Here is a 54,044-nt window from a genome sequence, read left to right as displayed (position 1 = left end):
CCAGCAGTTTCTCGGCACGCTGCCACTGGCCGTGCTCATAGGCCTGCAGGCCGTCGATCAGGCGCACCCGGCCCTGTTTGCGGCGGTAGCGGCCCCAGGCGCGGAACGGTGCGGCGATCAGGCTCCACAGCAGCCATAGCACCAGCACCGCGATCACTGCCAGCAGCGCCACCTTCGGCAGGTTGCTGTGGTAGTCGTAGCCGCCGTAGCGCAGGGTCACTTCGCCGAAGCGGTTCAGGTCATCGGCGCCGAGCCATTGCGCAGCGACCACGCCGATGGCCACGGCCAGCAACAGCACGACCAGGGATTGCAGGGGTTTCATGCGGGCTTACCTCCGGTCGGTCTGGGTGCGCAGTTGTTGCAGGGTGCTGCCAAGGACAGCGTCGTTGGCCTGCAGCGGCAGTTCGCGCAAGGCCTTCAGTTCAGCACGTTGCGCGCGCAGGGCTGGTGAATCCGGCCAGCGCCGCTGTGCCCAGTGCTCCACGCGGTCCAATGCGGTATTGCGCCCCGCGCGGTCGCCGCGCTCGATTGCCGCACGTGCCAATGTCAGTTCCAGCTGCAGCGCGTCGTCGGCATTGCGCTGTTCGGCGGCGGTCAGCGGGCCGTTCTGGCGGCTCGGGGTGATGTCCACGAACGGCGCCAGAGCTGCCTGCCACCAGGGTTTGGCGGTGCTGCTGCCGGTTGTGCCGGTGATCTGCGAAGGCAGGCCCTGCAGTGCCCTGCCCACAGCATCCAGACGCTGCAGCGACTGCACGCGTGGGCCGCTGCCGAGCGCATCCAGTGCCTCGCGCTCCTGCACCAGCGCCTGACGCAGGTTCAGGCCATCACTGTCGGGCAGTTCGGCCAGTGCCGTCGCGGCCTGGGCGTACAACCGGCGTGCGCCTTCCACATCGTCGGCGTAGTTCAGGCGCTGCGCGGCCTGGGTCAGCAGCAGTTCGGCCTCATCGCGCTGTACCGCCTGGCGGCCCTGGTTGGCGCTGTCGGCCAGCTTGGCCAGGTTCTCTTCCAGCAATGCGCTGCGCTGGGAAAGGCCCAGCATCTCGTCGCGCAGCACGCGGTTGGTGGCGGCCGCGTCCTGCAGGCGCTGGCTGGTCGCGCGCTGGTCACGACGCAGCGCATCCAGCGTGGCCTCCAGGCCCTTCAGCTGGACAGCCGTGGTCTGTGCCTGCGCTGCCTGTTCGTTCTGTTGCTGTTGCCAGACATACCAGCCGGCATAGCCGCCCACGCCGAGCACGACCACACCGGCCAGCGGCAGCAGCCAGCGCACGGGTCGACGGGGCGGGGAAACGGGCGGAGTGTCGTTCATCGGGCTTCCTTGTCGGCAACGTCGCCGGTCGGGGGCCGGCAGGCCGCGTTGTGCACAGCATCACTGTTGCCGACGACAGCGGCAAGCGTGACCCACGTCCCTGTTCAGGTCGCTGCCGGGACGGTGAGCGTGGCGTGTGCGGCCGCCACCAGCTGCGCGCTGGTGGGGCCTGCCGCGCGCACGACATGCTGCAGGCCCAGTGCCCGGGCCTGTTCGCCGAGGCGATCACTGGCCACCACGGCAGTCGCGTGCGCCTGCAGACGCTGCTGCAAGGGCGGCGGAAGCTGCTGCCAGAAATGCTGCAGCGCTTCGCCACTGCTCACCGCCAGCATCCACGGCTGCGCTGAATGCGCCAATCGAGCCAGCGCACGGGGCGGCAGGTGCAGCAGGCGACGCTGGTAGATGTCGGCACGTTCGATTGTGGCGCCGGCCGCCTGCAGCCGCGCGGCAATCAGGCCACGCCCGCCGGGCGCGGTCACCAGGCCGATGCGCAGGCCCTGTACGTCAGCCAGCACCGGCAGCGCCAGCAGGCCTTCACTGTCCATCCGCTGCGGCGCATGCACCTCGGTGATGCCGTGTGCCCGCAATGCGCGCGCGGTGCCTTCGCCGACGGTCAGCCACGGGCTGCGCTGCGCCTCGGCCAGCGGCAGCAGGGTGGCGGCCGCGGTCACGGCGGCCGGGCTGGTGAACACCACCCGATCGCAGTTCAGCGCGCGTTGCAGCTGGCGCAGCACGGGCGTGCCGTTCAGGCGCTGCAGGCGCCAGGGCGCCAGGGCCAGGACATCCCCGCCCAGCCCAGCAACGGCGCGGCGCAGCGCCACATTCTGGCCCCGCGGGCGCAGCGAGATCAGGGTCCAGCGCGCGCCGGAACGGGTGGCGCCAGTGGGTATCGTATGGTCGGCCATTGCCTGCATTATGCGGGCCCTTCGTTGTCGTGGTCGCTGCTCAGATGTCCGTTGATGCCCTGACTTCCTCGTTGGCCGCCCTGCAGGACGTGCTGGACTGCATGCCGGCGGTGCGCGCCATGCAGATCCAGCTCGACGGCTATGCCGATGGCGTGCTGCGCATCACCGCGCCGCTGGCCGCCAACGTCAACGACAAGGGCAACGCCTTCGGCGGCAGCCTGGCCTCGGTGCTGACCCTGTCCGGCTGGGCGCTGGTCAGCCTGCGCCTGCGCCTGGCCGGCCACGATGCCGAGGTCTACGTGGCCGACAGCAACCTGCGCTACCTGGCCCCGGTCTACGAAGACCTGCACGCCCACGCTGAGGCGGCCGAGGCCACCGGCTGGGATGCCTTCCTGAACACCTTCCGGCAGCGCCGCAAGGCCCGCATCAGCATCATCGCCACCCAGCCCGGCGCCGATGGCAAGCCCGCCGCCGAATTCAGCGGTCGCTTCGTTGCCTTCGCCAAAGGGTAGGATGGCAGGCTGACGTTCTGGGGAAACCACTGATGCGCCGCCTGATCCAGTTCCTGATCTGTTCCCTGCTGCTGGCCAGTGCCGTGGCCTCGGCCGACGACCTCAGCCGCAAGCAGCGCAAGCTGCTGGAAGAGACCCAGATCGCCTACGGGGCGACCATCCGCTGGGGCAGCATGGACGATGCCATCGGCTACCTCGACCCCAAGCTGCGCAAGGAAAAGCCGCCCACCGAGTTCGAGCTCAACCGTTACGCGCAGCTGCGCGTGTCGTCCTACCGCGAGCGCAGCAGTGCCTCACTGGACGGGGGACTGGTCGAGCGCCGGGTCGAAATCGGGGTGATCAACCAGAACACCCAGGCCGAGCGCACGGTGGTCGTGGTCGAGCGCTGGCGCTGGGACCCGGAAGCCAAGCGCTGGTGGCAGACCGCCGGCCTGCCGGACCTGTGGAAGGGGCAGTGACGGGCCGCGTCCGGCTTGTGCGACAATCGGCGCCCGCTTAATCGACCCGTGACCTGAGTGAATTACGAAGAGTTGCTGGCCTTTGCAGGCCGAAACCCGATGCTGTCCGCGGCCCTGGTCGGCCTGACCGTGGCCATCATCGTCACCGAGATCCGCCGCCTGTTCCGGGGCTTCAAGGGCATCAAGCCCGCCGAACTGACCCAGCTGATCAACGCGGGCGGCACGGTGGTGGTCGACCTGTCGGCCAGCGGTGACTTCGAGAAGGGCCACATTGCCGGCAGCCGCAACGCCCAGGCCAGTGCCTTCGGCCCGGACCACAAGCTGGTGGCCAACGCCAAGCAGTCGCCGGTGGTGCTGGTGTGCCGCAGCGGCAACGCCTCGGAAACCGCCGCCAAGGCGCTGAAGAAGGCCGGCTTCGAGAAGGTCTACGTGCTCGACGGCGGCATTCCCGCCTGGCAGCAGGCCGAGCTGCCGCTGGTCAAGGGCCGCAACTGATTGCCGCAGGTGGCGGATCCGGCCTTGTATGGGCCTGATCCCGCCCCCATCGCAGTAATTCGACCATCGTTTTCATTGCATTCATTGGAGTTACTGGAAATGTCCGAAGAGATCACCAACGGCGCTGCTGCGCCGGTCGATGCCGCCACCGGCCCCGCTTTCACCGTCGAGAAGATCTACGTCAAGGACGTCTCCTTCGAGTCGCCGAACGCCCCGACCATCTTCAATGACCAGGTGCAGCCGGAGCTGCAGCTGAACCTGAACCAGCAGGTGCAGCGCCTGGGTGAGAACGCCTTCGAAGTCGTGCTGGCCGTGACCCTGACCTGCCAGGCCGGTGAGCGCACCGCCTACGTGGCCGAAGTGAAGCAGGCCGGCGTGTTCGGCCTGGTCGGCCTGGACCCGCAGTCGATCGACGTGCTGCTTGGCACCCAGTGCCCGAACATCCTGTTCCCGTACGTGCGCCAGCTGATCAGCGACCTGATCCAGGCCGGCGGCTTCCCGCCGTTCTTCCTGCAGCCGATCAACTTCGAAGGCCTGTACGCAGAAACCCTGCGCCAGCGCCAGGAGCAGGGCGACGCACCGTCGCTGGCTGACTCCGAGCCGGCTGGCAACGCCTGATTCCTGCCGCGACGTCACGGATGAGCACTCCCGCTGACAAGATCGCCGTGCTGGGCGCCGGTTCCTGGGGAACCGCGCTGGCCAGCCTGCTCGCACGGCACGGTCATCCGACCGTGCTGTGGGGGCGCGACGCTGCCGTGGTCGAGGCCATCGACCAGCGCCACGAGAACCCGCGCTACCTGCCGGGCATCCCGCTGCCGGACAGCCTGCGTGCCACCACCGACCTGGCGTCGGCGGTGGAAGGCGCGGCCTGGATCCTGGTGGTGACCCCGTCGCATGCCTTCGGTGAAACCGTGCGTGCGCTGGCGCCGCTGCGTCCGGCCGGTGCCGGCGTGGCCTGGGCCACCAAGGGCTTCGAACCCGGTTCGGGCCGTTTCCTGCATGAAGTGGCGCGCGAAGTGCTGGGCGAGGACGTGCCGCTGGCCGTCGTCACCGGGCCATCGTTCGCCAAGGAAGTAACCCAGGGCCTGCCCACCGCGATCACCGTGCACGGCGACGTGCCCGAGTTCGCGCAGACGGTGGCCGAGGCGATGCATGGCCCGGCGTTCCGCGCCTACACCGGCGACGACATGGTCGGTGCCGAGCTGGGCGGTGCGATGAAGAACGTGCTGGCGGTGGCCACCGGCGTGGCCGATGGCATGCAGCTGGGCCTCAACGCCCGTGCCGGCCTGATCACCCGCGGTCTCAATGAAATGCTGCGCCTGGCTGCGGCGATCGGCGCCAAGCCGGAAACGCTGATGGGCCTGGCCGGCCTGGGCGATCTGGTGCTGACCTGCACCGGCGATCTGTCGCGCAACCGTCGCCTGGGCCTAGCCCTGGGCCGTGGCCAGACGCTGCAGGATGCCGTGCGCGAAATCGGCCAGGTGGTCGAGTCGGTGCAGACCGCCGACGAAGTGATGCGACAGGCACGCCGTCATGGCATCGACCTGCCGATCTCCGACGGCGTGCGTGCCGTGCTGCACGGCGAGCAGACCCCGGAAGAAGGCCTGCGCGCACTGCTGGCGCGGGAACAGAAACCGGAATACCCGGACACGCTGTTCAAGTGAATCGAGAAACCCCGGCCACGTGCCGGGGTTTTTTATGTGCGCGAGCCATCCACGCATGGCGTGGATCTACTGCCGAACCCGCTTCCGGTAGCTGCCAACCTTGGTTGGCGCCCGACGGCGGCAATCACCGCGCCCGTGGCGGCGCGCTGGTGTTGTCCATGTCCGAGAAGATCAACCACGGCCCGTCGCCCACGCGCTTCAGCGTCAGCATGAACTTGCCGGTGTCCCCTCGTTGCTGCCGTAGCGATACGCACCAATGATGTAGCCCCTGTTGCCCTCCACCGAGTGAGCCAACGCCCGCAGCCGCAACGGACTGCCGCCCTGGCCGGCATACGCGGCCTCGATCGCAGTACGCCCGCGCACCGGCGGCTGGTTGCTCTGCAGTACAAAACCATCCTCGGCAAACAGCGCAGCCAATGCCCTGGCATCCGCCGAGCGCCACGCCCGCTCGTAATCGCGTAGTGCGCGCTCCAGCGGTGCGGGCAGGGCTGCGCCCGGGAGAGGCCGTGCAGGCTTCGCGTTTTCTGCATCGTGGGCAATTGCCGGCGATGCCAGCCGCAGGGCACTGCAGAAGATCTTGGCGAGTCGTGTACGGCGCATGCGTCCGGCTCCAGGCGATGACGGGACGCTACGAACGCATCCTGGCACGGTGCTGGTTAGAATCACGCGGCTGCCGATTTGCTGGATGCAGCGCAGATCAGACAAGGACAGGGAATGAAGATTCGAATCACAGGGATGGCACTGACGGTCGCATTGCTGGCCGCCTGCGGGCAGGCACCGGCACCCGATGCAGCACCAGCCGCACCAGCACCGGCCACAGAAGCACCTGCGGCCACGGCAACGGTGGTCGAGAAGGCGCCATCCATCGAAGATGGCGTGGATCCCTCGGTGTGGGACAACGAAGGCGAACCGGAAGACCCGAGTGCCGGCGGCGAACTCACCTGCGCGGACAACCCGCTGGCGACGCATTTCTTCACCCTGGTGGGCGGCAATACCGTGGACGACTGCGGCCGCAAGGACCCGAAGGTGCTGGCCGCGTTCAACGCCCTGATGAAGAACACAGCCGCAGCCGAATCCGCTGACAGGGAGATTCCATCGCTGCGCGAACGCCTGTTGAGCGGGCCCAGCGGTCCTGGTGAGCTGCTGGTGCTGCAGGGCGAGCCGTGGTGGTTCTATACCGCCTGCCAGGCCCACGACTGCCCCGGCACCGCGTTGGCGATGCTGTATTCGCCGACGGAGGCGAAGATGGTCGGCCGTCTTACCGCGCGCTGTCGTGTGTGGTGGCTGGGCGAGCCGACGGCGGAACAACGTGCGCAGATCGAACAGCGCCAGCCACTGCAGGATGCCGCGTTGAAGGAAGACAGCGCGCTCTGCGAGTGATGTGACGCGCTCCGCAGCGCCGACTCCTACCCGGCGGAATCGCGGGCGTTGTCGCCCGCGTCACCCTTCCGGCCGCATACGCGCGCTGGCCTGTGCGTTCATGGCCAGGCACGCCATGATCAGCCCTTCCATCACCCGGTCGCCCACGTACTCGGCCTCCGCGCCGTTCTGGCGTACGCGTTCGGCCGCCAGCAGCAGTTCCAGCGTCACGCGCTGGCTTGCCAACGCACAGTCCGCATCGGCCAGCGCCATGCAACGGCCCGGCATCTGGTGACGCTCCGGCCAGGGTTGGCCGTCGGCGGCCGCGCCTTTGCCGATGCGGCGAAGCGTGGCGATGAAGGCATTCGGATCGGTCGCAGCCGCGTGCTCTGGCGGCCCACCGCCAGTGGCGGATGAGCGATGCGGATGCAGGCGAGGGAAGTCCGGTGTGGTCATGGCAGTGCTCCGTGCAGGACAGACGGTAGCCGCCACACAAAGGTGGCGGGCGGAGACGTGGCTCGAAAACCGGGAGATCACGAACAAGACCGGCAGGCGCAAGGCCTCCACGCTCCGCCCGCCATAGCCGGCAGACGGAATGCCAGCCGGCGCCACGCGGGGTGACGCCGGCTGGCAAGCGCAAACAACGTTCGTGATCTAACGGGTTTTCGAGGCCCGGCCACCGATTTTCCGGTGGCCCGCCATCTGTACCGCTGTCGCTGCGCAACGCCAATCAGACGAGTTGCAAACAGCGTTTGATCGAAGACGCTTTCAGCATTCTTGCATGCTGTTAAGCCGTCGCGGACGCAGGTGCCGCAACGTCCGTGGCAGCGTGGGGAATATGCGACATGGTTCGAACTTGATGACAGGGATATGGGTACCCCACCAAGCCGATGACGACAGTGCGGAGCGAAGAACGTAAATCGAACTCGCCCCACTCTGGTTGTCAGCGCTCTTGGGGTCTTTCGTACCAGGCCTGAGTACGGTTGACGATGCGCACCACGGACAGCATGACCGGCACCTCGATCAGCACGCCCACCACCGTCGCCAGCGCCGCCCCGGAATGCACGCCGAACAGTCCCACCGCAGTCGCCACCGCCAGTTCGAAGAAGTTGCTGGCACCAATAAGCGCTGACGGGCCGGCCACGCAATGTGCCACGCCCAGCCGACGGTTGAGCAGGTAGGCCAGGCCCGAGGTGAAATAGACCTGGATCAGGATCGGCACGGCAATCAGCGCGATTACCAGCGGTTGCTTCACGATCTGCTGGCCCTGGAACCCGAACAGCACCACCAGCGTCAGCAGCAGCGCGGACAGGGACAGCGGCCCCAACCTTCGAAGCGTGAGTTGCAGGCCCGCCTCGCCGCTGCGCAAAAGGATCCAGTGCCGCAGCAGTGCAGCAGCCAGCACCGGCACCACGATGTAGAGACCAACGGACAGCAACAGCGTATCCCACGGTACGGTGATCGCTGACAGGCCGAGCAGCAGTGCAACCACCGGCGCGTAGGCAACCACCATGATCGCGTCGTTCAACGCCACCTGGCTCAGGGTGAAGTTGGCATCACCGCGGCACAGGTTGCTCCACACGAACACCATGGCGGTGCAGGGTGCGGCTGCCAGCAGGATCAGCCCGGCGATGTAGCTGTCGATCTGTGCTGCGGGCAACCAGTCGGCGAAGGCATGGCGCAGGAACAGCCAGCCCAGCAGCGCCATCGAGAACGGCTTCACGGCCCAGTTGATGAACAGTGTTACCCCGATGCCCTTCCAGTGTTGCTGCAACTGGCGCATCGCGCGGAAGTCGACCTTCAGCAGCATCGGGATGATCATCAGCCAGATCAGCACCGCAACCGGCAGATTGACCTTGGCCACTTCGGCGGACGCCAGCACCGCGAAGGCACCGGGCAGGACGTGGCCCAGCAGCGTGCCCATCGCAATGCACAGCACAACCCACAGCGTCAGGTGTCGCTCGAACAGACCCATGGCAGTGGCACCGTCACTGCGCGCCGTCGGTCGGCAACAGCTGGCCGATCCGGTCCAGCGCGTGCTGCAGCGCTTCGCGTTCGGACCACACCGATTCGGGCAGTGCGAGCAGCGCACGCAGGCGGGTTTTCACGATGGCATGGGCCAGCGCGAAGGCTGCGGCCTTGTCGGCATCGCTGCCTGCCACGGCGGCCGGATCGGGCAGGCCCCAATGGCTGCGGATGAAGTCACCGAACACCACTGGGCAAGCTTCGGCAGCGGCCGCATCACACACGGTGATGACCAGGTCCATGGGCGCTGCATCCACGAACTCGTCCCATGATTTGCTGCGCAGCCCTTCAACGGGCATTCCTTCGGCATGCAGTTGTGCCAGCGCGAACGGATTGACCTGGCCGGTGGGCTGGCTGCCCGCACTGAATGCCCTGAAGCGATCGCTGTCCCAGGCGCGCAGGGTGGCTTCAGCCAGCACGCTGCGCGCGCTGTTGCCGGTGCAGAGGAACAGGACATTGCGGGTCATGTGGCAATCGCTTCGATGGGGTGGGTCGTGTGCGGTATCAGCACTTGCAGGCGGGTTCGGCGGGGACGCACTGGTTGCTGGGTGAGCCCGCGCAACAGTTGTGCGTGAGGTACTCGATCAAGCCGTTCATGGCATCGAAGTTGGCGCGGTAGCAGACGTGGCGGCCCTGGTTCTCGCTCTCCACCAGCCCGGCCTGCACCAGCTCCTTCAGGTGGAAGCTGAGCGTGGCCGGCGGCACCTGCAGGGCCGTAGCGATGTCGCCCGCCATGCGCCCTGCCGGGCCGGCCTCCACCAGCAGGCGGAAGGCAGCCAGGCGGGTGGCATGACCGAGGGCGGTCAGGGCGGAGATTGCATTCGATGTTTCCATGTTTCTAGAATAATCGAATGAATGAGCCAATCACAAGCCTGGACCTGCCCAACCTGGTGGAATCGTCATTGCCCCAGCCCAATCATCACCAGCTCGCCGCGGCAGATCTGGGGCCGCCACGCATCCTCCTGCTCTACGGCTCGCTGCGGCCCCAGTCGTTCAGCCGCAAGCTGGCGCTGGAAGCCGAGCGACTGCTGCGCCATCTGGGGTGCGAAACCCGGGTGTTCGATCCGCATGCGCTGCCGATGCTGGACAGCGTGGACCCGCACCACCCTGAAGTGCAGCGACTGCGCGAATGGTCGCAGTGGTCGGAAGGCCAGGTATGGGTCAGCCCCGAGCGGCATGGCACGGTCACCGGCGTGTTCAAGAACCAGATCGACTGGTTGCCGCTGGAAGATGGCAGCGTGCGGCCCACGCAGGGCAGGACGTTGGCGGTGATGCAGGTGAGCGGCGGCTCGCAGTCGTTCAACACGGTCAACGCGTTGCGCGTGCTTGGTCGTTGGATGCGCATGCTGACCATCCCCAACCAGTCGTCGGTGGCCAACGCCTGGCAGGAATTCGATGACGACGGCCGGATGAAGCCCTCGCCGTACTACGATCGGGTGGTGGATGTGATGGAAGAGCTGGTGAAGTTCACGCTGCTGACGCGGGGCCGGTCGGACTACCTGGTAGACCGTTACAGCGAGCGGAAGGGCGACGCCCACGCCGCGGCATTGGCGCGGGCTGCAGAGGCTACGGCTTCCTGATCCTCATTGGTGCCGATGTGAGGCACGCTCACCCAAGCAGCCTCTTCACCCTTGAAGCTGCAAGGCGGATGATCACCACATAGGCCAGCAACATGCCGGTGCCGATGCCCATTACTTCGATTTCCCAGTTGCGGCGGTAGGGAGAAGGGCCCATGAAGGCCCACGCCAGAAGCACCGCCGCAATCAGCAAGGCGCTGCGATTGGCCTTCGAAATGAGCGCATCTTCGGTCGCGTGCCCCATGTTCGGATCCCAGGAACCGAGCAGCCACCCCAATCCACGCAGGTAGTCGCGCGCCACGAAGAACAGGAAGACGAATACGCCTCCCATCGTGCTCAGCAGAAACTGGAAGAGTGGGTCCACCGGCGGCCTCATGGACGAGGCAGACATTGCCTCGCAGGATCGTCTACGGGCGCAGTATGCCAGCGTGCCGGGCCTCGGGGGCACCACGCCTCACACGCAGGCGACTCTCCATGAGCAGACTGTGCATCGCAGCCGCCCGGCGGGCGGCATGTGCCCACAACGCCCAGGGCGGACGCACAAACGCACTACTCGCCAGCGTGCTGTGCGGTCTTCTTTTGGTTGCCATCGGTGACGGCACGGCTCTGCGCGAACTCCGGGAACGTCTTCGCGATCGAATCCTTGTCCGGCAGGATGTAGAACACACCGCCCTTCTCGAACGTGGACTGCACGATCTGCTCGTAGAACGCGGGCGAGACATTGATGCAGCCGTGGGTGACGCGGTTGTCGTCCGGCGAGGGCGATGCCAACCGCTCGGCGCGCTTTTCCTTCGGGCTGCCCGGCGGCAGCGGGTGCATCGACACGGCGGAATCGTAGTCCACCCACAGCACGCGTCCGGCATCGTCGGACGGGCCGTAACCGCCAATGAAGCGGCCGGCAGGCGTGGTGCGGTCGTGGCCGGGAATCGCGCTCAGTGCGAGCTTGGCGACGCCCGGTGCGGAATGGTCGCCGATCGCCGACCCAAACAGCGCCGGTGCGGCGCCGCGCAGCTTGCCGTCACCGCCGAAGACCAGAACCTGCGCCGCCGCCTTGTCCATGACTGCAAACGGATAGCCCTGGTTGTCCTTGCTGGCGACCACCCAGCCGGCCAGCTCGATCACTGTCTCGGACACGCTCTGGTCGGGCGGAAGTTCATCAACGGCGGCGACCGATGGTGCAGGTGCGTCCTTGTCCCTGGCGTTGGCTACGCCGCTGCACGCAACGGCCAGTGCCATGGCCAGGGAGGCATGGAGGGCGCGGCGTGCAGGGGAGGGGGAAGTACGAATGGGACGGCTCCTTGCAATGCAATCGTGGGTGGAAGGATGCCAGTGGCCGGCGAAGGCCACTGGGTCCCCGATACACCCGATACAGAGGTGGATCAATTCAAAAGGTGAGGGAGCGATTACCCGCGCGGCTTGCGGCCGGCAGGTGCCCTTTCAAGCTGCTGCACGCGACCTTCGATCTGGTCCAGGCGCTGATTGGCCTGCTGTGCGGACTGGTTGGCGGACTCCGCGCTCTGCGCAGCGCCCTGCACCTTGACGTCGAGCTGATCGAGACGCGAGTTGATGGTGGCAAACTCGTTCTTGTATGACGCGCAGGCGCCAAGGCTGACGGTGGCGATGAGCGCTACAGCAAGTGCGCGGGCCGTCTTCATGTGTTGCGGGTTCAGGTTCATTGCACTCCCTCCTTCGTCTGGGGAAGCTGGAATATAGCGGCGTTTGTTCCCGCCGCTACCAAGCGCTTTCAGCTGGAATTTGAATACGTGGAAGCACTGTGAAGCCGGCCCCTGACCCAACATTAACAAGCGGGATCAGGCGAGCTGATCTACGTCGGCGGCGTGCCTTGTGCCTGTTCAAGGTCGCCAATTCATCAGTATGAAGCGGCTCTCACAGCACTTGCGTTTCCACGCCTTTGGCAGCAGTGCAGGCAGGCGTCCATCCACTCGCCTCGAACACGGTCGCGGCGGTGTCGGGCCGCACATCCAGCAGCGTGGCGATGGCCCTGGTCCTGTCTGGCGCGCGGGAAACATAGCTGCGCGCGATGCGGTAGCCGACCCAGTATCCGAGATCTCCACGTCGTGCTTCATCGCCGGGGCCGTTGTACAGCCACTTCGAAAGATCGGTGCCCCCACTGTCCTGTACGAACGCGCGCTCCAGCGCACATTCGCGGCCCTGGGCCCAGCGACGCAGATGCGCGTTGGCCGGTTGCCCCGAGATCAGTTCACCCACGTACTCGGCGCCGCCTTCAAGCAACGTCTGATAGAGCAGGGTGGGCTGCGCGACATCGACGCTCGCACCGGGCTGTTGCACGTGCACGTACTCATGGGCGATCAGGTGCACGAAACGATCGCCGACGTCAGGCTGCATCCAGTCGGCGTTGCACAGTGCTTCCAGTCCGATCACCACACCATCTTCGGTGGTGACGCCGCCGCTGTTACCCCGCCCGACCAGCACGGTGACCGGAGGAAAACGTGCAGTGGGGAGCAGCGTGCCCAACCGATCGAGTGCGTCGGCAACCCGCGCGCGGATCGCCGGCAATGCCGCTGCACAGGTCCGCGCCCTGGCGAACAACGCCGGCTTGTCCTGGATGGCCCTGGCCAAACGCTCCATTGATCCGATGCGGCTGTCGGTGAAGCTGCGCAATGCCTCCGTGCCGGTGTCCAGATAGCCGCGCTGCAGGTCTTCGGCACTTGGTTTTCCTCCAGTGGCATCCAGCACGCTGAAGAAACGCGTGACATCGTCTGTCTGTACCACGATGCGTGCAGAAGGTTGGGCGCGCTCGGCCGCGTTGGCTGGCAGCTGCATCATCGGAAGGGCGACGAGCAGCAGCACCCGCACCGCGCGGCGCGCATGGGGCGGAAACAGCAGTGATGCGACGGACGCGTGCGGCATGTGGAGTTCCCTGAACGCCAGCCTTATTTATACACCAGTCAGTTCAATATTCAGGGTCGATTAGACCCCCTAACGGATAATTCACACCTGTCGACCGCCTCCTCTCTCTCCCCCTCCCGGGAGGCGGCCGACGAAACCAAAATAATTAAAGGTGTGTCCCGATGAACAAGAATTCGCTGCTCGCCCTGGGTCTCCTGGCTGCCCTGCCGTTCGCTGCATCGGCAACCGACGGCCTGTCGTACAACTACGTTGAAGGCGGCTACGTGAACACCGATGCCAAGGGCGGCGACGCCGATGGCTGGAAGGTGAAGGGTTCCGTGGCGGTGCACCCGAACTTCCACATCTTCGGCGACTACAGCGCGCAGGAAACCGACAAGTTCAAGAATGACGTCGACCAGTGGCGCATCGGTGCCGGCTACAACTACGGCATCGCACCGAACACCGACCTGGTGGCCCGCGTTGCGTACCAGAAGTTCGACATGAAGCATGGCCTGGACTTCAACGGCTACTCGACCGAAGTCGGCGTGCGCACCGCGTTCAACCCGTACGTGGAAGGCTACGTGATGGCCGGCTACGAGGACTACACCAAGAAGCACGGCATCAACCCGGACGGCGAGTTCTACGGCCGTGTCGGCGCCACCGCCAAGTTCAACCAGAACTGGGGCCTGAGTGGCGAAGTGAAGCTGGCCAAGGCCGGCGACCGCGAGTGGTTCGTGGGCCCGCGCTTCACCTGGTAACAAACGCCTGTCGTTAGTGCGTGTTGTGCTGGCGTGTGACTCTCTCTCTCTCTCTCCCACACGCCAACCGAAGCCCGGCCTCGCGCCGGGCTTCACTTTTATGGGCCCCGTGGCGCCACAATGCGGCATGGGCGACCCTTCCTCTCTTGCAGGCACCGGCACGACCTACCAGGAACATCTGACGCCTGCGCCGCTGCGCGGCCACTTTGGCCAGCTGTGGCAGAGCCAGCTTCCTGCCGATGCCGATGGGCACATCACCGTATTGCCCGATGGCTGCGTGGATATCCTCTGGCGCGACGGTGCGCTGTTCGTCGTCGGCCCGGACCGTGTGGCCGCGCACCCGGCGCTGGCACCCGGTGCGCAGGTGCTGGGCGCACGCTTCCGCCCCGGCCAGGCATTGGCCGCGCTGGGCCTGCCTTTGGCCGGGATCACCGGCCAGGCCGTGCCACTGGCTGATCTGAAGGGCGCGTGGGCGAACGAGGCGGCGGCCTCCATCGGCGACACCGCGCCTGCACAGCGCCTGCAGCGAATGGCGCACTGCCTGCAACAGCACATGGGTGCGGCCGCGCTCGATACGCCGGCGCAGCGCGCCCATGTCCTGTTCCAAGCGCTCGCCGCGGGTAATGCCACGCTGGATACGCTGGCGGCGCAGTTGGGCCTGAGCCCGCGCAGCCTGCGGCGTTTCAGCCAGTCGCAGTTCGGCTACGGCGCCAAGACGCTGGAGCGGATCCTGCGGCTGCAACGTTTCCTGCGCCAGAGTCGCGCGCTGCCACAGCATTCGTTGGCGATGCTGGCCGCTGATGCCGGCTATGCCGACCAGGCCCATCTCAGCCGCGAGGCGCGCGAGCTGACTGGCATGACCGCCAGCGAGCTGCGCCTGGAGTGGGGACAATGATGGCCGTTTTGTTCAAGACCGCCGTGCCGCGCTGACCGAAGCTGGGGTTCCAATCACGGAGCAACCTCATGAGCTACGAAGCTACCCACGAAGCCGAACGCCGCATCGACAACATCGAATTCGCCGTCGCCAGCATCGCACGCAGCAAGCGCTTCTACGGTGAGGTGTTTGGCTGGCGCTTCACCGACTATGGTCCGGCCTATACCGAGTTCGACGACGGCCGCCTGAAAGGTGGCTTCGTGGCCGACGCAGCGGTGCATGCGCACGGCGGTCCGCTGGTGATCCTGTACTGCGCGGACCTGGCCGACGCACAGCAGCGCGTGGTCGCCGCCGGTGGCGAGGTGGTGCAGGCGGTGTTCGCCTTCCCCGGCGGCCGCCGCTTCCACTTCCGCGATCTGGACGGCTACGAGCTGGCGGTCTGGAGTGATGTGGACTGAAGTCTTCGTACCTTCGCCGGTGGACGGAACGAGAACCGCTCCGTCCCCGGTCAGGCGGTTCCGCTATGATCGCCCGCACATCGCCACACGCGATGCGTCCGCCTCAAGCCAGCAGGAACCGCCGTGAACTCCCAGCCCGCACCGATCACCGCCGTCAACCACACGCTCGACAACGAGCCGCAGCAGATCACTGCGCCGCTCACCCATTCGGCGGCGTTCCTGGTGCTGAAGGTGAAGGATGACGAGGCGTCGATCGCCAAGGCGCGCGAGGTGCTGGCCAGTACCGACGATCTGATCAAGAACACCGCCATCCGCGAGATCGAGCGCACCTTCACCTGCAACGTGGCCATCGGCCATCGCGTGTGGCAGCCGCTGGTAGGCTCCACGCCGCCACGCGAGCTGAAGCCGTTCCGCGAGATCAAGGGCGCGACCCACACCGCCGTGTCCACGCCCGGTGACCTGCTGTACCACATCCGCGCACGCACCATGGACCTGATCGTGGCCTTCGAGCGCAACCTGCTGATGGCCTTCGGCGATGCGGTCGAAGCGGTCGATGACGTGGCCGGCTTCCGCTATTTCGATGGCCGCGACCTGCTCGACTTCGTCGATGGCACCGCCAACCCGGAGGGGCTGTCGCTGCCGGAAGCCACGATCGTGGGTGGGGAAGACCCGGAACATGCCGGCGGCAGTTACGTGGTGGTGCAGAAGTACCTGCACAATCTCGATGCGTGGCGCGCGCAGAAGACCGAGGCGCAGGAGGCGATCATCGGCCGCACCAAGCACGACAACATCGAGCTGGATGACGCGCCGGCGGATGCGCAGAAGTCGCACAAGACCCTGTGCACCATCGAAGACGCCGACGGCGAGCACGAGATCCTGCGCGACAACATGCCGTTCGCCAACCCGGGCCGTGGCGAGTACGGTACCTACTTCATCGGTTACACCCGCCGCCTGTGGGTGATCGAGAAGATGCTCGAGCGCATGTTCATCGGCAATCCCGCACCGCTGCATGACCGCATCCTTGATTTCTCCACCGCCACCACCGGCGTGACCTTCTTCGCACCCTCGCGCAAGGTGCTGGCCGACCTGGGCGAGTGATCAACGCACGCGTATGCATCTGGAGGACGTATGTCTGTCTTGAGAGCCCCATTCCTGGCGGCATTGTTCATGGGCATCGCCGGCTGCTCGACAGCACCTGGTCTGCTTGAACAAACGCCCGAGTCATTTGGTTCTTCGAAATCGGTACAGCAGGTCACCGTTTGCCTGTCCCAGACATGGACACAACGCAACAAGGTCGTGCGCGTGCTGCCCACCGAATCCGGGCAGCGCATTGTCATCGACAACCCTGTGAACCATGGGGTGATTGCCATTGTCGAGCTTGCCTCTGTCCCGGCTGGTACGTCTGCACGCTACTGGAAGGGTGCAGGCCTCACCGGCTGGACACGTGATGATCTGAAGGCTTGTCTGGACTGATCGAAGGCAATCCCTCGCAATCGGGCAAGCTCGAAGCGCCGGGCCATCACCGGCCGCCATCCGCCTGTCATCTATGGCGCCGACCATGGCGCGCTGGATGGGAGTGCAGGAGGCAGGCGATGGTGTCAGCAAACAGGACCGGCCTACGCCGCTGGTGGCGGCGTCTGGCTGCGGTGTTCGGCGCGTTGGCACTGGGGAGTGCCAGCGTTTCCGCGCAGGAAGCCCCTGCGCACTGGATGGCCTACGCCGCCGCCGTGGGTGGCCAGCTGCAGCAGCGCCTGCAGCAGGAACAGGACCCGCAGGCGCAGCGTGTGCTGGCGTGGTTGCAGGCGCACCCTGACACACCGGCACCGCTGCCGGTGAGCGTGTGGATCGCGGCGGATGGCCGTATTTCGAAACTGGAATTCGACAGCCTGGGCGATGCCCAGGTCGACGCCGACCTGCGCGCGACGCTGCAGGCCGCGCCGTTGCAGGCGGCACCGCCGGCCGACATGCGCCAACCGATGCGATTGGGCCTGTTGCTGGAGCCGAAGTAGATCCATGCCATGCGTGGATGTGGTGGGTAGATGCCGACCTTGGTCGGCAGGCGCGCCAACCCAGGTTGGCGACTACCGGTAGCCCGGCCACGCATGGCGTGGCTCTATCGCGTTGCCACCTGCGGTTCACGCGCGGCGGCGCTCCACGCGCGCAGCCCGAACACGGCCAGGCCGAGGAAGAACACGTACAGTGCCGCGGTCACGTGCAGCGACTTGAACAGGTACGCACCCACATAGACCACGTCCACCGCGATCCACACCCACCAGCAGGCCACGTGGCGGCGTGCCTGCCACCACTGGCCGACCAGGCTCAGCGCGGTCAGCATCGCGTCCAGCCAGGGCAGCGCGGCATCGGTGAAGGTGTGCATGGCCGCACCCAGCGCCACGCCACCGCACAGGCCGAAGGCCAGGTCGCGCAGCAGCGTGCCGCGTGCCAGTGGCACGATGCGGATGCTGCCCTCATCGGCGGCGTGCTGCCGCCAGTTGAGCCAGCCATAGACCAGGAAGCCACCGAAGGCGACCTGCAGCAGGGTGTCCGAGTACAGCTTGGCCTCGGCGAACACCAGGCCATACAGCGCCACCGACAGCAGGCCCACCGGCCATGCCGACAGCCGGCGCCTGGCCATCAGCCAGACGCCGAGGATGCTGCACAGCGCGGCGGTCCACTCGAGCATCACGCCGCTCACAGCGCGAACGTCACCGACAGGCGGGCCTGTCGCGGTGCACCGGGGAACAGGTAGTAGTCACCGCCGCTGCTGCCGGTATCGCGCCAGTAGAAGCGGTTGAATACGTTGTCCACCGACAGGTTCCAGGTCACCGCGCGTTCGTGCAGGCGATGCTGGAAGCGCAGGCCGGCATCGAACACCGAGTAGTCCGGCGCGCGCACGCCACCGTCGGCGCGTGCCACGTTGGCACCGGCATAGCGCCAGCCACCGGTCACGTCCAGGCCCTGCACGAACGGCAGCGCGTAGGCCATGTGCACGCTGGCGCGTACCTTCGGCACGTTCACCAGCTGATGGCCTTCATAGGCCGGCGTGCCGGTGTCGCGCGCGCGCGCCTGCAGCACGCTGGCGCTGGCCACGATCTGCAGTGTGTCGGTCAGCTGGCCGTTGGCGGTCAGCTCCAGGCCGGTGTGGGTCTGCGTGCCTTCCTCGACGAAGGTGTAGCCGACGTCGCTGCTGTCGGGCCTGGCGTACTGGTACGGCTGCGAGATGCGGAACACCGCCGCGCCCAAGGTCAGTGCTTCGACCGGCACGTACTTCACGCCCACTTCCAGCTGCCGCGACTGCACCGACGGCAGGAAAGTGTCGGCATTGCTGGTCCAGAACGGCGCTTCCTGTCCCAGCGAAATGCCGCGCACGTAGCTGGCATAGGCGTTGAGCTGATCGGTGGCCTTCCACACCACCGCGGTCTGCGGCAGGAACCGCGACAGGCGGCTGTGCCGCTGCGGAACGCCACGCTTGTCGTAGGCACGCTCGTCCAGGCGCACGAAGCGGCCACCGGCCAACCACTGCCAGTCATCGCCAAAGCTCATCCGGTCCAGCGCGAAGAACGCGGTCTGGCGGCTGTCCAGGCGTCGTGCGGAGGGGCCGGGCATCTTCGGCGACGGCGCGAACACGGGCACCTGCGGGTCGTGGATGTTGCTGGTGCCGACGTACTCGTTGACGCTCGGGCGCTTGTCCACGGTGCGGCGGAAGTAGTCGGCACCGAGGGTCAGCTGATGGCCGACGCTGCCGGTCTCGAAGTGGCCACGCAGCTCGGCACGGGCCTGCTGGTTGCGGCGGGTGTCGTCCGGGCTGCGGTAGTCGTAGACATCGTAGTCGCCGTTGGGCGCGAAGTAGTTGCCTGGCACGCTGCCATCGGCGCACTGCACGGCGTAGTAGCAGCCGTAGGCGAAGGCGACGTTGTCATCGATCACCGAGCGGCTGTGGCCGACCGAGACGCGCGACTGCCAGGCATCGTTGAAGTCGTAGGTATGCAGCGCGGTGATGTTGGTGCTGGCGATATCCACCGGGCGCTGCCACGGCTGGTAGCCGAGCAGGTGCTCGCGGTCGACACCGCGCGGCAGGTCACGCGCGCCCAGCAGCTGGTAGCCGGACACCGAGCGCTGCGAGCTGGTCTGGTAGTTGGCATCCACTTCCAGCTTGCCGCGCTCGCCGATCAGCCAGTCGGCGGCCAGCGAGTAGAAGTTGCGGCGGCCATCGGCGTGCGCGACGTAGGAATTGCTGGAGTCCCATGCGGCATTCAGGCGCAGGCCGAAACGCGGGGTGATCCAGTGGCCGACATCGACGGCGACGTAGCGTGAGCCTTCCGAATCGGTGCCGAGCGTGGCGGTGCGTACTTCAGCCGGGCGCTTGCCGATGTAGTTGATGATCCCGCCCGGCGCCATCACCCCTGCCGCCAGGCCGGCTTCACCCTTGAGGATCTCGACCGACTGCACGTTCTCCAGCGCCAAGCGTTGCTCGCCGGCGATGGACAGCCCGTTGAAGCGGTAGCCGGTGGCGGCGTCCAGCGCGAAGCCGCGGATGGCGATGTTCTGGTAGTAGCCCACAGGTGCATACGCATCACCCAGCGAGGCATCGTTGCTGGCCAGCTCGGACAGCGAACGTACCTGGCGACGTTCGAGATAGTCGCGCTCGAGCACGTTCACCGAAGCCGGCGTGTCCTTCCACGAACCGCCGCCGAAGGCATTCACGCGCGAGGTATCGGCCTTCGGCTTGCCGGCCTCCACGCGCACCGCCGCCAGTTCGGTCGGCGAGCGTTCGGCACCAGTGGCAGCCGCATCGGTGGTGGCCTCGGCCTCGCTGGCATGCAGCGGCAGCGCGGCGCAGAGGGCGAGTGAGAGCAGGGTGGGGCGCAGGCAGCGGTTCATTCGGTTCGTCTTCGGACAACAAGGGAGACGAAGCGACGGCGCGCAGGTGCACCGGCCCATGATGGGGGTGTGGCTGCGGCTCAAAGCTCCCTACGCCGGTGCAAACCGGATCAGGTTCCAAGGGACTCTCTCAGCCTGGCAGATCCAGGCACCCCCGCTTCAGGTGACCATTTCACTACAAATGGTACGGATTTGCGAGCGCCAGCCGGGGTCAGATCCCTTTCCTGCGGAAAGGGATCTGACCGCAACGCTGCGTCAACCGGATCACGCGACGGCGTGCAGGGCCTGCAGCAGTGCCCGCCCCGGCGCGCTGTGGAACCACGCCGGATGGCCCAGCATGAAGGGCTGCCAGGCCACGTCGGCATTCGCGGTTGAGCGGGTGACACCTTCGAAGTACTCCACTTCGGACAGTGCGAAGTCGAAATGGACCATTGGCAGCAGGTCGGCCAGCAGGTGCACGCGTGCCGCCGACAACGGCAGCACCTCGCGGTAGCCGTCGAGCAGGGCCAGCGCGATATCGATGCGCACCGCCTCCATGCCGCGCTCCAGTTCCAGCCACGCCACTGCGTTGCGCTCGATCGCGGTGGCGAGGTCGAACAGCGCGCTGGTGGGCGACGCCAGGCCGAAATCCAGCACGGTGCTGACCTCGCCGTTGCGCCACAGCAGGTTGGAGACATGCCAGTCGTTGTGCGCCCACAGCCGGGGCTCGGCGCGCAGGCGCTCGGCCAGGCCGGCGTGCCACGGCAGCACGTCGCGCTGCAGCTGTGCTTCCCATGGAATGCGCGCGAGATAGCGTGCCAGCCCGGGACGTTCATCCAGTCCTGCCTTGATGGCGGCGATCGGATCGTCGGCACGGATCAGGTCGTCGCGCGCCACCAGCAGATGGGTGCTGCGCTGGGGCGCGTGGTAGCTGGCGGCGGCACGGTGCAGCTGTGCGAGCGTGCGCCCTGCTTCGCGGGCCTGCGCGACATCGGTCAACAGCGACCACGACACCGCGTCGCGATACAGGTCGTCGCCCACGCCGACATCGTGCAGTTCAAACGTCCATTCGCCGTGTTCGACCGCAGTGTGGCCATCGGTGGCCGGCAGCACCTGCACCACTGGCACGCCGGCGGCGGCGAGATGGGCGATGAAGTGGTGTTCTTCTTCCAGACAGGCCGCGCTGCGCACGCTGTGGTGGTGGCGCTTGATGAATACCGGTGCGCGCGTGCCATTGACGATGGCGGCGGCAGACAGCGGCCGCGGGCTGTGCCAGCGCGGTTGGCTGTGCCCGCCCAGCTGCGGGTAACGCGTACTCAGCCACGCGATGTCCGCCGCGCTGATCGGTGGCCAGTCGGCAGCGACCTCGTCGTTGTTGAGGCCCTGCACGCGGTGGGAGGAAGACGTCATGCCACAGTCCGATCGGGAAAGTCACATCCAAGGCTGCGCATTCAACGCCATGCGCGTGGCCAACGCAAACGGGCGGGTCATCGACCCGCCCGTCTCCGCGTCATCGGTATGTCGGCGCTGCTTACCAGCCGCGATGGCTGCCGCGGTCGTGGTAGTAGCGGTTGTCGTAGTAGCGCTCACGCTGCCAGCGGCGGTCATCGCCACGGTCGTAGTAGCCACTGCGGTAGTAGCCACGGTCGTAACGGCGATCGTAGCGGTCGTCGTAACGGCGATTGTCGTAGTAACGGCGGTCGCGGCGGTCGGAGGTGGTCAGGTTGCCGATCGCGCCGCCGGCCACGGCACCGCCGACGGTGGCCGCAGGGTCGCCGTTGGACAGCAGGTTGCCGGCCACGCCACCGACCACGGCGCCGACCAGGGTGCGCTTGTCCTTCCTCGACATCGCGCTGGCATCGCTGACCACGGCGACACCGGCAACCAGTGCCAGGGCCATCGCCAGACCACGGAAGTTGAGTGTGGAAGTACTGAGCATGTTCGGTTCTCCTGTGAGGTGCATGCCACGCTGGGCAGGGAGGGCGCGGGGCGCCCCGGCTGCCGTGGAGACCACGCTGGCGTTCCGACATTGCCGGAACATTGCCTGGCCTACCGGGCGGCTTGCGCATTCATCTAGCGGCAGGCGGCATGAAGCAAGGCTGAAAGTGGCTTTTACCGCTCAGCTGGCAGAAAGGGAAAGGGCCGCGCATGGCGCGGCCCCTCCCGGTCTGCAAGGCGCTGCGGGCTCAGACGCCCATGGCCTTCTGCGCCTGGCGGGTCTGTTCCTGCTGCGCGTCCTGCTGCTGGTGCAGCACGTTCGGCGCGCCCTGCACCGCGCCGCTGCTGAGCGCCATGCTCTGCTCGCTGGCGGTGCGGGTTTCCACCGCAACGCGGCTGGCCGCCGGGTCACCGACCGTGCCCTGCACGGCGAACAGGCGCTCACCGTTCGGGCTGGGCACCACCGCGTCGATGCGCTGCAGGCCGGCGGCATGCGCCTCCCTGGTCAGGGCCGCTGCGGCGCTTTCCAGCGCGTGGCGGTCCTTGAAGGTGCCCGCCGGCATCCGCTCCAGGCCTTCGGTGGCCTGCAGGTACATCGGGTTGCGCGGGTGCCGCTCGTCGTTCAGCAGCGGGCGCTCGCGGGCCTCCTTGATCGCATCCAGCGTCTTTGCACCGACGATGCCGTCGGCAACCAGCCCGTTGTCCTTCTGCAGCTGGCGTACCGCCGCTTCGGTATTGCGGCCGAAGCGGCCGTCCTCGGCCAGCGGCTTGCCGTCGGCCCCGGCATAGCCGAGGTGGCCCAGCTGCTCCTGCACCTTGCGCACGCCCTCGCTGTGCGCGCCCGGCTTGTACAGCTCGGCGTGCGGGGCGGCAGCGGCCTTGTGTTCGGCCGCAGGCTTGCCCTGGGTCTGCTCATGCGATTGGGTGCGGCTTTCCAGCAGGTCGCGCGCCTTGGACAACGGGTCCGACGCGAACAGCTTCCAGTGCGGGTGGTCCTTCACCTGCTTGAGGTAATCCTCCACCGGCATGGTGTGCACGCCCTTGCTGCCGGTGGACTGGCTGATCAGCAGCTTGTCGGTGTTCGGGTCGCGCACCACCATCACGATGTGGTCGATGCCATTCCAGTGCTCGTGGCGGGTCCTGGCCGTATCCAGGCCGATGACCATGCCTTCCTTCAGCGCACCGGGCTTGAGGATGGCGTCGCGCTCGAGCAGCACGCCGGACTGTTCGACGGCCTTGTGCACGATGCCGCCGGAACCGAGGTTGCCCAGGTCGATGCGGTCGGCCTTGCTGAAGACAGCGTGCCCGGCCTTCTGGTTGATCTCGTCCATGGTCCGGTTCTGCAGGGTGCCGACCCAGCCGGAGCAATCGATGTAGCCCTGGTCCACGTTCTTGCCGGTCTTGCCCGGCACGTACAGCGCGTGGCCCGGGATGTTGATGGCGTACTTCACATCGTCGTACTTCACGCCAGCGTCGTACGCGGCGTGCAGTTCGATGCCCGGCTTCGGCGCAGCAGGAGCCGTTGCGGTCGCCGCCAGCGTGGCCGCAGCGGCACCCACTGCGGCGGTCTGCGCAGGTGTGCCTGGAGCCTGGGCCTGGCCCGGTGCCACGGTCTGCGGCGTGATGTGCTTTTCCGGGATGCTGATCGCTGCGTACTTGTGGATGTAGTAGCTGGAGAAGGTCCGCGCCAGGTCGCCGTCGTTCATGCCACGCATTTCGGCCAGGGTGTGGCCGGTCAGCGCCTTGGCATCGGACCCGATCTGGTTGAGCACGTTGCGGCGCATGTTGATCTCTTCGCCATGGCCGTTGCGGACCACGCCGAAGGTGCCGGTGGCGATCGCGGTCTGCACCGAGCCATAGCCGGCGCTGCCCTGCTGGTGGGCCAGGTACAGGTCCAGGCCGGTCGGCGTGTCGCCGCCGGACAGGTACGGGTGGCCGGTGCGCTCATTGCGGCGCGCCATCGAGCCCAGGTTGTCCTGGTACATCTGCGCGGCGGCTTCGGTGTTGCGGGTCGGGTCGAATTCGTGGCCGGTCAGGTGGTATTGGCGGGCCGAGCCGGGCACGAACTGGAACAGGCCTTTGGCGCCGGTCGAGGTGTTGTGGGCGCGCTCGTTGAAGGTGCCGCCGGTCTCGATGTGCGCGAAGCGCATGAAGTCATCGACCGGGATGCCCTTCTGCCGGGCGACCTGCTCGACGATGTCCAGGACTTCCTTTTTGCTGTAGTCATGCTGTGCCATGACGTTTTCCTCGGGGTTGATGGAGCGGCCGATGCCGCGAATCGCCAACCGGACTCATCCGTGAGTCAAGAACATGTCGGTCAACAGGTAACCCGCCTGCGGCGGATGGAAATCAGGGCGCGATGTACTGCTGGGCCTTGCTGTCGAAGCGGTAGTGCACGGTGTCGCCGGCACCCAGCGCGCGGGTCTTGCCCGGGGCTTCGATGGTGGTGCCCTTGAAGGTCACGGTCAGCTGCGGCAGGCCGTTGCCATCGGCCACGAAGGCCAGTTCGCCATCGCTGTCGGTGCACGGCATCACGTTGCCGTCGTCGCAGGCCGCGCTGTTGTCTTCGCCGGTGCGCACCGAGCCGACGTAGCGCCAGACCTTGCTGTCCAGGTCGTCCTCGCTGCGCTTGGGGTTGAACAGCAGCAGGGCGTAGCCGCTGCTGCTGATGCCGCGGTCGAAGCTGCTGGTCGGCACCGCCAGCAGCAGGCGGCCGTCGGCGGTGCGGTGTTCGATCGGCTTGCGCCGGGTATCGACGTCGTCGGCCTTGTCGTAGGCGCCGAGCGCACCGATGGTCCATTCCTGGCCGCGGAACTTCCACGGCTTCTTCGCGTCGCCGCCGGCCAGCACGAAGGTGGCCTCGGCCAGATTGGCGCGGTCGTCGGGGCCGGCCGGCTGCTGTTCGCCCGGCTTGCCGTAATGCTCGCGGGTGTCCCAGGAAAAACCGGTGTAGTAGGTGGTGCCGTCCAGGGTGAAGCGGTGGCCGAACCAGAAGGTCGCCACGCTGCCGTTCTGGACCTCATAGGACGTCGCACCATCGCCATCCACCTGGTAGATGAAATACATCACGGACGGCGCGTCGGGCGGGGTGACGGCGGCATCGGGAGAGGGGTTCTGCATCGGGGCAACATCCTGTCGGGGCGCTTTGGCAGCCTGCGCAGGCGCAGGCCGGGAGGACGAGGGGGCCGGATCGGCGGCGCTGCAGGCGGCAGCGGAAAGGGAGACGAGCAGGCATGCCGCGAATGCGCGCAGGGGCCGCAACGGCAGGGTCCAACGTAGCTCGGGGGGGGACTGCATGCGCCTCTCCATGGTCAGCGTTGCCGGGCCAGACGGCCGGCAGGAAGCCGCACCCCATCCACCACGGACGGGAGCGAGGACATGAGCCGGTCGATTCCTTCGACCTCGCATTGAGAACTCATGCCTGTCCATCTTGGCACAGATCCGCAGGCCGTCAAAGAGGGGGGCGGCAGCCGGGTCTGTGATGTGAAGTGCGTCTCAGATCTTGCCATCACGCAGGTAGTCGAACAATTCGGCGTCGCCCTTCAACCCCAGCTTGAGCATGGCGTCGCCCTTCTGCCGGCTGATGGTGCTGACGCTCTTGTGCAGCTGCAGCGAAATCTCCTTCACCGTCATGCCGGTGCCGAGCAGTCGCAGCACCTCCACTTCGCGTGGTGACAACGGCTTGCCGTCGCCCTCGCGCATGCGCCAGCTGCCGGCCGCGTCCACCCGCTCGCGCAGGCTGCGGCTGATGTAGGGCTGGCCGCGGTACACCGACTGGATGGCCTGCGGCAGCTCGTCCATTGACGAACTCTTGTCGACCAGACCGAGCACGCCACTGTCGAGCACCATGCGCAGGATCGCCAGGTTGCTGGAGACGCTGAGCATCAGCACCGGCAGGTCCGGATGCCGGCGGCGGATCATGCCGATCATGGCGAAGCCATCGGCCTGCGGGCTGCCCGGCATGGAGTAGTCGGTGACCAGCAGGTCACAGGGCTGGTTGGCGAGCAGGGTCATCAGCGCCTGCGCGCTGTCGGCCTCGCCGACCACGCGGCCCACGCCGCTCGACTCGATGACGGCGCGGGTACCGATGCGGACCACCGGGTGATCGTCTGCGATGATGATGCGCAAGCTCATGCTCTAGTATGGCCATCGGGCACGCCGGGCCGCGACCATCGCGGTCCCTGGCAGGATTCTAGGAGATCGACGCAGATGCGTAGGTGGGCTGTTCGCGGGCTGCTCCTGCTGCTGGCGGTGCTGGCCCTGCCCGTGGCCCAGGCACAGCCGGCCCCTGGGCTGCTGCCGCTCAGCCCGTTGCAGCGCGAATACCTGGTGGCGCATCCGACCATCGTTGTCGGGCAGTATGACAGCGGTTGGCCGCCCTTCGAGTCCCTCCGTGACGGCCAGCAGGTCGGTCTGGGACCGGACTACCTGTCGCATCTTGCACGCCAGCTCGGCATGAAGGTCGAGGCGCGCCGCTATCCGGACTGGACATCCGTGCTGGATGCGGCATGTCGTGGCGAGATCGACGTGGTGATGAATGTCGGCCTCAGTGCCGACCGCACCCGCTGCATGGTCTATACCGCGGCCTACAGCGAAGCGCCGCTGGCCCTGGTGGGCCGGCCGGACGACCTGCGTGCCTCCGACATGCCCGACCTGGAGGGTCTGCGGGTGGTGGTCGAGCAGGATTTCCTGACCGGTCCGCAGGTGCGCGCCCGATTCCCGCGTGCCCGCCAGCTTGTCGTAAACGACACGTTGAGCGCATTGCAGATGGTCAGAGACGACAAGGCCGACGTCTACATCGGCAATGCCTTTGTCGCCACCGAGCTGATTGCCAGCCGGCGCCTGCAGGGCGTGGCGCTGTTGCGGCCCAGCGACCTGCCCCCTGAACGGCTGCACTTCGGCATTCCCAACAGCAAGCAACCCCTGGCTGAAGCCCTGGACCTGGCGCTGGCGGCCACCAGCCAGGCCCAGCGTGATGCCCTCGCACAACGATGGCTGCCACCGCCGCACTGGTCGGCATCGGCGCAGCTGGCGCTGAGCCAGGCCGAGAAGCGCGTGCTGGAGCAGCCGTTGAAGATCGGTTTCGCCCCGAATGCCGCGCCACTGTCGTTCACCGGCGAGGATGGCCGGCCCAGCGGGCTGGCCAGCGAATACCTGCAGCGCCTGATGCAGGCCGGTGCCAACCTGCAGGTCGAGGACAGCCACGACTGGTACGAGGTGCGCGAGAAGGCCCGCCGCGGTGAGCTGCAGGCGGTGATGGGCATTCCTGTCGATTCACGGTACCTGGGCCCGGACTGGGTGTTCAGCCAGCCCTTCATCAGCGTGCCGAACGTGATTGTGGTCAGGAGCGATGGCGAGTCGCTGCTGGGCCTGGCTGACCTGCAGGGCAAGCGCGTGCTGCTGTCCGACCCGGAGCGTGTGCGCGGCTACGTGCTGCAGCAGGCACCGCAGGCGCGGATCATCGCTGCACGCAGCGCCGAGCAGTCGCTGCAGCGCCTGCTCGCTGGCGACGCCGATGCGTACATCGGCAACCTTGCCGTGGTCGATCACCTGCTGCGCAGCCGTTTCCCGGGGCGGCTGCAGGTGGCGGCACCGGCCGGCTTCAACGACCAGCTGGTGCTGGCTGTGGACCGCCGCCACGCGGCACTGGCTACCACCTTCGATCGCCTGCTGCTGCAGATGACCCCACGCAAGCGCGAGGCCCTGCGCAATGCCTGGCTGGGGGTGGAGTACCGCAACGGTGTCGACTGGAACAAGGTGCTGCGGTGGGGCGTGCCGGTGCTGCTGGTGCTGCTGACCGCGCTGCTGGTACATGGCGTCGGCCATTGGCGGCTGCGCCGCGAGGTGGCAGGACGTCGCCAGCTGGAGCAGCGTCTGGCCGAGGTGACCGACAACCTGCCTGCAGTGGTCTATCAGGCGCGTCGCGACGCCGATGGCGCGCTCAGCTTCCCGTTCATCGCCGGTGACCTGCCTGCGTTGTTCGGCATTACACGGCAGCAGGCCGAACAGGATGCGAGGGTGTTGCTGGAACGCATCGAGGAAGAGGACCGCGCGCACATCCTGCACTCCATCGAGCAGGCCGCGCGCCAGTTCGCCCCATTGATCCTGGAGTTCCGCCTGCGCAGCGATGGGGAGGGCGTGCGCTGGGTGCGCAGCCAGGCCCACCCCTATGCCGCCGAAGAGGGCGCGGTGATCTGGAGCGGTTACTGGGTGGACGTGAGCGAAGCGCGGATGCAGGCCGATGCCCTGGCGGCGGCGAAGGCGGACGCCGAGCAGGCCGCCGAGGCCAAATCGCGCTTCCTGGCCACGATGAGCCATGAGATCCGCACGCCGATGAGTGGCGTGCTGGGGATGCTGGAGGTGCTGGCGCACTCACCGCTGGACAGCGAACAGCAGCGCATCCTCGGCGTTATCGAGGATTCGGCCCAGATGCTGCGGCAGATCCTCGATGACATCCTCGATTACTCGCGGCTGGAAGCAGGGGCGTTGCGCCTGGAACCGGTGCCGCAACCGCTGCGGCCCCTGCTGGAGAGCGTGTGCCGCCTGCTGTCGGCCCAGGCCAGCGCGCGTGGCCTGGCGCTGCACGTGCAGATCGATCCCGAGCTGGCGCCGGCCCACGAAGTGGACGGCGTGCGGCTGCGCCAGATCGTGTTCAACCTGCTCAGCAATGCCATCAAGTTCACCGCACAGGGCGAGGTGCGCCTGCAGCTGGAGGTGCTGGGGCCGACCAGCGAAGACGGCGTGCAACCGCTGTGCCTGAGCGTTACCGACACCGGCATCGGCATCGCACCGGAACAACTGCAGCACCTGTTCGCGCCCTTTACGCAGGCCGGTGCCTACATCCAGCGTGACCACGGCGGCACTGGCCTGGGCTTGAGCATCTGCCAGCGACTGGTGCAGATGATGCAGGGCGAATTGACCCTGCACAGCACGCTGGGCGAAGGAACCCGCGCCGAAGTGCGGGTATCGCTGGTGGAGGCCGGCAGCGAGGACGCGGCGGCACTGCTGGCCGAGCAGGACCAGTCCGCGCTGCTGCCCGCCGCGCTGCGCCAGGCGCGGGTGCTGGTGATCGAGGACCACCCGACCAACCAGGCGATGATGGCGTGGCGGCTGCAGCAGCTGGGCGTGCCCCATGTGCTGCTGGGCGATGGCCAGCAGGCGCTGGATCGCCTGTCGTCGGAGAGCTTCGACCTGGTGATCACCGACTGCCGCATGCCGGTACTCGATGGATTTGGCTTCACCCGCCTGCTGCGCGAACGCGAGGGCCGTACCGGCCAGCCGCGGCTGACGGTGCTGGCGCTGACCGCCAGCGTGCTGGACGACGATGCGCGCCGCTGCCGCGAGGCCGGCATGGACGAGGTACTGGCCAAGCCGCTGTCGCTGGCCACGCTGCGTGCGGCGCTGCTGCGCTGGCTGCCGCAGGCCCAGGGCCAGTCGTTCGAGGTGCCGGTGCCGGAGGTTGCCGCCGACGACGGTGAAGCATTGCCTGATCTGGCCACCCTGCAGCAGCGCTTCGGCTCGCGCGTGGTGGCCGAGCAGCTGCGCGACAGCCTGTTGCAGGCCAGCGAGGGTGACCTGGCCGCCGCGCAGCGCGCCGTGCAGGCTGGCGACCGCCAGGCTGCGGCGCTGCACCTGCATCGCCAGGCCGGCGGGCTCGGGGCGATCGGGGCCACGGCACTGGCCCAGCAGGCCAATGCCCTGGTCGAGCGCCTGCAGGATGCGGCAGAGGCCGATACGGCGCCGTTGTTCGCCACCGTAACGACGTTCGTGGCGCGGCTGCAGCAACAGCTGCAGCGCCTGGCTCACTGAGCCGACTGCTGCTGCAGGTAGGCGATCACCAGGGCGCGGCGTTCTGCGCTGGGGAAGGCGTTGTACATGCGGGTGCCCGGCACCAGGTGCGTGGGTGACTGCAGGAAGGTATCCAGCGTCTGTGCGGTCCAGGTGATGTCGGCGCGGCGCATGCCGTCGGAATACCCATAGTCGGGCAGGCTGCCGGCGCGGCGGCCGATCACGCCGTGCAGGTTGGGTCCGAAGCGGTGGATGCCACCGGGCTGCACGGTGTGGCAGCCGGCACACAGTTCGAACGCGCGCTGCATGGCCTGCTGCCGGGCCTGTTCGGGCGTGGCCGGCACCGCGGGCGGGCGCTGGCAGGCCGTGGCAAGCAGGGCCACGGCAACGGCGGTGAGCAGGCGGCAGGCACGTATGGGTGGGCAGGATAGCGGTGCGGTGGAGCGGTCGGGCTGCGACACACGGTCGCAGCCCGGGGCGATCACATGCCCGAGTAGTTCGGGCCGCCGCCGCCCTGCGGGGTCACCCAGACGATGTTCTGGGTCGGATCCTTGATGTCGCAGGTCTTGCAGTGCACGCAGTTCTGCGCGTTGATCTGCAGGCGCGCGTTGTCGGCTTCGCCAACGAACTCGTACACACCGGCCGGGCAATAGCGGGCTTCCGGGCCTGCGTACTCGGCCAGGTTCACCTTCACCGGAATGCTGGGGTCCTTCAGCGTCAGGTGGCTGGGCTGGTTCTCGTCGTGGTTGGTGCTGCTCAGGAACACCGAGCTGAGGCGGTCGAAGGTCAGCACCCCATCCGGCTTCGGGTAGGCGATGCGGGTGTGCTTGGCGGCCGGTTCCAGGCAGGCATGATCCGGCTGCGTGCGGTGCAGGGTCCACGGCGGGTTGCGCACGCCCAGCTTCGGCAGCAGCCACTGCTCGACGCCGGTCATCAGCGTGGCCACGGTCTGGCCCTTCTTGAACCACTGCTTGAAGTTCTTGGCCTGCTGCAGTTCGGTGAACAGCCAGCTGGCTTCGAACGCCTTCGGGTAGGCGCTCAGTTCATCGTGCTGGCGGTCGGCGGCCAGCGCGTCGAACGCGGCGTCGGCGCACAGCATGCCGGTCTTGATCGCGGCATGGCTGCCCTTGATGCGGCTGGCGTTGAGGTAGCCGGCCTCGCAGCCGACCAGTGCACCGCCCGGGAACACCGTCTTCGGCAGCGACAGCAGGCCACCGGCGGTGATCGCACGCGCGCCGTAACCGATGCGGGTACCGCCTTCCAGATGCTTGCGGATGGACGGATGGGTCTTGAAGCGCTGGAACTCTTCGAATGGGCTCAGCCACGGGTTCCTGTAGTCCAGGCCTACCACGTAGCCGATGGCGACCTTGCCGCCGTCGGCGTGGTACAGGAACGCGCCGCCGTAGGTGTCGCTGTCCAGCGGCCAGCCGGCGGCGTGAACCACCAGACCCGGCTCATGCCGGGACGGGTCGATCTGCCACAGCTCCTTGATGCCGATGCCGTAGGCCTGCGGGTCCTTGCCTTCGTCCAGCGTGTAACGCGCGATCAACTGGCGGCCGAGATGGCCGCGCGCGCCTTCGGCGAAGATCGTGTATTTCGCCTGCAGCGCCATGCCGCGCTCGAACGCCGGGCCGATGCTGCCATCCTTCTCGATACCCATGTCGCCGGTGGCCACGCCGATCACTTCACCGTTGTCGCCGTACAGCACCTCGGCTGCGGCGAAGCCGGGGAAGATCGCCACTTCCAGCGCCTCGGCCTGCTGCGCCAGCCAGCGGGTCACTTCGCCCAGGCTGATGATGTAGTTGCCTTCGTTGTGGAAGCACTCCGGCAGCAGCGCGTTGGGCGTGCTGCGCGCGCCGGTTTCGCTGAGGAACAGGAATTCGTCACGGGTGACCTTCTGCTTCAGCGGTGCGCCGCGCTCGGCCCAGTCCGGGAACAGCTCGGTCAGCGCGCGCGGATCCATCACCGCACCAGACAGCACGTGCGCGCCTGGTTCGGACCCCTTCTCCAGCACGCACACCGACAACTCGCGGCCGGCTTCGATCGCGCGCTGGCGCAGGCGGATCGCGGTGGCCAGGCCGGCGGGGCCGGCGCCGACGATCACCACGTCGAATTCCATTACTTCACGCGGGGGCAGGGCGTTGGCTTCAGCGCTCATCGATTGCATGACTCGTGGGTAGGGCCGGCATCGGGGCCACCGGCGGTGCCTGGGAATCGCGCGTGCAGCCACGAGCGAAACGGTTGTTTGAATGTGTCAGGGTACCGGGCCGCGCGTGATCGAGCTAGATCGCCGATGTTCACGTCACGATTGCTGCGGTGCAGCGTAAGGCTGCGGCCCGGGTGGGTGCCGACCCTGGTCGGCACGCTCTGCCCGGATGACCGACAATGGCCGGGTCCTGACTGCGCGTGAGTGCCATGGCTTTGCATCCGTACGATCTGTTCGATGTCCGTTCCCTGCTCAATGAGGAAGAGCGCGCGGTGCAGGAGAGCGTCGCCCGCTTCACCAACGAGCGCGTGCTGCCGATCATCGGCGATGCCTTCGACCAGGCCCGTTTCCCCTCTGAACTGGTGCCGGAGATCGCCTCGCTGGGCCTGCTGGGCGCCACCCTGCCGGCCGAATACGGCGGCGGTGATCTGGGTGCGGTCAGCTATGGCCTGATCTGCCAGGAGCTGGAGCGCGGCGATTCGGGCCTGCGCAGCTTCGTCTCGGTGCAGAGCTCGCTGTGCATGTACCCGATCTACGCTTACGGCAGCGAGGAACAGCGCCAGCAGTGGCTGCCGGCGATGGCGCGCGGCGAACTGATCGGCTGCTTTGGCCTGACCGAGGCGCATGGCGGTTCCGATCCGGCCAGCATGAAGACCCGCGCGGTGCGCGACGGCAGCGACTGGCGCATCAGCGGCAGCAAGATGTGGATCACCAGCGGCCCGGTGGCCGACCTGGCCATCGTCTGGGCGCAGACCGAGGACGGCATCCAGGGCTTCGTGCTGGAGAAGGGCATGGCCGGCTTCACCACGCAGGAGATCAAGCACAAGATGAGCCTGCGCGCGTCGCTGACCGGCGCGCTGTTCTTCGATGACGTGCGCGTGCCCGACAGCCACCGCCTGCCGAACGTGAAGGGCCTGAAGGGGCCGCTGGGCTGCCTGACCCAGGCCCGCTACGGCATCAGCTGGGGCCCGATCGGCGCGGCCATTGCCTGCCTGGATGAAGCGCTGGGCTATGCCAAGGAGCGCGTGCTGTTCGGCCGCCCGCTGGCGGCCACCCAGAGCGCGCAGATCAAGCTGGCCGAAATGGCCCGCCGCATCACCACCGCGCAGCTGCTGGCGCTGCAGCTGGGCCGCCTGAAGGAAGCCGGGCAGCTGCAGCCGCAGCAGGTCAGCCTGGCCAAATGGAACAACTGCCGCATGGCGATCGACATCGCCCGCGAATGTCGCGATCTGCTGGGTGGGGCCGGCATCACCACCGAACACGTGGCGATCCGGCATGCACTGAACCTGGAATCGGTGATCACCTATGAAGGCACCGAGACCGTGCACCAGCTGGTGATCGGCCGCGAACTGACCGGCATCAACGCGTTCTGAAACCTGGTTCCGGTGGGTGCCAACCTTGGTTGGCACATCTTTCCAGAAGTTTCTGCAGCCGCCTTGACCTGTCTTTGGTAGGTGCCAACCTTGGTTGGCACACTCCTTCGGCACGCGACCGGGGAACAGTGCGGACCAAGGTCCGCACCCACCAGAAGCAGGTCACACCCACCAGCAGCGATCCACAGCCACCCCGGAGCGGTTTACGCGCCGCCGGCAAACCCATGCTGCCGCCACGCCTCGTACATCACCACGGCAACGGTGTTGGAAAGATTGAGGCTGCGGTTGCCCGGCCGCATCGGCAGGCGCAGGCGGCGGCCATCCGGCAGCGCATCGAGCACGTCCTGCGGCAGGCCACGGCTTTCCGGGCCGAACAGGAAGGCATCGCCATCTTCGAACGCCACGCTGTCGTAGCGGACGCTGGCACGCGTACTCAGGGCGAACAACCGCTTCGGTGCGATCCGCGCCAGCGCGGTGTCCAGGTCGGGGTGCACCTGCAGGCGCGAGTACTCGTGGTAGTCCAGGCCGGCGCGCTTGAGCTGCTTGTCTTCCAGTGCGAAGCCGAGCGGCTCGACCAGGTGCAGCTGCGCGCCGGTGTTGGCGCAGAGCCGGATCACATTGCCCGTGTTGGGCGGGATTTCCGGTTGGAACAGGATTACGTGGAACTGGGGCGCGGCATTCATCGGCGCAGTGTACCTGCGACGGCGGCCGCCTCTACGGCGCACGCCCTGCGCTGGGCAGGGCGGCACCGCTTACGGGCGCAGCAGGACCTGGGCGGTTTCGGTGGCCAGGGCCTGCAGGTCTGCAGCGCTCGGACGCACCTGCAGGGCCGGCAGGTTGACGATCACTTGGTTGGCGACGCTGGTGGCAGCGGCAGCCAGGGTGGCGGCGTAGCGCTGGGCTTCCAGTTCGGCGGCCAGGGCGACGCGCTGTTCCAGGCTCGGGCGCACTTCCACCGAGGCCAGGGTGGTGATCGGCATCGCGGCGGCGACCGGGGCGGCGACGTAGCCGTTGCGCTCGGCCAGCTGGTCGGCGCTCGGGCGCACTTCCACGGTGGCCAGGGTCGGGATGCCGCTGGCCTGTTCCCAGGCCTGCTGGGCCAGCTGGTCGGCCGCCGGGCGAACCTGCACGGTGGCCAGGGTCTTGATGGATTCGGAGGCCTGCACCGACGAAACAACCGCGGTGCCGGCGATCAGGGCGATGGCGATGGCAATGGTCTTGGCGTTCATGACGGGGCCTGTTTAGTGTTGGTGATCAGTGGTGTGGTAGTAAGGTAGTACACCAGTTCTGGGGATGCAAGAAGAATTTTCGATTTCCTGCATTTGTTCAGTCTTCAGTCAGCTTTCGTCTGAAGCCCTTCCTGGCGCAGGAAGTACCAAGCAATCCCCGTGCCAACTTTTATTCATTGATTTACAAGGGTTTTTTATCAATCGAAAAGTGTCCGGTGGGCGGACACCTGTCCATTCGATGTGCCGCGGACACTGTCCGGACGCCTTCAGCCGGCACATGTGACGGTTCACGCCCCCCGGCTGGGGCCGGGCCGGATGGCCTTCAGGGCAAACACCCCCAGTGACTGGCGACCGATTCCTGCCGTTGCCTGCGCAGGCTAGGATCGGGATTCACCTATGTGACCAAGGATCCGGATATGTCTCTCGCCCTTCGCCCGCGCGCCGCATTGCTGGCCGTCGCCCTCAGCACCGCCCTGGGCACGCTTGCGCCCACCTCCGCGCTTGCCGCCAGGCCGGCGGCACCGGCCAAGGTCGATATCCCGTACGAGCAGTTCACCCTGCCCAACGGCCTGCGCGTGATCGTGCATACCGATCGCAAGGCGCCGATCGTCGCGGTCAACGTCTGGTACCACGTGGGCAGCAAGGATGAACCGGCCGGCCGCACCGGCTTCGCGCACCTGTTCGAGCACCTGATGTTCCAGGGCAGCGAGAACCACGACGGCGAATTCTTCGAACCGTTCAAGCAGGTCGGTGCCACCAACCAGAACGGCACCACCAACACCGATCGCACCAACTACTTCGAGAACGTGCCGACCACCGCGCTGGACATGGCGCTGTGGATGGAGTCGGACCGCATGGGCCATCTGGTCGGTGCGATCGACCAGGCTGCGCTGGACGAGCAGCGCGGCGTGGTGCAGAACGAGAAGCGCCAGGGCGAGAACCAGCCCTACGGCCAGGCCTGGGACCAGATCAACAAGGCGCTGTATCCGGTTGGCCACCCGTACCACCACGGCGTGATCGGCTCGATGAACGATCTCAACGCGGCCTCGCTGGATGACGTGAAGACCTGGTTCCGCACCTGGTATGGCCCGAACAACGCGGTGCTGGTGCTGGCCGGCGACATCGACCTGGCCACCGCCAAGGAGAAGGTCGCCAGGTACTTCGGCAGCATCCCCGCTGGCCCGACCATGGCGCAGCCGGCGGTGAACGTGGCCAAGCGCAGTGCCGATACCCGCGAGACGATGACCGACAAGGTGCCGCAGGCGCGCATCTACCGCGCCTGGAACGTGCCGCAGGTCGGCACCGCCGACATCGACCAGTTGCAGCTGTTCTCCGAAGTGCTGGGCGGCGCCAAGTCCTCACGCCTGAGCCAGCGCCTGCAGCACCAGGACAAGCTGGTGGACAGCATCGGCTCGGGCCTGTCGACGTCGCAGCTGGGCTCCAACTTCGTGATCGTGGCGACCGTCAAGCAGGGCCAGGACCCGGCCAAGGTCGAGAAGATCATCGACGAGGAACTGGACCGCCTGATCAAGCAGGGCCCGACCGCGGCCGAGCTGGAGCGCGCCAAGACCGGCGCCCGTGCCGGCTTCATCCGTGGCATCGAGCGCATCGGTGGCTTCGGCGGCAAGGCCGATGCGCTGGCCGAGTGCGCGGTGTTCACCGGCGACCCGGGTTGCTTCCGCACCTCGCTGGCCAACATCGAGAAGGCCAGTGCCGCCGATCTGAGTCGCCTGGGCGCAGAGTGGCTGGACAAGGGCAGCCACACCCTGGTGATCGCACCGGGTGAGCGCGTGGCGCTGAAGGAAGAACCGAGCCAGACGCCGAAGCCGTTCACCGTGCCGGCGGTGGACCCGAAGTACAGCACCCTGCCGGAACAGGTGGACCGCAAGGCCGGCGTGCCGCAGACCCGCGAGTTCCCGCAGCTGAAGTTCCCGGCACTGCAGCGCGCCACGCTGAAGAACGGCACCCAGGTGATCCTGGCCGAACGCCACGAGATTCCGGTGGTGCAGTTCAGCTACCAGTTCCCGGGCGGCTTCAGCGCCGACCAGGGCCGCAAGCCCGGCACCGCCAACTTCACCATGAGCCTGATGACCGAAGGCGCCGGCAAGCTCGGTTCGCTGGCCTTCGCCGACGCCGCAGACGCACTGGGCGCCAGCCTGGATGCCTCGGCCGGCCTGGACTCGATGAGCGTGGACCTGTCGGCGCTGAAGGAAAACCTGGCACCGTCGCTGGCGCTGTACCGCGACCTGCTGCGCGAACCGCGTTTCGAGCAGGGCGAGATCGACCGGGTCAAGGCGACCTGGATCGCCGGCATCCAGCAGGAGAAGGTGAACCCGGGTGCAGTGGCCATGCGCGTGCTGCCGCCGCTGCTGTACGGCAAGGGCCACCCGTACGCCATCCCGTTCACCGGCAGCGGCGACGAGGCGGCGATCAACGGCCTGACCCGCGAAGATCTGGTTGATTTCCACCACGACTGGCTGCGCCCGCAGAATGGCACCCTGATCGTGGTCGGTGACACCACCCTGGCCGAGATCGTGCCGCTGCTGGACAAGCAGCTGGGTGACTGGAAGGCGACCGGCGAGGCGCCGCAGGTGAAGGCGGCCACCGATGTCGCGCTGCCGAAGGGCCCGCGCGTGTTCCTGATCGACCAGCCGGGTGCGGTGCAGGCCAACCTGTTCGCCGGCCAGGTGGTGGCGCCGTCCAGCGCCGCCAGTTCGACCCGCTTCGACATTGCCAACGGCGTGATCGGCGGCGACTTCACCTCGCGCCTGAACATGAACCTGCGCGAGGACAAGCACTGGTCGTACGGCGCGCGCAGCAGCGCGACCAGTTCGGTGGGCCAGCGCCCGTGGATGGCCAGTGCGCCGGTGCAGATCGACAAGACCGGCCCGGCACTGGCGGAAATGCGCAAGGAGATCGCCGCATTCGCCGACGGCAGCAAGCCGGCCACCGCTGCCGAAGTCAACCGCATCCGCAACATCCAGACCCTCAGCCTGCCCGGTGCCTACGAGACCGCCAGTGCCGTGGCCGCGACCATCGGTTCGATCGTGCAGTTCAAGCGCTCGGACGACTATGTGCTGCGTCGCAAGGCCGAGATCGAAGCGATGACCCCGGCGCAGGTGCAGCAGGCCGCTGCCGAGATCAAGCCGCAGGCCCTGACCTGGGTGGTGGTGGGTGACCTCAAGCAGACCGAAGCGGCCGTACGCGCGCTGAACCTGGGCGAGGTGACGGTGATCGACGCCGAGGGCAACCCGGTCAAGAAATAAGGCACGACCCGGCCCGCCTGTGGCGGGCCGGCTCCCCCGGTAGTGCCGGCCGCTGGCCGGCAACCCCTTAAGGGGTCGGAGCCCCCTGCGGGGGATCCGACCCCTCCGCCGACCTGGGGTCGGATCCCCCGCAGGAGGCTCTGACCCCGGCCCCGGCTACCCCCGATTCAGGCTGTTCAGGCAGAATCGCCCCATACCCTTCCAGGATCTGCCCATGCGCGTTCTGCTGCTTTCCTCTCTGCTGCTCACCGTCACTGCCTGTACCTGGGTGCCGATCGAACCGGCCGGCAAGGCGACCCGCGTGTTGCCGGCAGGTCCGGTTCCGGCCGGCTGCATCGCCAAGGGCGAGGTGGTGGTCACCGTGAAGAGCAAGGTCGGCTTCTACAACCGCAACCCGCTGCGCGTGCAGGAAGAGCTGGAAACCCTGGCCCGCAACGAGGCCCCGAGTGCCGGCGCCAACGCCGTACAGGCCGCCGCCGCGCCCGCCGATGGCAGCCAGCGGTTCGCCGCGTTCCAGTGCCCGCCGCGCTGAACGCTTCACCATACGGCCAAGCCTGAATTCGTAAAGATGCGGTGAAGGCCCCGGGGGTTATAGAATAGCGCCCCCTTTTGCCTGAGCCTTGGCGCTAACCTCGATGCTCTTCAAGAATGTCTCGATCGCCGGCCTGGCACACGTTGATGCGCCGCATACGCTGACGACCAAGGAAATCAACGAGCGGCTGCAGCCGACGTTGGATCGCCTCGGTATCCGCACCGACGTGCTCGGCGATATCGCCGGCATCCATGCCCGTCGCCTGTGGGACAACGGCGTGCTGGCGTCCGATGCCGCCACCATGGCCGGCCGCAAGGCGCTGGAAGACGCAGGCATCGATGCGACGCAGGTCGGCCTGCTGGTCAACACCTCGGTCAGCCGCGACTACCTGGAGCCGTCCACCGCCTCGATCGTGTCGGGCAACCTCGGCGTCAGCGACGAGTGCATGACCTTCGACGTCGCCAATGCCTGCCTGGCCTTCATCAACGGCATGGATATCGCGGCGCGCATGATCGAGCGTGGCGACATCGACTACGCGCTGGTGGTGGATGGCGAGACCGCCAACCTGGTGTACGAGAAGACCCTGGAGCGCATGACCGCCCCGGACGTCACCGCCGACGACTTCCGCAACGAGCTGGCCGCCCTGACCACCGGTTCGGGCGCCGCCGCGATGGTGATGGCGCGCTCGGAACTGGTGCCGGATGCACCCCGCTACAAGGGTGGCGTGACCCGTTCGGCCACCGAGTGGAACCAGCTGTGCCTGGGCAATCTGGACCGCATGGTCACCGATACCCGCCTGCTGCTGATCGAAGGCATCAAGCTGGCCCAGAAGACCTTCACCGCCGCCAAGATCGCCTTGGGCTGGGCCGTGGAAGAGCTGGACCAGTTCGTGATCCATCAGGTCAGCCAGCCGCACACCGCTGCGTTCATCAAGAACTTCGGCATCGACCCGAAGAAGGTCATGACCATCTTCGGCGAGCACGGCAACATCGGCCCGGCCTCGGTGCCGATCGTGCTGAGCAAGCTCAAGCAGCTGGGCAAGCTGAAGAAGGGCGATCGCATTGCACTTCTGGGCATTGGTTCCGGCCTGAACTGCTCGATGGCTGAAGTGGTCTGGTAAGCAGCCCGCTGCCCGACCTCCTGTAGAGCCGAGCCATGCTCGGCTCACGCGCGCAGCGCGGCTCTTCCGCAGCGGACCGGAGAGCAGCCGAGCATCGGTTCGGCTCCACATTGCGCCGCGACTCTCCCTAGGTGCTCCGCATGCGCGATCTTCCCGGTTACCCCGCCCACCCGCAGCGCTTCGAGGTTCGCCCCGGCCTGTCGATGAACTATCTCGACGAAGGCCCGCGCGATGGCGAAGTGGTGGTGATGGTGCATGGCAACCCGTCGTGGAGCTACTACTGGCGCACGCTGGTGGCCGGCCTGTCGGACACATACCGCTGCATCGTGCCGGACCACATCGGCATGGGCCTGTCGGAAAAGCCCGATGACAGCCGCTACGAGTACACGCTGCAGTCGCGCGTTGACGACCTCGATGCGCTGCTGAAGCACCTGGGCATCACCGGCCCGGTGACCCTGGCGGTGCACGACTGGGGCGGCATGATCGGTTTCGGCTGGGCGCTGTCGCACCACGACCAGGTCAAGCGCCTGGTGGTGCTCAATACCGCCGCGTTCCCGATGCCTGCGGCGAAGACGATGCCGTGGCAGATCGCGCTGGGCCGCCACTGGAAGATCGGCGAGTGGATCATCCGCAGCTTCAATGCGTTCTCGTCCGGTGCCTCGTGGCTGGGCGTGGAGCGGAAGATGCCGGCCGACGTGCGCCGCGCCTACGTGTCGCCGTACAACAGCTGGGCCAACCGGATCAGCACCATCCGTTTCATGCAGGACATCCCGCTGTCGCCGGCCGACAAGGCCTGGTCGCTGCTGGAGCGGGCCGGCAAGGCGCTGCCGTCGTTCGCCGACCGACCGGCCTTCCTCGGCTGGGGCCTGCGCGACTTCGTGTTCGACCACCACTTCCTGAAGGGCTTCCAGGCCGCGTTGCCGCAGGCCCAGGTGCATGCCTTCGAGGACGCCGGGCACTACGTGCTGGAAGACAAGCACGAAGTGCTGGTGCCGGAGATCCGCGCGTTCCTGGACGCCAACCCGATCTGATCGGTGTGCCGACCAACGGTCGGCACCCACCCCTTCCTCTTCCGGTGGGTGCCGACCGTTGGTCGGCACACCCGAAGGGTTCATGAGGTTGCCGGCCAGCGGCCGGCACTACTACGCCGCGACCGGTGCCTGCGGCGGTGAGGACGGGCTGTTGCCGTTGTCGTCCGGGTGATCGTCGTCATTGTCGGCGTCATCGCGCCAGCGCCAGTCGGCCAGCGTCAGCGGGTCCAGGCCGTAGGCGATGCGTGCCTTGTCGCACTGCGGGCTGGCCTTGCCGTACTCCCACGATGCATCCACCTCACGGCACACGCTGGGCCGGTTGGGGTGGATGGTGCAGCGTGAGTACACGCCGATCTGCGCGTCCAGCGCCACGCAGCGCACCGGCTTGGAGTGGGTGCCGCGCATGCACAGGCGGTGCGGGTCCAGCACCTCGGTCAGCTGGTGCGGCACGCCGCCGGGGGTGACCTCGTCCGATTCCATCCAGTGGAAGGCCACGCGGTATTGGGTGCAGCAGGCGCCGCAGGTCATGCAGGGATGTTGCATGGGCAAGCCGCCTCGGGCGGCAGTCGGAATCAGGAACGAGGGTGCGGATTTTCCACGAAGTGGGCCGCCGCGCAAGAAATTCCGTAAGCGGCGACAATGAACGGATGAACCGACCCTGCAACATTGCCGCGCGCCTGCCTGAACTGGCGCGTGAACGCCCTGACCAGATCGCCATCCGCTGCCCGGGCCGCCGGGGCGCCGGCAACGGCATGGCCGCCTACGATGTCACCCTGGATTACCGCCAGTTGGACGCCCGCAGTGATGCCATGGCCGCCGGCCTGGCCGGCTATGGGATCGGCCGTGGAGTGCGCACGGTGGTGATGGTGCGGCCGTCGCCGGAGTTCTTCCTGCTGATGTTCGCGTTGTTCAAGCTGGGCGCGGTGCCGGTGCTGGTCGATCCGGGCATCGACAAGCGCGCGCTGAAACAGTGCCTGGACGAGGCGCAGCCGCAGGCCTTCATCGGCATTCCGTTGGCGCACGTGGCGCGGCTGGCGCTGCGCTGGGCGCCGTCGGCGACCCGCCTGGTCACCGTTGGCCGCCGCCTCGGCTGGGGCGGTACCAGCCTGGCTGCGCTGGAGCGCGCCGGCGCCAAGGGCGGGGCGATGCTGGCCGATACCGATGGCGAGGACATGGCGGCGATCCTGTTCACCAGCGGCTCCACCGGTGTGCCCAAGGGCGTGGTCTACCGCCACCGCCACTTCGTGGGCCAGATCCAGCTGCTGGGCAGCGCGTTCGGCATGGAAGCGGGCGGCGTGGACCTGCCGACCTTCCCGCCCTTTGCCTTGTTCGACCCGGCGCTGGGCCTGACCTCGGTGATCCCGGACATGGACCCGACCCGGCCGGCGCAGGCCGATCCGGCACGCCTGCACGATGCCATCCAGCGCTTCGGCGTGACCCAGCTGTTCGGCTCGCCGGCATTGATGCGGGTGCTGGCCCGGCATGGCCGACCGTTGCCGACGGTGACCCGGGTGACCTCGGCCGGTGCGCCGGTGCCGCCGGACGTGGTCGCCACCATCCGCAGCCTGCTGCCCGCCGATGCGCAGTTCTGGACCCCGTACGGCGCCACCGAGTGCCTGCCGGTGGCGGTGGTCGAGGGGCGTGAGCTGGAGCGTACCCGCGCGGCCACCGAGGCCGGCGCCGGCACCTGCGTGGGCAGCGTGGTGGCCCCGAACGAAGTGCGCATCATCGCCATCGATGACGCGCCGCTGGCCGACTGGTCGCAGGCGCGCGTGCTGGCGGTTGGCGAAGTGGGAGAAATCACGGTGGCTGGCCCGACCGCCACCGACAGCTACTTCAACCGCCCGCAGGCCACGGCCGCAGCGAAGATCCGCGAGACGCTGGCCGATGGCAGCACCCGCATCGTCCATCGCATGGGTGACGTGGGCTACTTCGATGCGCAGGGCCGGCTGTGGTTCTGCGGGCGCAAGACCCATCGCGTGGAAACCGCACAAGGGCCGCTGTACACCGAACAGGTCGAGCCGGTGTTCAATACCGTGCCCGGCGTGGCACGCACGGCACTGGTCGGCGTTGGCCCGGCGGGTGCGCAGGTACCGGTGCTGTGCGTGGAACTGCAGCGTGGCCAGAGCGACAGCCCGGCGCTGCAGGAAGCGCTGCGTGCGCATGCCGCAGCGCGCACCCCTGAGGCCGGCCTGCAGCACTTCCTGATGCATCCCGCGTTCCCCGTCGATATCCGTCACAACGCCAAGATCGGCCGCGAGAAGCTCGCCGTCTGGGCCAGCGCCGAACTGGAGAAGCGCGCATGAAGATCCTGGTCACCGGTGGTGGTGGTTTCCTTGGCCAGGCGCTGTGCCGCGGGCTGGTCGAACGTGGCCACCAGGTGCTGGCGTTCAACCGCAGCCACTACCCGGAACTGCAGGCCATGGGCGTGGGCCAGATCCGCGGCGATCTGGCCGATGCGCAGGCAGTGCTGCACGCGGTGGCCGGCGTCGATGCGGTGTTCCACAACGGCGCCAAGGCCGGCGCCTGGGGCAGCTATGACAGCTACCACCAGGCCAACGTGGTCGGCACCGACAATGTCATTGCGGCATGCCGCGCGCACGGCATCAACCGGCTGGTCTACACCTCAACGCCCAGCGTGACCCACCGCGCCACGCATCCGGTGGAAGGCCTGGGGGCTGACGAGGTGCCGTACGGCGAGGACTTCCAGGCACCGTATGCGGCGACCAAGGCGATCGCCGAACAGCGCGTGCTGGCCGCCAACGATGTATCGCTGGCGACGGTGGCACTGCGCCCGCGCCTGATCTGGGGCCCGGGTGACCAGCAGCTGGTGCCACGCCTGGCCGAGCGTGCACGTCAGGGTCGCCTGCGCTTGGTCGGCGACGGCAACAACAAGGTCGATACCACCTACATCGACAACGCCGCGCTCGCGCATTTCCTCGCTTTCGAGGCATTGGCGCCGGGTGCCGCGTGTGCGGGCAAGGCCTACTTCATTTCCAACGGCGAACCGCTGCCCATGCGCGAGCTGGTCAACCGGCTGCTGGCCGCTGTTGGCGCGCCGACGGTGGACAAGGCGATCAGTTTCAAGACCGCCTATCGCATCGGCGCGGTCTGCGAACGGCTGTGGCCGCTGCTGCGCCTGCGTGGCGAGCCGCCGCTGACCCGCTTCCTGGCCGAGCAGCTGTGCACGCCGCACTGGTACAGCATGGAGCCGGCCCGCCGGGATTTCGGCTATGTGCCGCAGGTCAGCATCGAAGAAGGGCTGCGCAGGCTGAAGGCTTCATCTGCTGCATAGATCGCCGTCACTGGTTGCACACCGCAGGATCGGGAGGATGGACCCACGCCATCCAAGGCTCGACCACCCGCGAGGAGCGCCATGCTGCATTACGCCATCATTTTCTTTGTCATCGCCATCATCGCCGCCGTTCTGGGCTTTTCCGGCATTGCCGGCGCCGCAACGAACATCGCCTGGATCCTGTTCGTGGTGTTCCTGATCCTTGCGGTGATCTCGATGTTCCGCAAGCGCGGCTAGCCGGTAGTGCCGGCCGCTGGCCGGCATCGCTTTCCGCAGAGTCGAGCCATGCTCGGCTCTGCGGGCGATCACAACGCTACGCGGCGCTGTGCAATCCGCGATCGGCTTCGTGACGCTCCAGTGCCAGTTCGATCAGGCGCGTAATCAACGTCGTGTAATCGACTCCGCTGGCACCCCACAATTTCGGGTACATGCTGATGCGGGTGAAGCCCGGCAGCGTGTTGACCTCGTTGATGACGATCCCGCCGCCCGCAGTTAGGAATACGTCCACGCGCGCCATGCCGGCACACTCCAGCGCCTGGTAGGCCTGCAGTGCGATCTGCTGGATGCGCGCCTGGGTTGCGGCATCGATATCCGCAGGTACCACCACCTCGGCGCCAGTTTCGTTGATGTACTTGGTGTCGTAGGCGTAGAACTCGTCGTGCACCACCACCTCGCCGCACAGGCTGGCCTGCGGGTGCGCGTTGCCCAGTACCGCGCACTCGATCTCGCGGCCGACCACCGCCGATTCCACCAGCACCTTGTGGTCGTAGCGCAGCGCCAATGCCAGTGCGTCGGCGAAGCCCGCTGCGTCCTTGACCTTGCTCACGCCCACCGACGAACCCTGGTTGGCCGGCTTCACGAACAGCGGCAGACCGAGCTGTGCGATCACCGCATCGACATCGACCGTTGCCGCCTGGTGGCGACGGATGCACAGCCACGGTGCCACCTGCAGGCCAGCGTCGCGCAACAGGCGCTTGGTCACGTCCTTGTCCATCGCCACTGCCGAAGCCAGTACCGGCGAGCCGACGAAGGGCAGGTTGGCCATGCGCAGCAGGCCCTGCAGCGCACCGTCTTCGCCCAGCGGCCCATGCACGATCGGCAGCACCACATCGATCTGGCCCAGCGCGCTGGCCGGATCGGACGGCTGCAGCTGTGCCTGTTCCGCACCCGGGCGCACCGCCAGCGACTGGCCCGAGCGATGCAGCGCGATGCGCGACGGATCATCGGCGTTGATCAGGAAGGTGTCCGGCTGGTTCAGATGCCACTGGCCCTGCTTGTCGATGCCGACCAGCACCGGCTCGAAGCGCTCGCGATCAAGCGCATCGAGGATGTTCTTCGCCGACTGCAGTGAAACCTCGTGCTCGGAGGATTTGCCCCCGAAGATGATGCCGACCCGGGTCCGTGCCATGGGAATGCGATGTCCTGTGCGTTGCGTGGCCGTACAGCATGAACCTTCCATAGCCACCCAGGTGAGGCACAGATGAATCACCGGGCTGCCGGCTCGGGTAGCGGCCAACCATGGTTGGCCCCCTGACATCCAGCGCCGACCAAGGTCGGCATCTACCAACGCCAGATCCCATCAGCATTGGGGTCAGAGCCCGTTGCGCAGCAACGGGACCCACCCCGCCATCCCACGGATCGCCAGCTTTTGATGTTGATCTTGCCGGCCAGCGGCCGACACTACCGCGGGTGCCGGGCGGCAGCCCGGCGCAAGCCCCCCACCCACGCAGGTAGAATGCGCACATGGCTCTTTCCCTGCTCAAGTCCCTCAAGCCGGTCGCTGGCCGCGCCCTGCAGATCGCCCTGAACCGCGCGCTGGCGCTGGATCCGGATACCCGCCATGCACTGGCCAGTCTAGATGGCCGGCACATCGACCTGACCCTGGAAGCGCCGTCGCTGGCGATGCGCATCAGCGTCGACGGCGACCAGCTGCGGGTCGGCCCGGTGGATGCGCAGGAAGCCGACCTGGCCGTGCGCAGCAGCCTGGCCGGCGTGCTGGCGCAGCTGCCGCTGCTGGCCAACGCACGGCGCGGCGAGTCCAACAACAAGGGCCGTGTACGCGTGGCCGGTGACGCCGAACTGGCGCGACGCCTGCAGCAGCTGGCCAAGGGTTTCGATCCGGACTGGCAGCAGCCGTTCGTCAGCGTGTTCGGCGAGGTACTGGGTGTGCAGGTGGCCAACACCCTGCGCAGCGCCCTGCAGCACGCGCGCCAGGGTGCGATCGATCTGGCCCACAGCGCTGCCGAGTTCATCACCGAGGAATCGCGCGACGTGGTACCGCGCGCCGAACTGGATGCCTTCCACGATGATGTGGACGTACTGCGTGATGACGTCGAGCGCCTTGGCGCGCGCGTCCAGCGCCTGCGGGGTGCCGCATGAAGGCCGTGCTGCGGGCAAGCCGCATCGGCCGGGTGATCCTGCGCTACCGCCTGGACGACCTGCTGCACGGCACGCCGGCTGAGCGCTGGCTGCGCCTGGCCAAACCGTTCGTGCCGCGTGCTTCGGCCGACATCGCTGTACAGTCGCGCGGTGCGCGCCTGCGCCTGGCGCTGCAGGATCTCGGTCCGATCTTCGTCAAGTTCGGCCAGATCCTGTCCACCCGCCGCGACCTGGTGCCGCCGGACGTGGCCAACGAACTGACCCTGCTGCAGGACCGGGTCAAGCCGTTCGACGGCGATACCGCGCGCCGCATCGTCGAGGAAGCACTCGGCCTGCCGGTCAGCGAGGCATTCGCCAGCTTCGATACCGAACCGCTGGCCTCGGCCTCGATCGCACAGGTGCATGCGGCCACGCTGGCCGATGGCCGCCAGGTGGTGGTCAAGGTGCTGCGCCCGGGCATCGAGAAGCAGATCGACGCCGACATCGCCCTGCTCAACTCGCTGGCCGCCCTGGTCGAGCGTACCCATCCGCGTGCCGACAAGATCCGTCCGCGCGAAGTGGTGGCCGAAGTCGAGAACACCCTGGCCGCTGAGCTGGACCTGCAGCGCGAAGGCGCCAATGCCAGCGTGCTGCGCCGCTTCTGGGAAAACAGCGACGACCTGTACGTGCCGGAAGTGATCTGGAGCCACACCGCCGAGCGCGCGCTGACCCTGGAGCGCGTGTGGGGCATTCCGTCCGATGACATCGCTGCACTGGACAAGGCCGGCATCGACCGCAAGGCGCTGGCCGCCAAGGGCGTGCGGGTGTTCTACACCCAGGTGTTCCGCGACAACTTCTTCCATGCCGATGCGCACGCCGGCAACATCTGGGTCGATACCGATCCGTCGCGTCGCGCCAACCCGCGCTTCATCGCGCTGGACTTCGGCATCATGGGCCAGCTGTCGCAGGAAGATCAGTACTACCTGGCCGAGAACTTCATGGCCATCTTCAACCGCGATTATCGCCGCATCGCCGAACTGCACGTGCAGGCGCGCTGGATGCCGGACAACGTGCGCATCGATGATCTGGAAGCGGCCGTGCGTTCGGTGTGCGAGCCGTACTTCACCCGCCCGCTGTCGCAGATCTCGCTGGCCGAAGTGCTGATGAAGCTGTTCCGCGTGGCGCAGCGCTACCAGCTGACCCTGCAGCCGCAGCTGATCCTGCTGCAGAAGACCCTGCTGAACATCGAAGGTGTCGGGCGCCAGCTGGATCCGCAGATCGACATCTGGGCGGTGGCCAAGCCGGTGCTGGCGAAGATCCTGCGCGAGCGCTACAGCCCGCGTCGGGTCGTGCGCGAGATCGGCAAGCGCTTGCCGGAAATCATGACCCACGCGCCGGACATGCCGCGCCTGGTGCACGCCTGGCTGACCCAGCAGGTGGAGGGCCGCCATGAGCTGGCGATGCGCTCGCGCGATCTGGTCGCGCTCGATGCCAGCGTGCAGCGCCTGCAGAAGCGCGCGGTCGGTGCGATCACCGGCGTCGGCCTGCTGGCCATCGCCGCACTGGTGTACGTGCTGCAACCGCCAGGCTGGTACTGGGGCGACCTGCCGATGTGGAGCTGGGTGTCCGGTGCCGTCGGCGCGCTGGCGCTGGCGCGCGCGTGGTGGCGCTGAAGCCTGTTGATCGAGGGTCGGCGGCGTCACGCGCCGCCGACCGGCCACGGCTCTACCAGTGGTAGCCCAGGCCCAGGTGCGACTGCACGCTCTGGAAGCGGTCCAGGCGCGTCCTGTGCCAGGTCTTGCCAATGCCCATGTCCAGCACCAGATGCTCCCCCAGCGGCTGGCTGCGGCGCAGGAAGGCACGACGTGCATCGTGTTCGCGCAGCAGCAGCGGATCGGAATCGGCGGTGTAGCCGGACGTACCGCTGCCCAGCCACAGCTGGGTCGAACCACCGCCCTGCGCATCCTTCAGGCGCAGTGACAGCGTGGTGCCATGGCCGTCGGGCCCATTGGACTGGCGATGCCGCTCGTGGCGCAGTGAGGTGGTCACGCGCGGGAAGTAGTGCGAGGCACCTACCGACCAGCCACTCACGTATGCGCCGGCATGGTACTGGGCGTACTTGCCGCCCACGCTCAGCACGGTCTGCGGTGCCACCTTCCACTGGAAGTCCTGGTTGAGCTGGCGGTTGACGAATACCGGGTCATCGTTGGAGGCGGTGAAGGCGGTGCGGGTCGAAAAGCGTTGACTCCAGCGCTGGTGCAGGGAGCCCTGCACCCGATTGCCGCTGAAGCGCTTGCTGCCGTAGTCGCGTTCACCATGGGCCAGGCCCAGATGCCAGCGGCTGTCACCGCTGCGACCGGCCACATCCACGGTCTGTACGTCGCGCTTGCCAAAGCCATCGGTGTAGTCGGCATGATCCAGCTGCACCGAGACCCGGTCGATGCCGGCATGGGCGCTGGACACAGCCAGCAGCAGGGCGCACGGTAGTGCGCCACGGATGATCAATCGCATGGGGTTACTCCAGGGGTTGGGAATGCAGCGACTGCAGCAGCCGGTAGCGACCGGGCGGCAGGTTTCGTTCCACGGTGATGCGCGGGCCGAACTGGCTGCCCGGGGCGACGATGCGACCGGGCAGGATGATCACGCCGACGCCCAGCGCGGCACCTTCGCCGATCCAGGCGCCGAGCTTGTCGCGCTGGCTGTCGATGACGGTGTCGCCGATGTGGACGGTGACCGTTGCGCCATCCAGGCGATGGTTGCTGGTACGCACCAGCGCGCCCAGGTAGGCACGGGCGTCGACGCGGCTGTCGGCGATGAAGCACTGCGGGCCGATGCAGGCGCCGTCGCCGATCAGTGCGTTCTTCAGTTCACTGGCAAAGCCGATGCGCACACCGTCACCGATGTGCAGCGGACCGCGCAGCAGTGCGTTGTTGCCGATCAGGCAGTCGCGGCCGATCGATACCGGCCCGTGCAGCTGGGCGCCGTCGCAGATGCGGCTGCCAGCGCCGATCCGTACCTCGCCCCGCACGATCGCACGCGGCGAAACCTGGGCGCTGGAATCGACGTGGGGTGGCAGCGTCGATAGCGCGTCGGCCATGGCGGCGAGGTCATTCCACCACATGCGGATACCTGGTCGGCTTGTCGCGTGCCGGCTCGCGGCCGGTAAACAGCCCGGCCACGCCATGCATCAGCCAGATCGCATAGGCGAGCAGCACGTACAGCATCGAGAACGCGGCGGCAGGGACCAGCGACGCGCGGCGGTGGTGGATCGCACTGATCACCGCCAGCAACATGACGATGCCGATCCAGAACAACGGCATCACCGACAGGGCGAGGCCACCCGGCCCATGCAGCTGGGCCGCACCGAACCAGACCTGCAGCGTCAGCACGATGCCGGCAAGGGCAAGCAGCATCATCGGCAGGATGCTGAACACGCCGAAGCGGGTCAGCAGCAGGCCGCGATGCAGGCGCATGCATACCGCATAGCCGACGATCCAGCGTCGCCAGCGCCGCCATTCCTCCACCAGCGTGTTGCATTCCTGCGGGTAGACCACGCAGCGCACGCTCTGGCGGACACGGTAGCCCTGCGCGACCAGCGACCAGGACATATCCAGGTCTTCGACGCGGGTGCGGTCGGAGAAACCGACCTTGCGCAGCACCGAGGTGCGGAACAGGCCACACGAGCCGGAGACGATGAACGGTGCGCCGCCCAGCCACTGCTGGAAGCTGCGCTTGATGACGATCATCGGCAGCTTCAGGCTGGCGCGCACATGCGGCAGGAAGCCGGCACCCTGCAGGCTGGACGAGGGTACGCCACCGACCGCATCGGCACCGCGCTCGATCTCGTCCAGCAGGTGGCCCAGGCCATGGCCGCGCGGATCGATGTGGGTGTCGGCGTCGGTCAGGAACACCTGCTCGGCGGTGGCGTGCCGCAGGCCATGCATCAGCGCGCCGCCCTTGCCGGTGTTGGCCTGGTGCACGGCCACGAGGCGCCCGGGCCAGCGCACCTGCAGCGCATCGAGTACCTGGGCGGTGTTGTCGGTCGAACCGTCGTTCACGCAGATCACCCGTGCCACGTAGGGGTTCTGCAGCAGGCCGGTCAACGAGCGCTCCAGGCACGGCGCTTCGTTGTAGGCCGGCACGATCGCATCGATGCTGTACAGGCGCGTGCTGGGGCGACGCGAGGCCTGCACGCACACACGCACCAGGATGAAGGCACACATGGCCAGGAACAGCAGCGTTTTCATCACAGCACCAGCCGGTAGGGCACGAAGCCCTCACTGGGGCCGATGCCGATCTGCTGGCCGCGGAACTGCGCGTGACAGCGCAGGTGGTCCTCCTGCATGTAGTGGCGATCGCCCTGGCTGGCATGCTCGCGCAACGCATGGATCTTCAGGTCCAGTTGTGCGCTGATGTCCTCGAACACCTGCGGTGCGAACTGCGGCAGGGTGCTGGGGCTCTCGTAGCAGAGGATCTGCGGGATGCTGCGGCAGGCGATGATTGACGCTTCATGGACGGTGCGATGGTCCTGGTGGTGGTCTTCGCCGCACATCGTGTAGACGCGATGCGGTGCGATCTGCGCGCAGGCCTGCTCGATCACCGCGACGATGTCGTTGCGGCAGGCAGGAAAGCGCGTATCCGGGAAATCCTGCTGGATCACCTCGGTCACACCCAGGCGGCGCAACGCGCGGTGGGATTCGTCGCTGCGGTCGATGCCGGCATGGCAGCCACGGCCACCACGGCTGAGCACCAGCGCATGGATGCGTGCACCGTCGCGGGCCAGCTTGGCCAGGCTGCCGCCGCAACCGAGTTCGATGTCGTCGGGGTGGGCGCCGATTGCCAGAATGTCGAGAACCATGGCCGTGTCCTTGCGGAAACCAATGAGGGCCGCGGGCCGGTGGACCATCCCGCGTGAAGAAGGCGGGAACTATCGCAACCTCATCGGAGTACAGGCTTAAGAGAAGTACGAAATGTGGCCGGACAGGCCACAATGCTCACCCTTGCTGTGGCAAATGAAAGAAGCAATGACGATGCAGCTTTCGGAATTGAAGAACGAACTGGCACGCTTCGGTGCTGAAAACGACGCGCATGAAACCGAGCGCGCTCGGCGCATGCTCAACATCACGCCGGACACCGGTGAATTCCTGTCGGTGCTGGTGCGTTTCGGCAATGCGCGCCGGGTGCTGGAGATCGGCACCTCCAACGGTTACTCCACGCTGTGGATTGCCGAAGCCGCAGCCGCCATCGACGGCCACGTGACGACGCTGGAATACGCCGGAGACAAGGTGGCGATGGCGCGTGACACCTTCGCGCGCAGTGGCCTTGCCGATCGCATCACGCTGGTCCACGGCGATGCCGGGCAGTGGCTGGCACAGGCCGCCGATGCCAGCATTGACCTGCTGTTCCTCGATTCGGACCGCGAACAGTACGCCGGCTGGTGGCCGCAGCTGCGCCGTGTGCTGCGGCGGGGCGGCCTGCTGGTGGTGGACAACGCCACCTCGCACGCCGCGCAGATGGAACCGTTGCGCGCGTTGCTGGATGCCGATCCGGACTTCGGCACCAGCCTGGTGCCGGTGGGCAACGGCGAGCTTCTGGCCGTGCGCAACGCTTGACCGCCGCGCCACCAACCCGGGGTCAGATCCCTTTTCCGCAGGAAAAGGGATCTGACCCCGATCAGGGCGCCCGTATAATCCTGCGGTGAGCACCGAACCTGACACCCTCGCCGCGGTCGAGACCGAAACCGCGCCCCTGCAGCTGCTGCACCTGGACGAGCGCCTGGCCGTGGTCAACAAGCCCGCCGGGCTGATGGTCCACGACAGCAAGCTGGCCCGCGGCGAAGATGATTTCCTGGCCGACCGCCTGCGCGAGCAGCTGGGCCGCCCGATCTTCCTCGTGCACCGCCTGGACCGGGCCACCAGCGGCTGCCTGCTGCTGGCCTTCGACCGCGAGACCGCCAGTGCGCTGGGCAAGGCGTTGATGGGGGGTGAAGTGGCCAAGGACTACCTGACGGTCTGCCGGGGCTGGCCGGCCGAGCTGTCCTGGCGGGTGGACCATGACCTGGATGGCGGCCCGGGCAAGCCGGTGAAGAAGCCGGCGGTCACCGACTTCCAGCGCCTGGCCACCGGCGAGCTGTCGGTGCCGGTGGGTGAGTTCAGCAGTTCGCGCTACGCGCTGCTGCGCTGCCAGCCGCAGACCGGGCGCTTCCGGCAGATCCGCCGGCACCTCAAGCACCTGTCGCACCACATGATCGGCGACACCAGCCACGGCGATGGCCGCCACAACCGCATCTTCCGCATGCAGGGCGTGCACCGCATGCTGCTGCACGCCGAGCGCCTGCGCTTCCCGCACCCGGACGGTGGCAGCGTGGATGTCAGTGCGCCGCTGGATCGCGAGTTCCAGAAGGCGCTGGACCTGTTCGGCTGGCAGGTGGACGACGCCTGATGCTGCTGCGGTAAGCCGAGCGTGGGCTCGGCTCTACAGCCAGCGGCCGGGCGTGGCCCGGCGCACCCCGTTATTTCTTTTCCGGCTCGTTGACGATCGCTTCCAGGTCCTTCTGCAGATCCGCGAACAGCGGCTGCATGCGCGCCTGGATCGCCACCATCACGTTCTGCATCAGCGCCGGGGTCTTGTCCAGCAGGCTCTGGCCGGCCGCGCTCTCGTAGAACTCGGCCATTGCCAGCACGTCTTCCTTGCTGAAGGTCTTCTTGTACAGGTCCACGTACATGGGCCGCAGCTGTTGCCACGACATCGCCTGGCGCAGGGTCTGGCTGGTCCGGGCCTGGATCCGCTTCAGCTGTTCCTGCTGCTGGGCGGTGAGCTGGCGCTGCGCGGCCACCTGCTGGAACTGCTGCTGCTGCATGGCTTCGATCTGCGGCACCATGGTGTCGATCATGCTCTGCGCGCGCGAGGCCGACAGCAGGCGGTTGATGTCGCCGTCGGTCGGCGGGGCGGCCAGGGCCGGAACGCTGGCCACGGCCAGCGCCAGCAGCAGGGCGGCGCGGCGCAGCAGGGACGGCAGGGCGGGTGTGGAGCGGGTCATGCGGGGCTTCCTGCGGTACATGGGACCGCCAGCATACCCGCAGCCCAGGCGAAGGCGGCGTGTTCGGTGCCTGATCGGCGGCATACGGGGCGCGATGGCGTACTTCACCACGTGCCTGCCGCTACAATGCGCGGATGGGCAGTGGACCGGTCACCATCAGCGCGCAGCTTGAAATCCCCGACGGCGAGATCGTCGAGCGGTTCGTGCGCGCCAGTGGCGCCGGCGGCCAGAACGTCAACAAGGTGTCCACCGCGGTGGAACTGCGTTTCGACGTGGCCAACTCGCCCTCGTTGCCCGAACCGTTGCGCGCGCGCCTGCTGGCGCGGCGTGATCGGCGCATGACCGGCGAAGGCGTGCTGGTCATCGACGCGCAACGATTCCGCACCCAGGATCGCAATCGCGAGGATGCGCGCGAGCGGCTGGCGGCCTTCATCCAGGCCGGGCTGAGCGTGCCCAAACCGCGCAAGGCCACCAAGCCGACCCTCGGGTCGAAACTGCGTCGTCTGGACGCCAAACGCGGGCGCGCGCAGATCAAGCGCGGGCGCTCATCACGTGACTGGGAGTGATTGCTTGAACAACCCGACTTCGTTGCTGCCGGCCGTGCCGCCGCAGATGCCGCAGGTCAAACCCAACGCCTTCCTGCGCTGGCTGGCGCGCTGCACCCTGCGCATGGGCGGCTGGAAGGTGACCGGCACCCTGCCGGACATCCCCAGGCTGGTCTTCATCATCGCCCCGCATTCGTCCAAC

General features: G+C 67.3%; 57 protein-coding genes, 1 pseudogene and 1 riboswitch (2 of these 59 running past the window's edge). Of the genes and pseudogenes, 28 read left to right on the top strand and 30 right to left on the bottom strand.

Features of this window, described 5'->3' with window-relative positions; all coding sequences use genetic code 11:
- The 3 genes from AC5P7A_RS11475 to AC5P7A_RS11465 all read right to left on the bottom strand — a co-directional run.
- A protein-coding gene (locus AC5P7A_RS11475) for a heme biosynthesis HemY N-terminal domain-containing protein (RefSeq protein ID WP_049418860.1) crosses the window boundary here: on the bottom strand, positions 1-322 show its 5' portion. Its footprint begins 974 nt before the window's first position; only the first 322 of its 1,296 coding nucleotides appear in the window; its start codon is at positions 320-322; its stop codon lies beyond the left edge, outside the window.
- 6 nt (positions 323-328) lie between these two features.
- The gene (locus AC5P7A_RS11470; RefSeq protein WP_032959352.1) at positions 329-1,306 is read right to left on the bottom strand and encodes a uroporphyrinogen-III C-methyltransferase; all 978 of its coding nucleotides are present in this window, start codon (positions 1,304-1,306) and stop codon (positions 329-331) included.
- A gap of 104 nt (positions 1,307-1,410) precedes the next feature.
- Positions 1,411-2,220, bottom strand: coding sequence for a uroporphyrinogen-III synthase (locus AC5P7A_RS11465; protein WP_495220145.1), 810 nt, complete (start codon positions 2,218-2,220; stop codon positions 1,411-1,413).
- 35 nt (positions 2,221-2,255) lie between these two features.
- Here AC5P7A_RS11465 and AC5P7A_RS11460 point away from each other — a divergent pair, with 35 nt between their 5' ends.
- The 5 genes from AC5P7A_RS11460 (at position 2,256) to AC5P7A_RS11440 (ending at position 5,340) form a co-directional block, all read left to right on the top strand.
- On the top strand, positions 2,256-2,723 hold the full coding sequence (locus AC5P7A_RS11460) for a YiiD C-terminal domain-containing protein (protein WP_005407593.1): 468 nt from the start codon (positions 2,256-2,258) through the stop codon (positions 2,721-2,723).
- A gap of 32 nt (positions 2,724-2,755) precedes the next feature.
- On the top strand, positions 2,756-3,181 hold the full coding sequence (locus AC5P7A_RS11455) for a hypothetical protein (protein WP_014035526.1): 426 nt from the start codon (positions 2,756-2,758) through the stop codon (positions 3,179-3,181).
- A 57-nt stretch (positions 3,182-3,238) separates the two neighbouring features.
- Positions 3,239-3,676, top strand: a complete 438-nt coding sequence (locus AC5P7A_RS11450) for a rhodanese-like domain-containing protein (protein WP_014645505.1) — start codon at positions 3,239-3,241, stop codon at positions 3,674-3,676.
- Between the two features lie 99 nt (positions 3,677-3,775).
- Positions 3,776-4,294, top strand: a complete 519-nt coding sequence (gene secB, locus AC5P7A_RS11445; RefSeq protein WP_005407596.1) for a protein-export chaperone SecB — start codon at positions 3,776-3,778, stop codon at positions 4,292-4,294.
- Positions 4,295-4,314: 20 nt separating this feature from the next.
- A complete protein-coding gene (locus AC5P7A_RS11440) occupies positions 4,315-5,340 on the top strand; it encodes an NAD(P)H-dependent glycerol-3-phosphate dehydrogenase (RefSeq protein ID WP_005420929.1) in 1,026 nt (341 codons plus the stop codon).
- A 124-nt stretch (positions 5,341-5,464) separates the two neighbouring features.
- Here AC5P7A_RS11440 and AC5P7A_RS11435 read toward each other — a convergent pair.
- Positions 5,465-5,940: pseudogene (locus AC5P7A_RS11435) on the bottom strand (YybH family protein).
- A gap of 114 nt (positions 5,941-6,054) precedes the next feature.
- Between AC5P7A_RS11435 and AC5P7A_RS11430 the strand changes: the two are divergent.
- Positions 6,055-6,720 carry an inhibitor of vertebrate lysozyme family protein gene (locus AC5P7A_RS11430; RefSeq protein ID WP_262225330.1) on the top strand — a complete coding sequence of 222 codons (666 nt, stop codon included), beginning with the start codon at positions 6,055-6,057 and terminating at the stop codon, positions 6,718-6,720.
- Positions 6,721-6,780: 60 nt separating this feature from the next.
- Here AC5P7A_RS11430 and AC5P7A_RS11425 read toward each other — a convergent pair whose 3' ends face one another.
- The 4 genes from AC5P7A_RS11425 to AC5P7A_RS11410 all read right to left on the bottom strand — a co-directional run bounded on the left by AC5P7A_RS11425 (position 6,781) and on the right by AC5P7A_RS11410 (position 9,558).
- Positions 6,781-7,155 (bottom strand): hypothetical protein, encoded by a 375-nt coding sequence (locus AC5P7A_RS11425; RefSeq protein WP_075076523.1) that lies wholly within the window; start codon positions 7,153-7,155, stop codon positions 6,781-6,783.
- Between the two features lie 487 nt (positions 7,156-7,642).
- The gene (gene arsB / locus AC5P7A_RS11420; RefSeq protein ID WP_046427852.1) at positions 7,643-8,674 is read right to left on the bottom strand and encodes an ACR3 family arsenite efflux transporter; all 1,032 of its coding nucleotides are present in this window, start codon (positions 8,672-8,674) and stop codon (positions 7,643-7,645) included.
- A 13-nt stretch (positions 8,675-8,687) separates the two neighbouring features.
- Positions 8,688-9,191, bottom strand: a complete 504-nt coding sequence (locus tag AC5P7A_RS11415) for an arsenate reductase ArsC (protein ID WP_111206057.1) — start codon at positions 9,189-9,191, stop codon at positions 8,688-8,690.
- Between the two features lie 37 nt (positions 9,192-9,228).
- Positions 9,229-9,558, bottom strand: coding sequence for an ArsR/SmtB family transcription factor (locus AC5P7A_RS11410; protein ID WP_111206056.1), 330 nt, complete (start codon positions 9,556-9,558; stop codon positions 9,229-9,231).
- A 17-nt stretch (positions 9,559-9,575) separates the two neighbouring features.
- Between AC5P7A_RS11410 and arsH the strand changes: the two genes are divergently transcribed.
- On the top strand, positions 9,576-10,304 hold the full coding sequence (gene arsH, locus AC5P7A_RS11405) for an arsenical resistance protein ArsH (RefSeq protein WP_111206055.1): 729 nt from the start codon (positions 9,576-9,578) through the stop codon (positions 10,302-10,304).
- Positions 10,305-10,332: 28 nt separating this feature from the next.
- Here arsH and AC5P7A_RS11400 read toward each other — a convergent pair whose 3' ends face one another.
- The 4 genes from AC5P7A_RS11400 to AC5P7A_RS11385 all read right to left on the bottom strand — a co-directional run bounded on the left by AC5P7A_RS11400 (position 10,333) and on the right by AC5P7A_RS11385 (position 13,193).
- Positions 10,333-10,665, bottom strand: a complete 333-nt coding sequence (locus AC5P7A_RS11400) for a hypothetical protein (RefSeq protein ID WP_227864434.1) — start codon at positions 10,663-10,665, stop codon at positions 10,333-10,335.
- A gap of 185 nt (positions 10,666-10,850) precedes the next feature.
- On the bottom strand, positions 10,851-11,537 hold the full coding sequence (locus tag AC5P7A_RS11395; protein WP_014645514.1) for a L,D-transpeptidase: 687 nt from the start codon (positions 11,535-11,537) through the stop codon (positions 10,851-10,853).
- A gap of 167 nt (positions 11,538-11,704) precedes the next feature.
- A complete protein-coding gene (locus AC5P7A_RS11390; RefSeq protein WP_010487149.1) occupies positions 11,705-11,977 on the bottom strand; it encodes a hypothetical protein in 273 nt (90 codons plus the stop codon).
- Positions 11,978-12,188: 211 nt separating this feature from the next.
- Positions 12,189-13,193, bottom strand: a complete 1,005-nt coding sequence (locus AC5P7A_RS11385; protein ID WP_219633131.1) for a DUF2268 domain-containing putative Zn-dependent protease — start codon at positions 13,191-13,193, stop codon at positions 12,189-12,191.
- Between the two features lie 161 nt (positions 13,194-13,354).
- Here AC5P7A_RS11385 and AC5P7A_RS11380 point away from each other — a divergent pair, with 161 nt between their 5' ends.
- The 6 genes from AC5P7A_RS11380 to AC5P7A_RS11355 all read left to right on the top strand — a co-directional run bounded on the left by AC5P7A_RS11380 (position 13,355) and on the right by AC5P7A_RS11355 (position 17,271).
- Entirely contained in the window at positions 13,355-13,930 is a 576-nt protein-coding gene (locus AC5P7A_RS11380) for an OmpO family porin (RefSeq protein ID WP_005411880.1), read from the top strand.
- A gap of 127 nt (positions 13,931-14,057) precedes the next feature.
- Positions 14,058-14,825 carry a helix-turn-helix transcriptional regulator gene (locus AC5P7A_RS11375; RefSeq protein WP_495220144.1) on the top strand — a complete coding sequence of 256 codons (768 nt, stop codon included), beginning with the start codon at positions 14,058-14,060 and terminating at the stop codon, positions 14,823-14,825.
- Between the two features lie 68 nt (positions 14,826-14,893).
- A complete protein-coding gene (locus tag AC5P7A_RS11370; protein WP_495220143.1) occupies positions 14,894-15,262 on the top strand; it encodes a VOC family protein in 369 nt (122 codons plus the stop codon).
- Positions 15,263-15,385: 123 nt separating this feature from the next.
- Positions 15,386-16,360 (top strand): Dyp-type peroxidase, encoded by a 975-nt coding sequence (locus tag AC5P7A_RS11365; RefSeq protein ID WP_053494678.1) that lies wholly within the window; start codon positions 15,386-15,388, stop codon positions 16,358-16,360.
- Between the two features lie 30 nt (positions 16,361-16,390).
- A complete protein-coding gene (locus tag AC5P7A_RS11360) occupies positions 16,391-16,735 on the top strand; it encodes a hypothetical protein (protein WP_141098630.1) in 345 nt (114 codons plus the stop codon).
- 119 nt (positions 16,736-16,854) lie between these two features.
- A complete protein-coding gene (locus AC5P7A_RS11355) occupies positions 16,855-17,271 on the top strand; it encodes a hypothetical protein (RefSeq protein WP_329768266.1) in 417 nt (138 codons plus the stop codon).
- Between the two features lie 104 nt (positions 17,272-17,375).
- Here AC5P7A_RS11355 and pnuC read toward each other — a convergent pair whose 3' ends face one another.
- From pnuC to AC5P7A_RS11320, 7 genes are all read right to left on the bottom strand, one after another.
- On the bottom strand, positions 17,376-17,945 hold the full coding sequence (pnuC, locus tag AC5P7A_RS11350) for a nicotinamide riboside transporter PnuC (protein WP_046427881.1): 570 nt from the start codon (positions 17,943-17,945) through the stop codon (positions 17,376-17,378).
- Positions 17,946-17,953: 8 nt separating this feature from the next.
- Positions 17,954-20,143 (bottom strand): TonB-dependent receptor, encoded by a 2,190-nt coding sequence (locus tag AC5P7A_RS11345; RefSeq protein WP_227864430.1) that lies wholly within the window; start codon positions 20,141-20,143, stop codon positions 17,954-17,956.
- Between the two features lie 70 nt (positions 20,144-20,213).
- Positions 20,214-20,309: riboswitch (TPP riboswitch) on the bottom strand.
- Positions 20,310-20,407: 98 nt separating this feature from the next.
- Positions 20,408-21,532 carry a phosphotransferase enzyme family protein gene (locus tag AC5P7A_RS11340; protein WP_197574347.1) on the bottom strand — a complete coding sequence of 375 codons (1,125 nt, stop codon included), beginning with the start codon at positions 21,530-21,532 and terminating at the stop codon, positions 20,408-20,410.
- Between the two features lie 121 nt (positions 21,533-21,653).
- On the bottom strand, positions 21,654-22,061 hold the full coding sequence (locus AC5P7A_RS11335; RefSeq protein WP_495220142.1) for a glycine zipper 2TM domain-containing protein: 408 nt from the start codon (positions 22,059-22,061) through the stop codon (positions 21,654-21,656).
- Between the two features lie 247 nt (positions 22,062-22,308).
- Entirely contained in the window at positions 22,309-24,297 is a 1,989-nt protein-coding gene (locus tag AC5P7A_RS11330) for a peptidoglycan-binding protein (RefSeq protein WP_032959398.1), read from the bottom strand.
- 112 nt (positions 24,298-24,409) lie between these two features.
- On the bottom strand, positions 24,410-25,180 hold the full coding sequence (locus AC5P7A_RS11325) for a hypothetical protein (protein ID WP_049441770.1): 771 nt from the start codon (positions 25,178-25,180) through the stop codon (positions 24,410-24,412).
- A 375-nt stretch (positions 25,181-25,555) separates the two neighbouring features.
- On the bottom strand, positions 25,556-26,194 hold the full coding sequence (locus tag AC5P7A_RS11320) for a response regulator (RefSeq protein WP_014035550.1): 639 nt from the start codon (positions 26,192-26,194) through the stop codon (positions 25,556-25,558).
- A 75-nt stretch (positions 26,195-26,269) separates the two neighbouring features.
- Here AC5P7A_RS11320 and AC5P7A_RS11315 point away from each other — a divergent pair, with 75 nt between their 5' ends.
- A complete protein-coding gene (locus AC5P7A_RS11315; protein ID WP_495220141.1) occupies positions 26,270-29,869 on the top strand; it encodes an ATP-binding protein in 3,600 nt (1,199 codons plus the stop codon).
- Here the strand turns inward: AC5P7A_RS11315 and AC5P7A_RS11310 are convergent.
- Together AC5P7A_RS11310 and AC5P7A_RS11305 are read right to left on the bottom strand one after the other, a co-directional pair.
- Entirely contained in the window at positions 29,863-30,264 is a 402-nt protein-coding gene (locus AC5P7A_RS11310) for a c-type cytochrome (RefSeq protein WP_014645538.1), read from the bottom strand. The two genes, AC5P7A_RS11315 and AC5P7A_RS11310, sit on opposite strands and share 7 nt — an antisense overlap.
- A gap of 65 nt (positions 30,265-30,329) precedes the next feature.
- Complete coding sequence (locus tag AC5P7A_RS11305) at positions 30,330-32,006, bottom strand: electron transfer flavoprotein-ubiquinone oxidoreductase (protein ID WP_041862952.1); 1,677 nt, start codon at positions 32,004-32,006, stop codon at positions 30,330-30,332.
- Positions 32,007-32,263: 257 nt separating this feature from the next.
- On the opposite strand from AC5P7A_RS11305, the gene AC5P7A_RS11300 reads away from it, so the two are divergent.
- On the top strand, positions 32,264-33,427 hold the full coding sequence (locus AC5P7A_RS11300) for an acyl-CoA dehydrogenase family protein (protein ID WP_032962241.1): 1,164 nt from the start codon (positions 32,264-32,266) through the stop codon (positions 33,425-33,427).
- A gap of 203 nt (positions 33,428-33,630) precedes the next feature.
- On the opposite strand, the gene AC5P7A_RS11295 is transcribed toward AC5P7A_RS11300, so the two are convergent.
- Both AC5P7A_RS11295 and AC5P7A_RS11290 read right to left on the bottom strand, forming a co-directional pair.
- Positions 33,631-34,110, bottom strand: coding sequence for a tRNA (cytidine(34)-2'-O)-methyltransferase (locus tag AC5P7A_RS11295; RefSeq protein ID WP_014645541.1), 480 nt, complete (start codon positions 34,108-34,110; stop codon positions 33,631-33,633).
- A gap of 69 nt (positions 34,111-34,179) precedes the next feature.
- The gene (locus AC5P7A_RS11290) at positions 34,180-34,656 is read right to left on the bottom strand and encodes an XAC0231 family protein (RefSeq protein ID WP_014645542.1); all 477 of its coding nucleotides are present in this window, start codon (positions 34,654-34,656) and stop codon (positions 34,180-34,182) included.
- A gap of 416 nt (positions 34,657-35,072) precedes the next feature.
- Here AC5P7A_RS11290 and AC5P7A_RS11285 point away from each other — a divergent pair, with 416 nt between their 5' ends.
- From AC5P7A_RS11285 to AC5P7A_RS11270, 4 genes are all read left to right on the top strand, one after another.
- Positions 35,073-37,922 (top strand): M16 family metallopeptidase, encoded by a 2,850-nt coding sequence (locus tag AC5P7A_RS11285; RefSeq protein WP_495220140.1) that lies wholly within the window; start codon positions 35,073-35,075, stop codon positions 37,920-37,922.
- Between the two features lie 214 nt (positions 37,923-38,136).
- Positions 38,137-38,454 carry a DUF4156 domain-containing protein gene (locus tag AC5P7A_RS11280; protein ID WP_005407628.1) on the top strand — a complete coding sequence of 106 codons (318 nt, stop codon included), beginning with the start codon at positions 38,137-38,139 and terminating at the stop codon, positions 38,452-38,454.
- Positions 38,455-38,557: 103 nt separating this feature from the next.
- Positions 38,558-39,574: a 3-oxoacyl-ACP synthase III gene (locus AC5P7A_RS11275; RefSeq protein ID WP_014035559.1), complete on the top strand. Its 1,017-nt coding sequence runs from the start codon at positions 38,558-38,560 to the stop codon at positions 39,572-39,574.
- A 140-nt stretch (positions 39,575-39,714) separates the two neighbouring features.
- Positions 39,715-40,605, top strand: a complete 891-nt coding sequence (locus AC5P7A_RS11270) for an alpha/beta fold hydrolase (RefSeq protein ID WP_262225351.1) — start codon at positions 39,715-39,717, stop codon at positions 40,603-40,605.
- Between the two features lie 111 nt (positions 40,606-40,716).
- On the opposite strand, the gene AC5P7A_RS11265 is transcribed toward AC5P7A_RS11270, so the two are convergent.
- Positions 40,717-41,148 carry a YkgJ family cysteine cluster protein gene (locus tag AC5P7A_RS11265; protein ID WP_029380125.1) on the bottom strand — a complete coding sequence of 144 codons (432 nt, stop codon included), beginning with the start codon at positions 41,146-41,148 and terminating at the stop codon, positions 40,717-40,719.
- A gap of 104 nt (positions 41,149-41,252) precedes the next feature.
- On the opposite strand from AC5P7A_RS11265, the gene oleC reads away from it, so the two are divergent.
- The 3 genes from oleC (at position 41,253) to AC5P7A_RS11250 (ending at position 44,137) form a co-directional block, all read left to right on the top strand.
- Positions 41,253-42,911, top strand: a complete 1,659-nt coding sequence (oleC, locus tag AC5P7A_RS11260; protein ID WP_041862955.1) for an olefin beta-lactone synthetase — start codon at positions 41,253-41,255, stop codon at positions 42,909-42,911.
- Positions 42,908-43,900 (top strand): 2-alkyl-3-oxoalkanoate reductase, encoded by a 993-nt coding sequence (gene oleD / locus AC5P7A_RS11255; RefSeq protein ID WP_014645546.1) that lies wholly within the window; start codon positions 42,908-42,910, stop codon positions 43,898-43,900. Before oleC ends, oleD begins: the two co-directional genes overlap by 4 nt.
- Before the next feature lie 81 nt (positions 43,901-43,981).
- Positions 43,982-44,137 carry a DUF1328 domain-containing protein gene (locus tag AC5P7A_RS11250; protein WP_005407633.1) on the top strand — a complete coding sequence of 52 codons (156 nt, stop codon included), beginning with the start codon at positions 43,982-43,984 and terminating at the stop codon, positions 44,135-44,137.
- A gap of 76 nt (positions 44,138-44,213) precedes the next feature.
- On the opposite strand, the gene ddlA is transcribed toward AC5P7A_RS11250, so the two are convergent.
- The gene (ddlA, locus tag AC5P7A_RS11245) at positions 44,214-45,308 is read right to left on the bottom strand and encodes a D-alanine--D-alanine ligase (protein ID WP_126411594.1); all 1,095 of its coding nucleotides are present in this window, start codon (positions 45,306-45,308) and stop codon (positions 44,214-44,216) included.
- A gap of 335 nt (positions 45,309-45,643) precedes the next feature.
- Between ddlA and AC5P7A_RS11240 the strand changes: the two genes are divergently transcribed.
- Entirely contained in the window at positions 45,644-46,279 is a 636-nt protein-coding gene (locus AC5P7A_RS11240) for a ubiquinone biosynthesis accessory factor UbiJ (protein WP_005420772.1), read from the top strand.
- The gene (gene ubiB / locus AC5P7A_RS11235) at positions 46,276-47,931 is read left to right on the top strand and encodes a ubiquinone biosynthesis regulatory protein kinase UbiB (protein WP_014645548.1); all 1,656 of its coding nucleotides are present in this window, start codon (positions 46,276-46,278) and stop codon (positions 47,929-47,931) included. Before AC5P7A_RS11240 ends, ubiB begins: the two co-directional genes overlap by 4 nt.
- Positions 47,932-47,983: 52 nt before the next feature.
- Here the strand turns inward: ubiB and AC5P7A_RS11230 are convergent, their stop codons facing one another.
- The 4 genes from AC5P7A_RS11230 to AC5P7A_RS11215 are packed head-to-tail and all read right to left on the bottom strand — an operon-like array spanning position 47,984 to position 51,116.
- Complete coding sequence (locus tag AC5P7A_RS11230; RefSeq protein ID WP_032962225.1) at positions 47,984-48,769, bottom strand: YaiO family outer membrane beta-barrel protein; 786 nt, start codon at positions 48,767-48,769, stop codon at positions 47,984-47,986.
- 4 nt (positions 48,770-48,773) lie between these two features.
- Entirely contained in the window at positions 48,774-49,379 is a 606-nt protein-coding gene (locus AC5P7A_RS11225) for an LbetaH domain-containing protein (RefSeq protein WP_032962223.1), read from the bottom strand.
- Positions 49,366-50,505 (bottom strand): glycosyltransferase family 2 protein, encoded by a 1,140-nt coding sequence (locus tag AC5P7A_RS11220; protein ID WP_495220139.1) that lies wholly within the window; start codon positions 50,503-50,505, stop codon positions 49,366-49,368. Before AC5P7A_RS11220 ends, AC5P7A_RS11225 begins: the two co-directional genes overlap by 14 nt.
- The gene (locus AC5P7A_RS11215; protein WP_014645552.1) at positions 50,505-51,116 is read right to left on the bottom strand and encodes a PIG-L deacetylase family protein; all 612 of its coding nucleotides are present in this window, start codon (positions 51,114-51,116) and stop codon (positions 50,505-50,507) included. The genes AC5P7A_RS11220 and AC5P7A_RS11215 overlap by 1 nt, the downstream gene beginning before the upstream one ends.
- 166 nt (positions 51,117-51,282) lie before the next feature.
- Here AC5P7A_RS11215 and AC5P7A_RS11210 point away from each other — a divergent pair, with 166 nt between their 5' ends.
- Entirely contained in the window at positions 51,283-51,870 is a 588-nt protein-coding gene (locus AC5P7A_RS11210; RefSeq protein WP_049441784.1) for a class I SAM-dependent methyltransferase, read from the top strand.
- A gap of 85 nt (positions 51,871-51,955) precedes the next feature.
- Complete coding sequence (locus AC5P7A_RS11205; RefSeq protein WP_014645554.1) at positions 51,956-52,699, top strand: pseudouridine synthase; 744 nt, start codon at positions 51,956-51,958, stop codon at positions 52,697-52,699.
- A 70-nt stretch (positions 52,700-52,769) separates the two neighbouring features.
- Here AC5P7A_RS11205 and AC5P7A_RS11200 read toward each other — a convergent pair whose 3' ends face one another.
- Entirely contained in the window at positions 52,770-53,318 is a 549-nt protein-coding gene (locus AC5P7A_RS11200; protein ID WP_401730180.1) for a DUF2059 domain-containing protein, read from the bottom strand.
- 113 nt (positions 53,319-53,431) lie between these two features.
- Here AC5P7A_RS11200 and arfB point away from each other — a divergent pair, with 113 nt between their 5' ends.
- Together arfB and AC5P7A_RS11190 are read left to right on the top strand one after the other, a co-directional pair.
- Positions 53,432-53,863, top strand: a complete 432-nt coding sequence (gene arfB / locus AC5P7A_RS11195) for an alternative ribosome rescue aminoacyl-tRNA hydrolase ArfB (protein ID WP_005420755.1) — start codon at positions 53,432-53,434, stop codon at positions 53,861-53,863.
- A gap of 4 nt (positions 53,864-53,867) precedes the next feature.
- Positions 53,868-54,044, top strand: the 5' portion of a protein-coding gene (locus AC5P7A_RS11190; RefSeq protein WP_014645556.1) for a lysophospholipid acyltransferase family protein. It continues 426 nt past the right edge of the window; only the first 177 of its 603 coding nucleotides appear in the window; it begins with the start codon at positions 53,868-53,870; the stop codon falls past the right edge of the window.

This window comes from Stenotrophomonas sp. YJH_SMC_65, assembly GCF_059369475.1.
Note: the sequence above shows the minus strand (reverse complement) of the source record. Positions and strands in the feature narration are given on the sequence as shown.

Excerpts from the sequence above, each read along its gene's own strand:
- AC5P7A_RS11470 (WP_032959352.1), bottom strand. The coding sequence starts at position 1,306 with ATGAACGACACTCCGCCCGTTTCCCCGCCCCGTCGACCCGTGCGCTGG.
- AC5P7A_RS11465 (WP_495220145.1), bottom strand. The coding sequence starts at position 2,220 with ATGCAGGCAATGGCCGACCATACGATACCCACTGGCGCCACCCGTTCC.
- AC5P7A_RS11460 (WP_005407593.1), top strand. The coding sequence starts at position 2,256 with ATGTCCGTTGATGCCCTGACTTCCTCGTTGGCCGCCCTGCAGGACGTG.
- AC5P7A_RS11455 (WP_014035526.1), top strand. The coding sequence starts at position 2,756 with ATGCGCCGCCTGATCCAGTTCCTGATCTGTTCCCTGCTGCTGGCCAGT.
- secB (WP_005407596.1), top strand. The coding sequence starts at position 3,776 with ATGTCCGAAGAGATCACCAACGGCGCTGCTGCGCCGGTCGATGCCGCC.
- AC5P7A_RS11440 (WP_005420929.1), top strand. The coding sequence starts at position 4,315 with ATGAGCACTCCCGCTGACAAGATCGCCGTGCTGGGCGCCGGTTCCTGG.
- AC5P7A_RS11430 (WP_262225330.1), top strand. The coding sequence starts at position 6,055 with ATGAAGATTCGAATCACAGGGATGGCACTGACGGTCGCATTGCTGGCC.
- AC5P7A_RS11425 (WP_075076523.1), bottom strand. The coding sequence starts at position 7,155 with ATGACCACACCGGACTTCCCTCGCCTGCATCCGCATCGCTCATCCGCC.
- arsB (WP_046427852.1), bottom strand. The coding sequence starts at position 8,674 with ATGGGTCTGTTCGAGCGACACCTGACGCTGTGGGTTGTGCTGTGCATT.
- AC5P7A_RS11415 (WP_111206057.1), bottom strand. The coding sequence starts at position 9,191 with ATGACCCGCAATGTCCTGTTCCTCTGCACCGGCAACAGCGCGCGCAGC.
- AC5P7A_RS11410 (WP_111206056.1), bottom strand. The coding sequence starts at position 9,558 with ATGGAAACATCGAATGCAATCTCCGCCCTGACCGCCCTCGGTCATGCC.
- arsH (WP_111206055.1), top strand. The coding sequence starts at position 9,576 with ATGAATGAGCCAATCACAAGCCTGGACCTGCCCAACCTGGTGGAATCG.
- AC5P7A_RS11395 (WP_014645514.1), bottom strand. The coding sequence starts at position 11,537 with ATGGCACTGGCCGTTGCGTGCAGCGGCGTAGCCAACGCCAGGGACAAG.
- AC5P7A_RS11390 (WP_010487149.1), bottom strand. The coding sequence starts at position 11,977 with ATGAACCTGAACCCGCAACACATGAAGACGGCCCGCGCACTTGCTGTA.
- AC5P7A_RS11385 (WP_219633131.1), bottom strand. The coding sequence starts at position 13,193 with ATGCCGCACGCGTCCGTCGCATCACTGCTGTTTCCGCCCCATGCGCGC.
- AC5P7A_RS11380 (WP_005411880.1), top strand. The coding sequence starts at position 13,355 with ATGAACAAGAATTCGCTGCTCGCCCTGGGTCTCCTGGCTGCCCTGCCG.
- AC5P7A_RS11375 (WP_495220144.1), top strand. The coding sequence starts at position 14,058 with ATGGGCGACCCTTCCTCTCTTGCAGGCACCGGCACGACCTACCAGGAA.
- AC5P7A_RS11370 (WP_495220143.1), top strand. The coding sequence starts at position 14,894 with ATGAGCTACGAAGCTACCCACGAAGCCGAACGCCGCATCGACAACATC.
- AC5P7A_RS11360 (WP_141098630.1), top strand. The coding sequence starts at position 16,391 with ATGTCTGTCTTGAGAGCCCCATTCCTGGCGGCATTGTTCATGGGCATC.
- AC5P7A_RS11355 (WP_329768266.1), top strand. The coding sequence starts at position 16,855 with ATGGTGTCAGCAAACAGGACCGGCCTACGCCGCTGGTGGCGGCGTCTG.
- pnuC (WP_046427881.1), bottom strand. The coding sequence starts at position 17,945 with ATGCTCGAGTGGACCGCCGCGCTGTGCAGCATCCTCGGCGTCTGGCTG.
- AC5P7A_RS11345 (WP_227864430.1), bottom strand. The coding sequence starts at position 20,143 with ATGAACCGCTGCCTGCGCCCCACCCTGCTCTCACTCGCCCTCTGCGCC.
- AC5P7A_RS11340 (WP_197574347.1), bottom strand. The coding sequence starts at position 21,532 with ATGACGTCTTCCTCCCACCGCGTGCAGGGCCTCAACAACGACGAGGTC.
- AC5P7A_RS11335 (WP_495220142.1), bottom strand. The coding sequence starts at position 22,061 with ATGCTCAGTACTTCCACACTCAACTTCCGTGGTCTGGCGATGGCCCTG.
- AC5P7A_RS11330 (WP_032959398.1), bottom strand. The coding sequence starts at position 24,297 with ATGGCACAGCATGACTACAGCAAAAAGGAAGTCCTGGACATCGTCGAG.
- AC5P7A_RS11325 (WP_049441770.1), bottom strand. The coding sequence starts at position 25,180 with ATGCAGAACCCCTCTCCCGATGCCGCCGTCACCCCGCCCGACGCGCCG.
- AC5P7A_RS11320 (WP_014035550.1), bottom strand. The coding sequence starts at position 26,194 with ATGAGCTTGCGCATCATCATCGCAGACGATCACCCGGTGGTCCGCATC.
- AC5P7A_RS11315 (WP_495220141.1), top strand. The coding sequence starts at position 26,270 with ATGCGTAGGTGGGCTGTTCGCGGGCTGCTCCTGCTGCTGGCGGTGCTG.
- AC5P7A_RS11305 (WP_041862952.1), bottom strand. The coding sequence starts at position 32,006 with ATGAGCGCTGAAGCCAACGCCCTGCCCCCGCGTGAAGTAATGGAATTC.
- AC5P7A_RS11300 (WP_032962241.1), top strand. The coding sequence starts at position 32,264 with ATGGCTTTGCATCCGTACGATCTGTTCGATGTCCGTTCCCTGCTCAAT.
- AC5P7A_RS11295 (WP_014645541.1), bottom strand. The coding sequence starts at position 34,110 with ATGAATGCCGCGCCCCAGTTCCACGTAATCCTGTTCCAACCGGAAATC.
- AC5P7A_RS11290 (WP_014645542.1), bottom strand. The coding sequence starts at position 34,656 with ATGAACGCCAAGACCATTGCCATCGCCATCGCCCTGATCGCCGGCACC.
- AC5P7A_RS11285 (WP_495220140.1), top strand. The coding sequence starts at position 35,073 with ATGTCTCTCGCCCTTCGCCCGCGCGCCGCATTGCTGGCCGTCGCCCTC.
- AC5P7A_RS11280 (WP_005407628.1), top strand. The coding sequence starts at position 38,137 with ATGCGCGTTCTGCTGCTTTCCTCTCTGCTGCTCACCGTCACTGCCTGT.
- AC5P7A_RS11275 (WP_014035559.1), top strand. The coding sequence starts at position 38,558 with ATGCTCTTCAAGAATGTCTCGATCGCCGGCCTGGCACACGTTGATGCG.
- AC5P7A_RS11270 (WP_262225351.1), top strand. The coding sequence starts at position 39,715 with ATGCGCGATCTTCCCGGTTACCCCGCCCACCCGCAGCGCTTCGAGGTT.
- AC5P7A_RS11265 (WP_029380125.1), bottom strand. The coding sequence starts at position 41,148 with ATGCAACATCCCTGCATGACCTGCGGCGCCTGCTGCACCCAATACCGC.
- oleC (WP_041862955.1), top strand. The coding sequence starts at position 41,253 with ATGAACCGACCCTGCAACATTGCCGCGCGCCTGCCTGAACTGGCGCGT.
- oleD (WP_014645546.1), top strand. The coding sequence starts at position 42,908 with ATGAAGATCCTGGTCACCGGTGGTGGTGGTTTCCTTGGCCAGGCGCTG.
- AC5P7A_RS11250 (WP_005407633.1), top strand. The coding sequence starts at position 43,982 with ATGCTGCATTACGCCATCATTTTCTTTGTCATCGCCATCATCGCCGCC.
- ddlA (WP_126411594.1), bottom strand. The coding sequence starts at position 45,308 with ATGGCACGGACCCGGGTCGGCATCATCTTCGGGGGCAAATCCTCCGAG.
- AC5P7A_RS11240 (WP_005420772.1), top strand. The coding sequence starts at position 45,644 with ATGGCTCTTTCCCTGCTCAAGTCCCTCAAGCCGGTCGCTGGCCGCGCC.
- ubiB (WP_014645548.1), top strand. The coding sequence starts at position 46,276 with ATGAAGGCCGTGCTGCGGGCAAGCCGCATCGGCCGGGTGATCCTGCGC.
- AC5P7A_RS11230 (WP_032962225.1), bottom strand. The coding sequence starts at position 48,769 with ATGCGATTGATCATCCGTGGCGCACTACCGTGCGCCCTGCTGCTGGCT.
- AC5P7A_RS11225 (WP_032962223.1), bottom strand. The coding sequence starts at position 49,379 with ATGTGGTGGAATGACCTCGCCGCCATGGCCGACGCGCTATCGACGCTG.
- AC5P7A_RS11220 (WP_495220139.1), bottom strand. The coding sequence starts at position 50,505 with ATGAAAACGCTGCTGTTCCTGGCCATGTGTGCCTTCATCCTGGTGCGT.
- AC5P7A_RS11215 (WP_014645552.1), bottom strand. The coding sequence starts at position 51,116 with ATGGTTCTCGACATTCTGGCAATCGGCGCCCACCCCGACGACATCGAA.
- AC5P7A_RS11210 (WP_049441784.1), top strand. The coding sequence starts at position 51,283 with ATGACGATGCAGCTTTCGGAATTGAAGAACGAACTGGCACGCTTCGGT.
- AC5P7A_RS11200 (WP_401730180.1), bottom strand. The coding sequence starts at position 53,318 with ATGTACCGCAGGAAGCCCCGCATGACCCGCTCCACACCCGCCCTGCCG.
- arfB (WP_005420755.1), top strand. The coding sequence starts at position 53,432 with ATGGGCAGTGGACCGGTCACCATCAGCGCGCAGCTTGAAATCCCCGAC.